Raw genomic sequence first — 56,359 nt, 5'->3', positions numbered from 1 at the left:
GGAGCGGGACCGGGCCTCGGCGCGGATCGTGAAGAAGGTCGACCGGATGAAGGCCAACCTGGAGGCCAGCCGCAGCCAGGAGGACCTCGCCGACGACGTCGCGCGGGCGCAGGACGGGGCCACCGCGTCCAGCTAGCGCGTGCCCGGGTCTGCGGGCCGTTCCCGGCCGACGCGTGCCCGGCCGGGTACGGCACCCGGCCGAACTAGTCTTGCCCCATGGGTGCCGTGAAGACCAAGCGGATGCCGCGGGCGGTGCGCGAGCGGCAGATGCTCGACGCCGCCGTGCGGATCTTCGGGCAGCGCGGGTACACGGCCGCGTCGATGGACGAGATCGCCGAACTCGCGGGCGTGTCCAAGCCGTTGGTCTATCTGTACCTGAACTCGAAGGAAGACCTCTTCACCGCCTGCATCCGCCGCGAGGCCGCCGCGCTCACGGCGGCCGTGCGCGCCGGGGTCCGCCAGGACCTGCCCGTCGAGCAGCAGTTGTGGGAGGGCCTGCGGGCGTTCTTCGCGCACACCGCCGAGCATCCGGACGGCTGGTCGGTGCTGTATCTCCAGGCCCGCAGGCACGGTGAGCCGTTCGTGTCCGAGGCGGCGGCGATGCGCGCGGAGATCGTCGCGTTCGTGACGCGGCTGGTGGCGGTGGCGGCGAGGGAGGCGCACCGGGATCCCGGCCTGCCGGAGCGCGAGGTGGCCGGGCTCGCCGAGGCGCTGGTCGGCGCGGCGGAGTCGCTCGCCGCGTGGGCCAACAGCACGCCCGGGGTGTCGGCCCACCAGGCCGCGTCCACCCTGATGAACTTCGCCTGGTCGGGCCTGGGCAGCCTGATGGGGGGCAAGGTCTGGAGCCCGCCGCCGGAGCGGGATCACGGCGACCGGCCGCCGGCGCCCCTCAGCTCCCCCTGACCGTCCCCTCCAGGCACAACCTCCCGCCCGCGCCCCGCAGTTCGAACCGCCCCGCGCCGTCCGCCCCGTACCCCACCGTCCCGGGCAGCGGCACGGGCGCGCGGAACCGGGCCCGTACGACGGTCGCGTCCGGGGTGCCGTGGGCGGCGAGGCAGCGGGCGAGGGTCCACATGCCGTGGGCGATGGGCCGGGGGAAGCCGAAGAGGCGGGCGGTGAGCGGGTGGAGATGGATGGGGTTGCGGTCCCCGGACACGGCCCCGTACCGCCGTCCCACGTCCGCGCCGAGCCGCCACTCGGCGAGGGCGGGCAGCCGCTCCGTGCCGGCCGCCGGGCCACGGCGTTCGGTCCCCCCGGCCCGGGCCAGGTATCCGCTGCGGGACGACCACACCAGCTCGCCCCGTGACCGTACGGCCGTCGCCACCACCGCTTCCGTCCCGCCCCTGCGCGCCGCCAGCTCCTCCACCCACACGGACAGCTCGTACTCCCCGTCGGCCGGCAGTGCGGCACTCCGCTCGATCTCGACGGACGTGTGGACCAGCCCCAGCAGCGGCAGCGGGAAGTCCCGGCCGCTCATCAGTCGCATGGCCAGCGGGAAACCGAGGATGTGTGGGTAGGTGAGGGGGAGGGCGGACTCGCCGGTGGGGAAGCCGCAGACCCGCTCGTAGGCGGCCAGGCGCGCGAGGTCGACGCGTACGCCGGGCAGTACCAGCCGGGTGCGGGGGACGGGTGCGCCGGGGGACGGGCGTCTGAAGGGGGAGCGCAGGGCGCCCCGGGCCAGCAGGGGGCCGAGCGCGGGCGGCGCGGCGAGGGTCACGGTGTGCATCGGGTCACGCCCCAGCGGTCTCTCCGGATTGCCTACTCTGAAGTAACGTTACCGGAGGTAAGCCGGGCGGGCGGACACCCCCCGAGGCTGCACATCCCCGGCCCCGTACCCTCCCGGAACCCGCACAACCCCCTCACAGAGGAGCCGTACGATCACCAGGCCTGACCAGCGGTAACCCCGCCCGCACCGGGGCCCGCCGCCGGTGCACGCACGCAGGAGGAGCCGCCCGTGTCCACGTCGTACCCGAACGCCCCCGCCTCCTCCGGAGCCCCCGTCTCCGCCGTCGACTACGACGGCCGGCCGGTCCTCGTCCAGCCCGACATCCGGCGGCTTGACGGCGCGGTACGGGAGGTGTCGGTGCCGCCGTTCGCGCCCCCGGTCACCCACGGCTCCCTCGCCGACCTGCCGTACGACAACGCGGAGGCGGCCCCCGACGCGGTCGTGATCGGCCGCAAGCTGCCCGGCGGCCGCTGGACGGACCTGACCGCCGCGCGGTTCGCCGCCGAGGTGCAGGCGGTGGCGAAGGGACTGATCGCCGAGGGCCTGATGCCCGGCGACCGGATCGCGATCATGGCCCGTACGACCTACGAGTGGACCCTGCTGGACTTCGCCGCGTGGGCGGCCGGGCTGGTCACCGTGCCGGTGTACCCGACCTCGTCCGCCTACCAGACCCGCTGGATCCTGCACGACTCCGGCGCGGTCGCCCTGATCACGGAGACCGCCGCCCAGGCCGCCGCGATCGGCCCCGAACTCCCGCACCTGCCCGACCTGCGCCATGTGTGGGTGATGGAGAAGGAGCACGTGGCCCGGCTCGCCGACGCGGGCGCGGCGGTGCCGGACGGGGAGGTGGGCGTACGCCGGGGCATGCTCGTCCCCGACACGCTCGCCACCCTGATCTACACCTCCGGGACCACCGGCCGCCCCAAGGGCTGCGCCCTGACGCACGGCAACTTCTTCGCCGAGGTCGACAACGCCGTCGAACTCCTCCACCCGGTGTTCAAGGCGCACGACCACGATCCGTCGGTGCTGCTCTTCCTGCCCATGTCCCATGTCTTCGGCCGGATGGTCGCCATCGCCTGCGTCCGCGCCCGGGTCCGCCTCGGCCACGCGCCCAGCCTGGCCCCGGACGACCTGCTCCCGGACCTCGCCGCCTTCCGGCCCACCGCGCTGCTGACGATCCCCTACATGCTGGAGAAGGTGTACAACTCCGCGCGGGCCGGCGCGGAGGCGGGCGGCCGCACGGCGGTGTTCGACCGGGCGGCGGCCGTGGCCCGGCGCTACGGCGAGGCGCTGGAGGCCCGCCAGACCGGCACCGGCACCGGCCCGAGCCGCGCCCTGAAGACCCAGCGCGCCTTCTACGACCCGCTGGTCTACCGCCGCATCCGCACCGCCCTGGGCGGCCGCGTCCGGTACGCGATCTGCGGCGGCTCCCCGCTCGGCCGGCGCCTCGCCGCGTTCTACGCGGGCGCGGGCATCGAGATCTTCGAGGGCTACGGCCTGACCGAGACCACCGGCGCGACCACGGTCACCCCGCCGCTCAAGCCCCGGCTGGGCACGGTGGGCTGGCCGTTGCCCGGGACCCGGGTGCGGATCGCGGCGGACGGCGAGATCCTCGTCGCCGGCGAGCACGTGCTGCGCGGCTACTGGGACGCCCAGGCGGGCGGGGTGGTCCCCGCGACCCGCGATGGCTGGCTGCCGACCGGGGACCTCGGCACGCTGGACGACGAGGGGTACCTGACCATCACCGGCCGCAAGAAGGAACTGCTGATCACGGCGGGCGGCAAGTCGGTGGCCCCGGCCCCGCTGGAGAACTGGCTGCGCCAGCACCCGCTGATCTCCCAGGTCATGCTGGTGGGCGACGGCCGCCCCTACGTCGGCGCGCTCATCACCCTCGACGCCGACGGCATCACCCACTGGCGCCAGATGCTCGGCAAGCACCCGGTTCCGGCGGAACTCCTGATCGGTGACGAGGAGTTGACGGCCGTTCTCCAGCGCGCGGTGGACGAGGCGAACAAGCTGGTCTCCCGCCCCGAGTCCATCCGCCGCTTCGTCGTCCTGCCGACCGACTTCACCGAGGCGGCCGGCCACCTGACCCCGTCCATGAAACTCCGCCGGGACCGCGTCCTGGAGGACTTCGCGGCGCAGGTGGAAAGCCTGTACGGGCGCGCGGAATAGCGCTGTACGAGCGCCTGGAACAGGTCGTACGCTGCCGGAACGCAGACACATCGGGGGAGTACATGAACGACACGAACGGCATCGGCGCGCCGCCGCCCGGACGCCCGCTCGGGCCGCCGCCCGCCCCGCCGTCCGCGCCACCGCCTCCGCCTGCCGAGCCGCCCTCCGGGCGGACGGAAGGCGCCCTAGTCCTCCGGGTCAGCCGCCGCATGCTGTGGGCCGGGTCGGCGGCCTTCCCTCTGCACAACATCACGATGGTCGACGCCTACCTCTACCGGCCCAGCCGGCTCGCCGCGCTCATCCGCTGCCTGAAGTGGCTGTTCGGCGCCCTCCTGGTCTACCTGGCGTACGTCGCGCTCAACGCCATGGACAACGGGGGCGGCGGGGGCGCCGACAACCCCGCGCTCTTGGTCGTCCTGTGCGTCGCGGCGCTGATCGTCCCCGTCAAGGACCTGTTCGCGCCGCCGAAGCCGGTGCTGTCCGTCCAGGTGGCCAGCGGCTCGGCGCTGGTGGTGACCCTGCCGAGCCTGGAGGAGCTGCGACAGATCGCGGACCGTATCGCGTACGCGATCGACCACCCGGAGGCCGAGTTCACCGCGGTCGTCCACCAGTACAACACCAACAACTACGGGCCGGTCGCCAACCTCAACGGCGGCCACGGGAACACGGGGTTCAAGCTGTGAGCGACACGACGAACTACTACGGGCAGGTCGCCAACATCAACGGCGGACAGGGCAACGTCGGCTTCAACTACGGCACGGTCGGCGCTCCGGCCGGAGATCCCGAACTCCGCGCCGCCGTCGCGGAACTGACCCGCGGCCTCGCGGAGCTGCGCCGCCACCTCACCCCGGAGCAGGACCGGACCGTGGCGGAGGCCCTGCCCGCGCTGACCCCCGACCGGGCCGCCCTGCGCGAGCGCGGCCTGGTCCTGGCGTCCATCGCCCAGATCGCCGCCACCGTCGGCGCGGTCGGCGAGCCCGTCGCGAACGCGGTGGGGCGCCTGCTCGCACTGCTGGGCCAGGGCTGACTGACCGCTCGGTCGGCACCCGCTCCCCGCGCATCCCGCGTCGTCCGGACTCGGCGGGGCGGGGAGCGGGTTGCCGCCTGGGTCGGTCGCGGCCCGCACACGATCCTCGTACGACGCCAACACCCAGTCAATCCTGGGGTTTTCTTCCGATCCCCAAGCGCTAACTTGGGTCTCATGACTCTGGACGACCTCCGTGTGTTCGTGGCCGTGTGCCGCGCGGGCAGCCTCAGTTCGGTCGCCCGGGACCTCGGCTGCACCCAGTCCGCCGTCAGCCAGCACGTGAAGCGGCTGGAGCGGGAGACCGGCGTCGCCCTGCTGGAGCGCCGCCCGCGCGGAGTCGTCCCGACGCAGGCCGGCCGGATACTGGAGACGGCGGCGGCCGAGGGCATCAACGGCCTCGACCTGGCCGTACGACAGCTCCGCGACCTCCTCGACGGCCACAGCGGGCACGTCCGGGTCGCCACGGGCGCCACGACCGTACGGCACTTCATGTCCGAGGCGGTCGTCACCTTCCGCCGCAGCCACCCCGAGGTCAACCTGGAGTTCCGCACGGTCAGTTCGGGCCGGGGCAGCTTCGACGCCCTGGCCGACGGCACCCTCGACCTGGCGTGGATCACCATCGGCCCCCCGGTCCGCGGGATCGAGCAGCGGACCGTCGTGGAGCTGCCCTGGCTCCTCGCTGTACCGGCCGACGACCCCTTGTCCGGCCGCCCCCGCCTCGACCCTGCCGAACTCACCGACACCCGCCTCATCCGCCTCCCGCCGAACTCCACGTCCGCCGCCCACCTCGAAGCGGCCTGCGCGGAAAGGGGAGTCCGGTTCGTCTACGAGCCGAGCGTGGCCGACTGGGACACCGCCCTGCTCCTCGCGGAACTCGGCGTGGGCAGGGCGGTCGTCCCCGCCGTCCCCGGCCTGCCCGTCCCCGGCGACGGCCCCCTCCGGCTGATCCCCCTGCCCGGCCTGCGCCCCCTCCCCGTCGGCTGGGCCGTACGCCGCTGGGACGCGCTCAGCCCGCCGGCCCGCGCCTTCGCGGACACGGTCGCCGCCGTGCGCTGAGCGACAGCCCGGCCTGGCCGGCCTTCCTCCTCGGCGCTACAACCTGACGTCGGTCTGAGTGGTCTCGTCTTTGCAGGTCAGTCACCCTGTTTAAGGCGAGGCGAATGATCGGGACGACGTTCCGCAGCGAGGACATGCCCGCGGAGGACAGATTCGACCACTGGCGCGCGCTGCTCGACCGCAGCCGTGCCAGCGAGGTCGACAGCGTGTATGCCCGGGACTACCGGGCCGAGTGCCGGCTGATGGAGTTGGGGCCGGTGACCGTACTGCCGTTGGCGTGCGCCCCGGCGCGCTACTGGCGCGGGACGCGGACGGTGCGTGGGGCGGACCCCGAGCGTTACCACCTGACGCTGCTGCTCGACGGGAACGCGACCCTGGACCACGCCGGGCGGAGCGGCGCGCTGCGCCCGGGGGACCTGCACGTGGTCGACAGCTCACGGCCGTACGACCTGCGGATGGCGGACGACGGGGGCCGCCTCGCCAGGGGGATCGGCGTGGACTTCCCGAAGGCGCTGCTGCCCCTGCCCCCGGACCGGGTAAGGGAGTTGCTGGGGCGGGGACTGCCGGTGCAGGACGGCATGGGGGCGCTGCTGACGCAGATGCTGGCCGGTCTGGAGCGCCAGGCGGACACGCTGCGGCCCGCCGACGCGCCGCGCCTGGGGGCGGTCGTCCTGGACCTGCTGTCGGCGTGGCTGGCCCAGCTGGCGGAGGCGGAGGCCGCGCTGGCGCCGGAGGCCCGGCACCGGGTCATGGCGGAACGCGTTCTGGCGTTCATCAAGCAGAACCTGCACGACCCGGAGCTGTCACCGCCGGTGATCGCCGCCGCCCACCACATCTCGCTCAGCTATCTGCACCGCGTCTTCCGGCAGTGGTCGCAGGGGGAATCGGTCGCGGCGTGGATCCGCCGGCGGCGGCTCGAAGGCGCGCGCCGGGACCTGGCCGATCCCCTGCTGCGGGGCACCCCGATCCACACCATCGCGGCACGCTGGGGGCTGCCCCGGGCCTCGGACTTCACCCGGGCCTTCCGCGCCGCCTACGGAGTCTGTCCGAAGGAGTTCCGCTGCCAGGCGCTGCCGGAGCCGGTCCGTGCACGCGTTGCCAACAAGGTGTGAACTTATTGCGAACGACGGCCGTCGCTCCCCCGGGCATAGTCGATCAAGCACCGGCCGGGCCACTTGATCGCTCACATCCATGCTTCGTGGGGTAACTCATGCGCACCTTCGACACCCGGGTCAGCCTGTCATGGCCCTGACCGTCTCGTCCCGCTCCGTCCGGCTCGCCGTCCTGGCCGGAGCGGGTGTCCTCGCCGCCACCGCCGTCTACGCGGTGACCGACCACGCCGACGCGTCCGAGGGCCAGGCGCCGCCGGTCGCGGCGGCCACCGCCGGCCACCACACGACCGCCCCGGCCACCACGCCGACCGGCCCGACCGCCCCGGCCGCCACGCCGTCCGCCACCCAGGCGCCGCCCGCGGTGGCCGGGAAGGCGGCGCCCGTCACGACACCGTCGACGCGCGCGCCCGGAACCGCCGGGGACAAGGCGCTCGCCGCCACCCGGGTCACCGCCCGCCAGCTTCCCGACCGCACGGCGCAGAAGTGGAAGGAGCTGGCCCCGCCCAGCACCCGGCGGCCGGGCCCGGAGTTCCAGCTCAACGAGTGCGTGACCGTGCGCGGAGCCACCGGCTGGCAGCAACAGGGGTTCATCAGCGCGCACAAGACGCCGGCGGTCCAGGACTCCCTCGGTTTCCCGGACACCGCCTCGGCCCAGGCCGCCTACCGCGAGGTCCTCGCCGGCATGAAGGGCTGCGAGGCCACCAGCCGGGCGCTCCAGAAGCGGTACGGGCTCGCCGCCGACGCCCGGGTCCGGCAGACCGCCACCGCCCCGGACGCCGCCGCCTGGTCCCGTACCTGGACGGCCGTACAGGGCCTGTCGGCCCCCGGCGCCCAGGCCAACCACATCTACGCCGTCCGGCGCGGCTCCGTGCTCGTCCTGCTCCACTTCGACGAGTGGGACTCCGCCGCGCCGCGCTCCTACGACCCGAAGGGCGACGCGGACGTCCTCGCCGGCCTCACCCGCTGAGCCCCCTTCCCCTCTTCCCCCGTTCCCCTTCTCAGGAGACACCTGTGCCTGCTCGTCGTACCGCCGTGCTGCGCTGCACCACCGCCCTGGTGGCCGCCGGCCTCACCGCCACCGTGCTGTCCGCCGTCACCGCGGCCCCCGCCCAGGCCGCCTCGTCCGTCGGCGGCAAGATCACCCGGAGCGAGATCCTCTCCCGGGCCCAGTACTGGGTGGACGAGGGCGTCCCCTACAACCAGGCCGGCTACTACCCCGACCCGCAGGGCACCAAGTACCGCGAGGACTGCTCCGGTTACGTGTCCATGGCCTGGCACGCCGACAGCTCGTACACCACCTGGACCCTGCCGGACATCTCCACCGACATCACCAACTCCCAGCTGCTGCCCGGCGACGCGCTGAACTACTCGGCCGAGCACGTCGTCCTTTTCGGCGGCTGGGAGGACAAGGCGGCGGGCACCTTCACGTACTTCGCCGAGAACAACCCCTCCGTGCTGACCAACAAGTACAGCGCCAACATCAACGGCAGCACCCTGGCCGGCTGGCCCACCAGCTACTACCAGGCCATCCGCTACGACAACGTGGTGGACGACCCGGCGCGGCCGGCCGCCAGCGGTTTCGCCGACGGGCAGGGCACCCTGTCCATCGCGCACACCCGCGACGGGCAGCTGGACACCTTCCTCACCCAGTCCAACGGCGCGGTCGCGCGCAACATGGAGACGACCCCGTCCGGCGGCTGGAGCGGCTGGGCCCCGGGCTTCGCGCCGGAGAACGCCGCCAAGAGCGTCGTCACCGGCGTCCACCCCGACGGCCGGGTGGAGGTGTTCGCGGTCCAGACCAACGGTGCCGTCGCCCGCAGGTACCAGACGAGCCCCTACGGCGCCTGGAGCGACTGGGAGAACTTCGCCCCGGCGAACTCGGCCGCGCAGCTGAAGGTGGCCCGGCACGCGGACGGCCGGCTCAGCGTGTTCATGCTCCAGTCCAACGGCGGCATCGCCCGCAAGTACGAGACGAGCGTGGGCGGTTCCTGGAGCGACTGGGGCTCCTTCGCGCCGGCCGGCGCGGCCTCCTCCTTCACGGTCGGCACGCACGCCGACGGCCGGATGGACGTCTTCGCCGTGCAGTCCAACGGCGGTGTCGCCCACATCGCCGAGACGGAGGCCTCGCGCGGCTGGGGCGACTGGACCGGCCTCGCGGACGCCGGCGCCGCCAACACCGCGCTGTCGGCGGGCGGCGGCAGCAACATCGCCGTGGCCAACCAGAAGGACGGCCGGCTGAACGTCTTCATCGTGCAGTCCAACGGCGCCGTCGCCCGCAACTACGAGACCAGCGTGAACGGCGCGTGGAGCGGCTGGAAGGGCTTCGCCTCCGCCGGGGCCGCCCTGACCGGCGGACCGCGTGCCGGGATCACCCCGGTCAGCGGCACCAACATCTCGGTGGGCACGCACGACGACGGACGCCTGGACGTCGTCATGCTCCAGTCCAACGGCGGGGTCGCCCGCAACTACGAGACCAGCCCCGGCGGCACCTGGAGCAACTGGGAGGTGCTGGCGGACGCCGGCAGCGCCGCCTCGGTGGAGGCCACGGCCCACTCCGACGGCCGGTTCGACGTCTTCGTCACCCAGACCAACGGCGCCCTCTCGCGCAACTACGAGACCAGCCCCGGCGGCGCGCTGTCCGGCTGGAAGGGCTTCGCCCCGGCGGGGGCGGTCAAGACCTACTGACCGCCCACCGGCCCACGGGGCCCGGAGCACCTTCCGTTCCGGGCCCCTGGCCTTCCCGCGCCCGCTCCGGGCTCCGGCCCTTCCCCGCCCCGACCCACCCCCGCCCCCGTACCGAAGGACGCCCACCATGCCCGCGCTGCCCCGTCGTGCCCGCGCCCTGCTGCTTCCCCTCGCCACCGCGCTCCCGCTGACCCTGGCCGGCGTCCACCCGGCGGCCGCCGCCTCCGTGACGACCTGGGACAAGGTGGCCGCGTGCGAAAGCGGCGGCGACTGGAGCATCAACACCGGCAACGGCTACTACGGCGGCCTCCAGATCAGCCTCGTCAACTGGCAGCACTACGGCGGCACCGGCTACGCATCGCGCCCCGACCTCGCCACGAAGAAGGAACAGATCCTGATCGCCGAGAGGATCCTCGGCGACCAGGGCGCCGGAGCCTGGGCCTGCGCCCCGGGCACCGGGCTCGGCACCGACACGGCCGACCCGTACCCCGAGTTCACCGGGCCCGTCGCCGGCGACTCGGGCAACCCGGCGGCCGCCGTCCACTGGGACGACCGGGCCGAGGCCTACCTGGTGCAGGGCAACGGCGGCATCATGACGGCCACCGAGTCCGGCGGCGGCTGGGGCGCCCTCTCCGGGTTCGCCGAGGCCGGCACCGCCAAGGCGGTGTCCACGGCACTGGACGCCAAGGGCCGCACGGTCGTGTTCGTCCTCCAGTCCAACGGCGGTGTGGCCACCCGGACCGAGACGAGCGCCGGCAGCCACGCCTTCGGCGGCTGGTCGTTCCTCGCCGAGGCGTCATCGGCGGTGGAGGCCAGGCCCGTACGGTTCGCCGACGGGCGGCTGGGCCTGGTCGTGGTGCAGTCCAGCGGCGGTGTCGCCGTCCGCGCGGAGACCGGACCGGGCAGCGGCGGCTGGGGCGGCTGGACCTTCCTGGCCGGCTCGGGCGTCAAGAGCGTCACCGCCGGTGTGGAGGCGGACGGCCGGATCCACCTCTTCGCCCTCCAGACCAACGGCGGCATCGCCGAGACCACCGAGACCGCCCCGGGCACGGCGGCCTGGCGCGGCTGGAGCGCCGGTTTCGCCCCGGCCGGGGCGCTCGCCACCGACCTGCCCGACGCGCAGGGCGCTTCCCTCGCGGTCGGCAACCTCGCGAACGGCGCCCTCACGGTCGCCGTCGTCCAGTCCAACGGCGGGGTCGGCACCCGCTACCAGACCTCCCCGAACGGCCCCTGGAACGAGAGCTGGGGCAGCCTCGCCCCGGCCGGTGCGGCCCGGAGCGTCGCGCTGGCCCGGCACCGCGGCGGGGTGCTCAGCGTGGTCGTCGTGCAGTCCAACGGCGGTGTCATGAGCCGCGTCGAGACCTCGGCGAACGGCCCGTGGAGCGACGGCTGGCGGTCCCTCGCCCCGGCCGGAGCCGCCGTCTCCGTCAACACCGTCCGGTTCGGGGACGGCCGCGTCGACGCCCTGGTGGTGCAGACCAACGGGGGCGTGGCGAGCGCGGCCGAGACCAGCGCGGGCAGCGGTGTCTACAGCACTGGCTGGGAGCAGCTCGCCCCGGCCGGCGCGGTCTCCACGAGCTGACCGCCTCAGCCGTCCTTCCGGGCGAGCAGGAACGCCTGCGGGGCCGACTCCCCGTGCTCGGCCACCCGCTCCCGCACCGTGCTGGAGTGCACGGCGAAACCGGCGCCCCTGAGCAGTCCGGCCATCTGCTCGGGGCGGCGACGGTGGAAGTCCAGGGAGACGGGGTGGCCCCAGGGCCGGTCCAGGTGCAGCGGCTCGTCGCCGGTCTGGAAGGCGAGGAGGAGCCGGCCGCCGGGGGACAGGACCCGGTGGAACTGGGCGAACAGGCCGGGCAGTTCGTCCACAGGGGTGTGGACGCTGGAGTACCAGGAGACGACCCCGGCCAGCGAACCGTCGGCCAGGGACAGCTCCCGCATCGAGCCCCGCTCGAACCGCAGCGTGGGGTACCTGCGGCGGGCGACCGTGATCATCGACTCGGACAGATCGAGGCCGAACACGGACAGACCGAGCCCGTCGAGGTGCGCGGTGATCTCACCGGGACCACAGCCGAGGTCGGCCACCAGACCGGAGGTCCCCACCTGTTCGGCGTACGCGGCGAGCAGGGCCCGCTCCAGCGGCCGTCGCGCGAGCTGGTCGCGGAAGTGGACGGCGTAGTCCTCGGCGATGGTGTCGTAGAAGGCGCGGGTGTCGGTCATGGGGAGGGACCCTAACGGGCCGCACCGACAACCCCCGGGGTCCTGACCGTCCGGCGGGACGCGGTCCGACCGGTCCTCCTGTGACGCGGCCTAACCGGTCCCCGCCAGCCGCAGCAGTGCCGTCGTCGCGGCGGCGGCCAGTACCACCGCGGCGAACGGGGCCCGGCGCCAGGCCAGTACGGCGCCGACCAGGACCCCGGCCGGGCGGGCCCAGCCGGCGAACCGCCCGGACTCGGTCAGCGTGCCCGTGGCCAGCAGGGCGACCAGTATGACCACCGCGCCCGCCGAGGCCAGCTCCTGCACCCGCGGCGGCACGGTGACCCGGCCGTGCAGGGCCGGGCCGACCATCCGGAAGGCGTACGTGCCGACGGCCAGGGCGACGATCACGGTGACGGTCGCGTTCATAAGGCGGCTCCGGAGACCACGCGGTGTCGGTGCGCGAACAGGCCGGCCAGCGCGAGCAGCACCGGCACCCCGGCCGGGACGGCGGGGGTGACCGCCAGGGCGAGCGCGGCGCCGAGCAGGGCACAGCGCCGTACCGTCGCGTCCGTGCGCAGGGCGGGCAGCACCAGGGCGGCCAGGACGGCGGGGAAGGCGGCGTCCAGGCCGTAGCGCCCCGTGTCGCCGAGGGCGCCGCCCGCGAGCGCGCCGGCCAGGACGCCCAGGTTCCACACCGCGTACAGGCCGAGCCCGACGATCCAGAAGGCCCGGCGCCGCCGGGCCGGGTCCGGCTCGGCGAGGGCGAAGGCGACCGTCTCGTCCGTGACCAGGTGGGCGCCGAGGAAGCGGCTCACGCGGCCGGTGCCGATGATCTCGGCCACGGCCAGGCTGAAGGCGGCCGTCCGGGTGTTGAGCAGCAGCCCGGCGGCCACGGCGGCGGCCGGGCCGCCCCCGGCGAACAGCACGCCGACCGCGCTGAACTGGGCCGCCCCCGCGTACACCACCACGGACATCAGGACCGGTACCCACAGCGGCAGTCCGCCCCCGACGGCCACGGCGCCGAAGGACAGGCCCACGATGCCGCCGGCCAGCCAGACGAGCGCGCTGTCCCGGACGAGGGCACGGTCGTCGGCGCTGTCAGTGGGCCCCGGGCCCGTTCGCTGTGCCGAACGCATGTTTTCTACGATGAACGCTGAGCACATTGTCCGTCAAGACACACGTTCGTGTGATGGAGTGAACGACATGTCCGAGGCCACCCCCGTCCGACTCCCCCTGGAATGGATCGCCGCCGCCCTGAAGCGGGAGCGCGGCCGTGCCGGGCTGTCCCTGTCCGAGCTGGCCAGGCGGGCCGGCGTCGCCAAGTCGACGCTGTCCCAACTGGAGGCGGCGAGCGGGAATCCGAGCCTGGAGACGGTCTGGGCGCTCGCGGTGGCGCTGGGCGTGCCCTTCAGCGCGCTGGTCGAGCCGCCCGCGTGGCAGGTGCGGGTGATCCGGGCCGGACAGGGGCCGGCGGTCCGCTCCGAGCAGTCCGGCTACGTGGCCTCCCTGCTCTCGGCCTGCCCGCCGGGCGCCCGCCGGGACCTGTATTCCGTGTGGCTGGAGCCGGGTGCCGTGCGGGAATCGGAGCCCCATATTCCGGGAAGCGTGGAACACCTGGTGGTCAGTGAGGGCGCGGTGAAAGCGGGGCCGCGCGGGGAGACCGCGGAACTGGGGCCGGGGGACTACATGTCATACCGGGCGGATGTGCCTCACTCGTATGAGGCGCTCGCGGCCGGGGCGAAGCTCGTGCTCGTCATGCAGCACATGTGAGACGCCGTGGGCCCATGGGGCCGATGTGGTTTGTGAACGGGAAATGAACGGGAAAAGGCAGGAGCCCCGTCGCCGGAAGGCGTGGGGCTCCTTGGGTACTGCTCTCAGGTTCTGCGATCAGGCAGGGAATCAGGCGGGGGTGACGTTCTCCGCCTGCGGGCCCTTCGGGCCCTGCGTGACGTCGAAGGTCACCGCCTGGTTCTCCTCAAGGGAGCGGAAGCCGGTGGCGTTGATCGCGGAGTAGTGAACGAAGACGTCGGGGCCGCCGCCCTCCTGGGCGATGAAGCCAAAGCCCTTTTCGGCGTTGAACCACTTAACGGTTCCGGTAGCCATAAGCCCTCCTTGGGCTCAAAAGGGTTGCCCTGCTCCAGAACCTGCAAGTGTGAAACGGTGCCGCATCACTGCATACTTCTGAAAACGACGAGAGCCTGCGGTTACATGCTCCGCAGGCTCTGTACTGCAAGGGAAACCAAACTGCAACTTGCGGCGAGCCTAGCACGGGGGCGCCGGAAAGCAATAGAGGTCAAGATCACTTCACCCGGATGTTTGAACGCTCGTTAGGCCGTTCGGGGGCGGGTTGGTCCAAGAGCCGTACCGCACGGGGCTAGTCTCGCGATGTGGACAATTCTCGCACCCGGCCGCGTGTCGGCCACATCCAGTTCCTGAACTGCCTGCCCCTGTACTGGGGGCTCGCGAGAACCGGCACGCTTCTCGACTTCGACCTGACCAAGGACACCCCGGAGAAGCTCAGCGAGCGGCTGGTGCGCGGCGAGCTGGACATCGGCCCCGTCACCCTCGTCGAATTCCTCCGCAACGCCGACGACCTCGTCGCCTTCCCGGACATCGCCGTCGGCTGCGACGGGCCGGTGATGTCCTGCGTGATCGTCTCCCAGGTGCCGCTCGACCGGCTGGACGGCGCCCGGGTCGCCCTCGGCTCGACCTCCCGCACCTCGGTCCGGCTCGCCCAGCTCCTGCTCGCCGAGCGGTACGGCGTGCGGCCCGACTACTACACCTGCCCGCCCGACCTCAGCCTGATGATGCAGGAGGCCGAGGCCGCCGTCCTCATCGGCGACGCGGCCCTGCGCGCCAACCTCGTGGACGGGCCCCGCTACGGCCTCCAGGTGCACGACCTCGGCGCGCTCTGGAAGGAGTGGACCGGGCTGCCGTTCGTCTTCGCGGTCTGGGCGGCCCGCCGGGAGTACGCCGAGCGCGAGCCGGACATCACCCTCCGGGTCCACGAGGCCTTCCTCGCCTCCCGCAACCTCTCCCTGGAGGAGGTCGCCAAGGTCGCCGAACAGGCATCCCGCTGGGAGGCGTTCGACGAGGCCACCCTGGAGCGGTACTTCACCACCCTCGACTTCAGCTTCGGCGCCCCCCAACTCGAGGCGGTCGCCGAGTTCGCCCGCCGGGTGGGACCGACGACCGGCTTCCCGGCCGACGTACGGGTGGAACTGCTCCAGCGGTAGGAGGGGGAGGGCGTGTGGCTGAGGTGACCACGGGGTTGCTGGCGCTCGCGGCCGCGGTGTGGGGCGCGCTGACCGGGCTGCTGCTGCCCCGGGCCGCGTACCGCTTCTCCGTCCCGCCCGGCGAGCCCTGGCGCGACCGCTGCCCGGCCGGCGCCCACCCGGTCCGCGGCTGGCTGGGCGGAACCCGGTGCGGGGCGTGCGGGAGCGACCGGGGGAGCGCGGAGCCCGAGGGGGGCGCGGAGGAGGTCGAGACGCGCTCCGGAGCCGGCGGGCACGGGGTGCGTTCCGCGCTGCTCCTCGCCGGTGTCACCGCGCTCGTCTGCGCCGCCCTCGCCGCCGCCACCGGGACCCGGCCCGAGCTGGGGGTCTGGCTGCTGCTCGCGCCCGTCGGGGTGCTGCTGGCCACCGTGGACCTGCGGGTGCGCCGGCTGCCCGACCCGCTGACCCTGCCGCTCGCCGCCGCCGCCCTCGTCCTGCTCGGCGTCACCGCCCTGCTCCCCGAGCACACCGGCCACTGGCCCACCGCCCTCTGCGCCGCCCTCGCCCTCGCCGCCGGCCACTTCGCGCTGCACCTCGTCAACCCGGACGGCATGGGCTTCGGCGACGTCAAACTGGCCGCCGGGACGGGCGCCGTGCTCGGCTGGTACGGCTGGCCCACCGTGCTGCTCGGCACCTTCGCCGCGTTCCTGCTCGGCGCCCTCTACGGCGGCGCCCTCGTCCTCGCCCGGCGCGCCGGGCGCAAGACCGGCGTGCCGTTCGGCCCGTTCCTGCTCGCCGGCACCCTCGCCGGGCTGCTGACCGGGGCGTTCGCGGCCTGACGTCGGAGGCCGCAGCGGCCTGGCGTAGGCTGACGTGGTCCGTTCACGAACCTTGCGAAAGGGACGCCGGTGACCGAGAAGGCCGACCTCCAGTCCGTCCTCGACCGCGCCGCGGCGGGCGGACGCATCACCCCCGAGGAAGCGCTCGCCCTCTACCGTGACGCCCCGCTGCACGCCCTCGGCTCCGCCGCCGACGCCGTGCGCCGCCGCAAGTACGCGGGCACCGAGCACATCGCCACGTACATCATCGAGCGGAACATCAACTACACGAACGTGTGTGTCACGGCGTGCAAGTTCTGCGCCTTCTACGCGGCCCCCAAGGACACCGAGAAGGGCTGGACCCGCGACCTCGACGACATCCTGCGCCGCTGCGCGGAGACCGTCGAACTCGGCGGCACCCAGATCATGTTCCAGGGCGGCCACCACCCGGACTACGGCGTCGAGTACTACGAGAAGCACTTCAAGGCCATCAAGGACGCCTTCCCGCAGCTGGTGATCCACTCCCTCGGCGCGTCCGAGGTCGAGCACATGGCCCGGATCAGCGGCGTCTCGGTCGAGGAGGCCATCACCCGGATCCACGAGGCGGGCCTGGACTCCTTCGCCGGCGCCGGTGCCGAGCTGCTGCCGGAGCGGCCGCGCAAGGCCATCGCCCCGCTGAAGGAGAGCGGCGAGCGCTGGCTGGAGATCATGGAGACCGCGCACCGGCTGGGCGTGGAGTCCACCTCGACCATGCTCATGGGCACCGGCGAGACCAACGCCGAGCGCATCGAGCACCTGCGGATGATCCGGGACGTACAGGACCGCACGGGCGGCTTCCGCGCCTTCATCCCGTACACCTACCAGCCCGAGAACAACCACCTGAAGGGCCGCACCCAGGCGACCCTGTTCGAGTACCTGCGGATGATCGCGATCGCCCGCCTCTTCCTGGACAACGTCCGGCACATCCAGGGCTCCTGGCTCACCACGGGCAAGGAGGTCGGCCAGCTGTCCCTGCACTACGGCGCGGACGACCTCGGCTCGATCATGCTGGAGGAGAACGTCGTCTCCTCGGCCGGCGCCAGGCACCGCTCCAACCGCCTGGAGATCATCGACCTGATCCGCAAGGCGGGCCGCGTCCCGGCGCAGCGCTCGACCACGTACGAGCACCTCGTCGTGCACGACGACCCGGCGAACGACCCCGTGGACGACCGGGTGGTCTCCCACATCTCCTCCACGGCCATCGAGGGCGGCACCGCCCACCCCGAGCTGAAGCTGCTCGCGTCGAACTAGCCGAGCCGGGAGAACCAGGACCGCCGTGCTGACGCTGCACACGGACTCCAGGGGCCACGCCCACCTCGTCCGGGGCGAACGGATCGAGGCCGTGGGGCCCCTGGAGGAACTGGCCGCCGCGCACCCGCACGCGCGCGTGCGCCGCTGGCCGGGCATCCTCACACCCGGGTACGTCAACCCCCACGGCAACGAACTGCTGGAGCGCATGTACCACCCGGACCCGCGGGAGGCCGACGCCCTCGGCACCGAGCCGCTGACCGGCGCCGCGCTCGCCGCGCTGCCCATGGACGACGCCCGCTGGGGCGCGAGCGCCCGGCGCGGGGTCCAGCGCATGCTGGCGTACGGCACGGTCGCCGTGGCCTGCGAGCCGCTGCGCCTGCGCGCGGTCCAGGACGCCGTACGCCGCACCGGCATCGCCGTCGTGCCCCGCCCGGCCCCCGCCGCCGGCGCCCCGTCCCTGGACCCCTTCGCCCACCGTCCCGAGGCGGCCCCGCCCCGCCGGCCGGGCTCCGCCGCCCACTTCGCCGTCTTCGACGTCGAGGACGAGACGGAACTGGCGGCACGGGGAGCCGTGACGTGCGTGGCGACGGTCCTCTCGGGCCGTCTGGTCTTCCGCCGCCGCTAGCCACACCCACGCGGCAAGCCGCCGCCTCGGCCGTGTGGCCCGGCTGCAACAATGGGCGGGTGACCCGCGCTTCCCTGAACAAGCAGCCGCACGAAGTCGCCTCGATGTTCGACGACGTGGCGGAACGGTACGACCTGACGAACGACGTGCTGTCACTCGGCCAGGACCGCCGCTGGCGCAGGGAGGTGGCGAGGGCCGTCGACGCCCGCCCCGCGCAGAAGGTCCTGGACCTCGCCGCCGGCACGGCCACCTCCTCCCTCCCCTTCACCCGGACGGGCGCGTACGTCGTCCCCTGCGACTTCTCCCTGGGCATGCTCCAGGTCGGCAAGAAGAAGCACACCTGGCTGCCGTTCACCGCGGGCGACGCGACGCGGCTGCCGTTCAAGGACGACACCTTCGACGCGGTGACGATCTCCTTCGGGCTGCGCAACGTCCAGGACACGGACGCGGCCCTGCGCGAGATGTACCGCGTCACCCGCCCCGGCGGACGCGTGGTGATCTGCGAGTTCTCCCACCCGACCTGGGCGCCGTTCCGCACCGTCTACACCGAGTACCTGATGCGCGCGCTGCCGCCGGTCGCCCGCGCGGTCTCCTCGAACCCGGACGCGTACGTCTACCTCGCCGAGTCCATCCGGGCCTGGCCCGACCAGCCGGGCCTCGCCGAGCGCCTGCGCAAGGCGGGCTGGTCGAAGGTCGCCTGGCGCAACCTCACCGGCGGCGTGGTGGCACTGCACCGCGGCTTCAAGGAGGACCCGGGCCTCAGGGAGAGCTGATCCCGGCCACCTCGTACGGGTCGTGCGGCGGGTCCAGTTCCCGCCGCAGCCCCCCGCGCGGCGGTCCCGGCACGCGCGGCTCGCGCACGCCCCCGCCGCCCTCGCCCTCCGCGAAGTCGAACCACACGTACACCATCGAGTCCTGCGGCACCTCGGTGCCGGGCTGCGGATGCTGGCGTACGACGTAGTCCACGACGGCGAGGTGGAAGTCCGGGCGGTCCGGCGCGGTCAGCGACAGGCCCCGCGCCCGGGCGGTCTCGCGCGCGTCCACGGCCATCAGACCGACCAGACGCGGGACGCGCACTTCGGGTGTCTTGGGTGGTATGTGCACAGATGTCACCCCCAGTGGTACTGGCAGGGTAACTCCGGGCCGTGCCACCCGGAAGGCGCCGATGTCTTTCCGTGACAGACGGATACGGAGAGTCACGGCCGTTGGGGGGTGGCCCTTCGGCCGGGCGGCCAACTGCGCTGAATAGACTGCCTATGTCCCGTGCCGGCCGGCACACACCATTCGACCTTGGGGAGATCCCGCCGTGACCGTCGTGACCGAGCCGCTCTCCGAGAACACCGCCGACGTGATCGTCGTGGGCGCGGGGCCGGCCGGCTCCACGACCGCGTACCACCTCGCCAAGGCCGGACTCGACGTGCTGCTCCTGGAGAAGACCGAGTTCCCGCGCGAGAAGGTGTGCGGCGACGGCCTCACCCCGCGCGCGGTCAAGCAGCTCGTCGCCATGGGGATCGACATCTCCGAGGAGGCCGGCTGGCTGCGCAACAAGGGGCTGCGCATCATCGGCGGCGGCGTCCGCCTCCAGCTCGACTGGCCGGACCTCGCCTCCTTCCCGGACTACGGCCTGGTCCGCAAGCGCGACGACTTCGACGAGCAGCTCGCCCAGAACGCCCAGAAGGCCGGTGCCCGCCTCTTCCAGCGGTGCAACGTCAGCGGCCCGATCGTCGACGACCGCACCGGCCGCATCACCGGCGTCACCGCCAAGCTCGGCGAGGACAAGCGCGAGGTCTCCTTCCACGCGCCGCTGGTCGTCGCCGCCGACGGCAACTCCACCCGGCTGTCCCTCGCCATGGGCCTGCACCGCCGCGAGGACCGCCCGATGGGCATCGCGGTCCGGACGTACTTCGAGAGCCCCCGCCACGACGACGACTACCTGGAGTCCTGGCTGGAGCTGTGGGACCGGCGCGGCCCCCAGGACCGGCTGCTGCCCGGCTACGGCTGGATCTTCGGCATGGGCGACGGCACCTCGAACGTGGGCCTCGGCGTGCTGAACACCTCCGCCTCCTTCAAGGAGCTGGACTGGCGGGAGGTGCTCAAGGCGTGGTGCGCCTCCATGCCGGAGGACTGGGGCTACACGCCCGAGAACATGACCGGGCCCATCCGCGGCGCCGCCCTCCCCATGGCCTTCAACCGCCAGCCGCACTACACGCGCGGCCTGCTGCTCGTCGGCGACGCCGGCGGCCTGGTGAACCCCTTCAACGGCGAGGGCATCGCCTACGCCATGGAATCCGGTCAGATCGCCGCCGACGTCATCGTGCAGGCCCACGCGCGCGCCACGCCCGCCCAGTGCGAGACCGCCCTCCAGCGCTACCCGCGCGTCCTCAAGGACACCTACGGCGGCTACTACACCCTCGGCCGCGCCTTCGTGAAGCTCATCGGCAACCCGAAGGTCATGCAGATCGCCGCCCAGCGCGGTCTGACCCACCCGATGCTGATGAAGTTCACCCTCAAGCTCCTCGCCAACCTCACCGACCCCACGGGCGGCGACGCGATGGACCGCATCATCAACGGCCTGACCAGGGTGACCCCGAAGGCCTGACGACTCGCCGGGGGCCCGGGCCCGTACCGGGGGCCCGGCACCGGCCCGCCGAGGGCCCCCGGCCTTGTACCGAGGGCCCCGGCCCGCACCGAACGCCGGTCAGGCGTTGAAGGCGGTCTCCTTGGCGGCGCGGCGGGCGTACACCTCGTCCCGGCGGTCCGCCATCTGCCGCAGCGCGTCCTTCCGTTCCCGCTTGGACAGCCGGTCCAGGTAGAGGTGGCCGTCGGTGTGGTCGGTCTCGTGGGCGAGGCAGCGGGCGAAGTACCCGGTGCCCTCGATGACGACCGGCCGGCCGTCCCGGTCCTGCCCGCGCACGACGGCCCGGTCCGGCCGCGGTACGGCCATCACGGCGCCGGGCACCGACAGGCAGCCCTCGCCCTCGTCCAGCAGCCGTCGCTCGCCGGTGGGCGTTTCGAGTACCGGGTTGACGATGTGTCCGACATGCCGGACACCGTCGTCGTCCGGGCAGTCGTACACGAACAGCCTCAAGTCCACGCCGACCTGATTCGCCGCCAGCCCCGCGCCCTCGGCGACGTACATCGTGCGGAACATGTCGTCGATGAGCGCGGCGAGGTCGGGACCGAACTCCGTGACGTCCCGGCACGGCTTGTGCAGCACCTCCTCGCCGACCTCGGTGATGCGCCGCACCGCGCCACGCCCGGCCTCGGGGGCGTAGCGCGGGTAGTAGTCGGCGGGATTTCCCTGTACGAACACGCGTGGCATCGCGTGGACTCCTTCGCTCGGACGCGGGCCACCGGACGGCGGCCCGAGCAGAGCATGTCAGGGAACGCGTGAGGGCCGCTGCCCGGGGGGACAGCGGCCCTGTGCGCGCAAGAAGGCGCGGAGTGTGCTCAGAGCACCCGTACGGCGCCGGTGGGCGGGTCGTAGGACAGCGGGCGCTCCACGACACCGGTGGAGGAGTTCTGCGCGCCGACGAACATGCCGCCGCCGACGTACACCGCCACGTGGTACGCGCTGCCCGCGCTGCCCCAGTACAGGATGTCGCCCGGCTGGAGGTTGCTCAGCGAGACCTGGGTGCCGGCGGTCGACTGGTCCTGCGACACGCGCGGCAGGCTGACGTTGATCTGCCGGAAGGCCGTCTGCACCAGGCCGGAGCAGTCGTAGGCGGACGGGCCGGTGGCGCCGGGGACGTACGCCTTGCCGACCTGGGACTTGACGAAGTTGACGATCGTCGCGGCCGAACCGGTGGCCGTGGACGTGCCGGTGTCGGTGCTGGTGCCGGCGCCGCCACCCGTGCCGCCGCCGTTGCCGCCGAGGACGGTGCCGGTGCCGGTGTCCGCCGAGGTGGAGAGCGTGGTCCGCTCCGCGGTGCGCGACGCGCGGGCGGCGGCCTCCTTGCGGGCTTCCTCCTCGGCCTTCTTCTTGGCCTCGGCCGCCTTCTTCTTGGCCTCGGCGAGGTCCGCCTCGGCCTTCTTGGCGGCCTTGGCGGCGGCCGCGTCACGCTCCGCCTGCAGCTGGTAGTTCGCGGCGGCCTGCTCGGTCGCGTCCGCGGACTGGGCCGCCTGCGCGGCCAGGTCGGCCGTCAGGGTGGGCAGTTCGAGGGTCTGCGTCACCGGCTCGGCCGCGTTCGCCGACCCGGACGCCCCGGCGACTGCCAGGGTGCTGAGGACGCCACCGGCAACTCCGGCCCGCACGGCGAGGGTCGACGCGCTGCGGCGGGGCTTCCGGTGGCTGCGTATGTGAGCGGTGTGGGACATGGGAACAACCGGTACCAGGGGCTCCTTCATATCTTCAAGAAACGTGTCGTGCGCCACAGTTGCTCAATCGAGACCTGGAAACCCGGGCGTGTCGCCCTTTATTGACGCCGTAACGGACATTGCGGACCGTCGTGATCAAGCCCTTGATCACGGTCTTTGATCATTACGTCCGAATTGCCCCATGCCTACCACTGGTTGGGGTCGTTGGCCAAGCCCGGTTCTCATCGCCCTCTCATGGACGTGACGGAGGTCACGGAACGGCCGGTGGAAGTCCGGCGTCCGGCGCGTGCGGACTTCGTGAACGCGTGCACGCGCCGGGATCCGCGTTCACACCCGCTCCGGAGGCTCCTTCGAGGTGTGAACGGGCTCCACTATCAGATGACTGTGCCCAGCACCAATTTGCATGCAGGCGAACTCTCTTGATATGGAGACGACCCCTCTCGCCTGCGCTGATAAGTAGGAATGTCACTTCTGGTGATCAACTGAACGCTTCCGGTGTGTAGATCACCCATCATCCGACTTCATGATCCTTCGTCAGGTGGTGGAGATCACAAAGCTTGTGCAATACCCCGTGTCGCAGATCACAGAGCGACAGGCATAAGATGCGAGGCAATCGGGCTTGTGACCTGCTTCACATGTTCTCGATCTTCGCCCGGGACGAGCGGGGTTCGTGGGACCGGTGAGGCACGTGAGCCCAGTGATCCGCCAGCAGTCAGTGCCGACTGAGAGGAGCGAGGAGCGGTGAACGCGTATGCGCCCATCCTCGTACTGGGAGCCCTCGGGGCAGGCTTTGCGATCTTCTCCGTGGTCATGGCCACGCTGATCGGTCCGAAGCGGTACAACCGCGCCAAACTCGAAGCCTACGAGTGCGGCATCGAGCCGACCCCCACGCCGGCCGGCGGCGGGCGCTTCCCCATCAAGTACTACCTGACGGCGATGCTCTTCATCGTCTTCGACATCGAGATCGTCTTCCTCTACCCCTGGGCCGTCACCTTCGACGCCCTGGGGATTTTCGGGCTCGTGGAGATGCTGCTCTTCGTGCTCACCGTCTTCGTCGCGTACGCGTACGTATGGCGGCGCGGCGGCCTGGAATGGGACTGAGGGGCCTTTAGACATGGGACTCGAAGAAAAGCTGCCGAGCGGTTTCCTGCTCACCACCGTCGAGCAGGCCGCGGGCTGGGTGCGCAAGGCGTCCGTCTTCCCGGCCACCTTCGGCCTGGCCTGCTGCGCCATCGAGATGATGACCACCGGCGCCGGCCGCTACGACCTCGCCCGCTTCGGCATGGAGGTCTTCCGCGGCTCGCCGCGCCAGGCCGACCTGATGATCGTCGCCGGCCGGGTCAGCCAGAAGATGGCGCCCGTCCTGCGGCAGGTCTACGACCAGATGCCCAACCCCAAGTGGGTGATCTCCATGGGCGTCTGCGCCTCCTCGGGCGGCATGTTCAACAACTACGCGATCGTCCAGGGCGTCGACCACATCGTCCCGGTCGACATCTACCTCCCCGGCTGTCCGCCCCGGCCCGAGATGCTCATGGACGCGATCCTCAAGCTCCACCAGAAGATCCAGTCCTCCAAGCTCGGCGTGAACGCCGAGGAAGCGGCCCGGGAGGCGGAGGAAGCGGCGCTGAAGGCCCTGCCCACGATCGAGATGAAGGGGCTGCTGCGGTGAGCGACGCGAAGAACGGCACCCAGGGCGCGAACGGGTCCGCGCACGCCAACGGGTCCGCGAACGGCTCCGCGAACGGTTCCGGGAACGGGGTGAACCCCGAGAAGGACCTCGCCGCGGCCAACCTCCCCGGGATGCGCGGCCAGGGCGGCGAGGAGATCCGCGTCCAGCGCGGCATGTTCGGCGCCAACAACGGCGGCGACACCTCCGGCTACGGCGGCCTCGTGCGCTCGGTCCGGCTCCCGGGACCGGCGACCCGGCCCTACGGCGGCTGGTTCGACGAGGTCGCCGACGAACTCGAGGGCGCCCTGGAGGAACAGGGACTCCTGCCCGGGAACGCCATCGAGAAGACGGTCGTCGACCGCGACGAACTGACCTTCCACATCGAACGCGAGCACCTGGTCCGCGTCGCCCGCGTCCTGCGCGACGACCCGGCGCTGCGCTTCGAGCTGTGCACCGGCGTCAGCGGCGTCCACTACCCGAACGACAAGGGCCGCGAGCTGCACGCCGTCTACCACCTGCGCTCGATCACCCACAACCGGCTGATCCGCCTGGAAGTCAGCGCCCCCGACAGCGACCCGCGCATCCCGTCCCTGGTCTCCGTCTACCCGACCAACGACTGGCACGAGCGCGAGACCTACGACTTCTTCGGGATCGTCTTCGACGGCCACCCGGCCCTGACGCGGATCATGATGCCGGACGACTGGCAGGGCCACCCGCAGCGCAAGGACTACCCCCTCGGCGGCATCCCCGTCGAGTACAAGGGCGCCCAGATCCCGGCTCCGGACCAGCGGAGGTCGTACTCGTGAGCAGCACCCAGTCAGCAGCCGCCCGGGAAACCACCGAGGGCACCGTCTACACGGTCACCGGTGGCGACTGGGACGAGGTCGTCCGGTCCGCGGCCCGCGCCGACGACGAACGCATCGTCGTCAACATGGGCCCCCAGCACCCGTCCACCCACGGAGTGCTCCGCCTCATCCTGGAGATCGAGGGCGAGACGGTCACCGAGGCCCGCTGCGGCATCGGCTACCTCCACACCGGCATCGAGAAGAACCTCGAATACCGCACGTGGACGCAGGGCACCACGTTCGTGACGCGCATGGACTACCTGACGTCCTTCTTCAACGAGACCGCCTACTGTCTCGCCGTCGAGAAACTCCTCGGCATCGAGGACCAGATCACCGAGCGCGCCGAGATCATCCGGGTGCTCCTGATGGAGCTCAACCGGATGTCCTCCCACCTGGTGTGCATCGCCACCGGAGGCATGGAGCTGGGCGCCACCACGATCATGATCTACGGATTCCGCGATCGTGAAATGATTCTCGACCTCTACGAGCTCATCACGGGCCTGCGCATGAACCACGCGTACATCCGGCCCGGCGGACTCGCCCAGGACCTGCCGCCCGGCGCGGTGGACCAGATCCGCGAGTTCGTGAAGAAGATGAAGCGGAACCTCCCGGAGTACGACAAGCTCGCCACCGGGAACCCCATCTTCAAGGCCCGCATGCAGGACATCGGCTACCTCGACCTGGCCGGCTGCATGGCCCTCGGCGCCACCGGCCCGATCCTGCGCTCCACCGGCCTCCCGCACGACCTGCGCAAGACCCAGCCGTACTGCGGCTACGAGAACTACGAGTTCGACGTCCCGACCGCCGACTCCTGCGACGCCTACGGCCGCTTCCTCGTCCGCCTGGAGGAGATGCGCCAGTCGCTCCGGATCATCGAGCAGTGCCTGGACCGGCTCCAGCCCGGCCCGGTCATGGTCGCGGACAAGAAGATCGCCTGGCCCGCCCAGCTCGCCCTCGGACCGGACGGGCTCGGCAACTCCCTCGACCACATCAAGAAGATCATGGGCACCTCCATGGAGGCCCTGATCCACCACTTCAAGCTGGTCACCGAGGGCTTCCGGGTCCCGCCGGGGCAGGCGTACGCGGCCGTCGAGTCGCCCAAGGGCGAACTCGGGGTGCACGCCGTCTCCGACGGCGGCACCCGCCCCTACCGGGTCCACTTCCGCGACCCGTCCTTCACCAACCTTCAGGCCATGGCGGCGATGTGCGAGGGCGGCCAGGTCGCCGACGTCATCGTCGCCGTCGCGTCCATCGACCCCGTGATGGGAGGCGTCGACCGGTGACCACCTCTTCTTCGGAGCGGGGCATCAGCCTGGGCATGCCCGAACTGCCCGCACCGGCCTACCCGGACGACGTCCGGGCCCGGCTGGAGGCGGACGCCCGCGAAGTGATCGCGCGCTACCCCGACTCCCGGTCCGCCCTGCTGCCGCTGCTCCACCTCGTGCAGTCCGAGGAGGGCCACGTCACCCGCACCGGGATGCGGTTCTGCGCGGAGATGCTCGGCCTGACCACAGCCGAGGTCACCGCGGTCGCCACCTTCTACACCATGTACCGGCGCCGGCCCTCCGGTGACTACCAGGTCGGCGTGTGCACCAACACGCTGTGCGCGGTCATGGGCGGCGACGCCATCTTCGAGACCCTCCAGGAACACCTGGGCGTCGGCAACGGCGAGACCACCGGTGACGGCAAGGTCACCCTGGAGCACATCGAGTGCAACGCGGCCTGCGACTACGCGCCGGTCGTGATGGTCAACTGGGAGTTCTTCGACAACCAGACCCCCGCGAGCGCCAAGCGCCTGGTCGACGACCTGCGTGCCGGGCGCCCCGTACAGCCCACGCGCGGGGCGCGCCTGTGCACCTTCAAGGAGACCGCGCGGATCCTGGCCGGCTTCCCCGACGAGCGGCCCGGGGCCGTCGAGGAGGGCGGCAGCGCCGGACCCGCCTCGCTGGTGGGCCTCCGCCTGGCCAAGGGGGAGGACGCGCCCGCGCGCGTGGTCCATCCGCGGGTCCAGGAATCCCCGGACGCCCCGTCGGCGGGCCAGGCCGAAGAGGAGGGGGAGTGATGACCGTGGTATCCGAGGTCAAGGACCCGAGCCCCGAGAAGCTGCTCGCACCCGTGCTGTCGGCCTTCTGGGACGAGGAACGGTCCTGGACTCTGGACGTCTACCGGAGGCACGAAGGGTACGAGGGGCTCCGCAAGGCCCTCGCCATGTCGCCGGACGACCTGATCGCGTACGTCAAGGAATCCGGGCTGCGAGGCCGCGGCGGCGCGGGGTTCCCGACCGGGATGAAGTGGCAGTTCATCCCCCAGGGCGATGGAAAGCCGCACTATCTCGTTGTCAACGCCGACGAGTCGGAGCCCGGGACGTGCAAGGACATCCCGCTCCTCTTCGCCAACCCGCACAGCCTCATCGAGGGCATCGTCATCGCGTGCTACGCCATCAGGTCGTCGCACGCCTTCATCTATCTGCGCGGTGAAGTCGTCCCCGTACTGCGGCGGCTGCACGAGGCCGTGCGCGAGGCCTACGCGGCGGGCTACCTCGGCGAGAACATCCTGGGCAGCGGGCTCGACGTGAAGCTCACCGTGCACGCCGGCGCCGGCGCGTACATCTGCGGTGAGGAGACCGCGCTGCTCGACTCGCTCGAAGGCCGCCGTGGTCAACCGCGACTGCGTCCCCCCTTCCCCGCCGTGGAAGGCCTCTACGCCTGTCCCACTGTGGTGAACAACGTCGAGTCGATCGCGTCGGTTCCCGCCATCCTGAAAAACGGCAAGGAATGGTTCAGGTCGATGGGCAGCGAGAAGTCCCCGGGCTTCACGCTCTACTCGCTCAGCGGCCACGTCGCCGGCCCCGGACAGTACGAGGCCCCGCTCGGCATCACCCTGCGCCAGCTCCTCGACATGAGCGGCGGCATGCGCCCGGGCCACCGGCTGAAGTTCTGGACCCCGGGCGGCTCCTCCACGCCGATGTTCACCGACGAACACCTCGACGTCCCCCTCGACTACGAGGGCGTCGGCGCCGCCGGCTCGATGCTCGGCACCAAGGCCCTGCAGTGCTTCGACGAGACGACCTGCGTGGTGCGGGCCGTCACCCGCTGGACCGAGTTCTACGCCCATGAATCCTGCGGCAAGTGCACCCCCTGCCGGGAAGGGACGTACTGGCTGGTGCAGCTGCTGCGGGACATCGAGGCGGGCAAGGGCGCCATGTCCGACCTCGACAAGCTCGCCGACATCGCCGACAACATCAACGGCAAGTCCTTCTGCGCCCTCGGTGACGGCGCCGCGTCCCCGATCTTCTCCTCGCTGAAGTACTTCCGCGAGGAGTACGAACAGCACATCACGGGCCGGGGCTGCCCCTTCGACCCGGCCAAGTCCACGGCCTGGGCGGACCGCCCGGAGGTGAACGCATGACCGTGACCACGAGCGCCCCCGCCGGCGGGGGCGAGGCGGCGGTCCCGCCGGAAGACCTCGTCACGCTGACGATCGACGGCATCGAGATCAGCGTGCCCAAGGGCACCCTGGTGATCCGCGCCGCCGAACAGCTCGGCATCGAGATCCCCCGGTTCTGCGACCATCCCCTCCTGGACCCGGCCGGCGCCTGCCGCCAGTGCATCGTCGAGGTCGAGGGCCAGCGCAAGCCGATGGCGTCCTGCACGATCACCTGCACCGACGGCATGGTCGTCAAGACCCACCTCACCTCCCCGGTCGCCGAGAAGGCCCAGCACGGTGTGATGGAGCTGCTGCTCATCAACCATCCGCTGGACTGCCCGGTCTGCGACAAGGGCGGCGAGTGCCCGCTGCAGAACCAGGCGGTCTCGCACGGCAACGCCGAGTCCCGCTTCGAGGGCCGCAAGCGGACCTACGAGAAGCCCGTCGCGATCTCCACCCAGGTGCTGCTCGACCGCGAGCGGTGCGTGCTGTGCGCCCGCTGCACCCGCTTCTCCAACCAGATCGCGGGCGACCCCATGATCGAGCTGATCGAGCGGGGCGCGCTCCAGCAGGTCGGCACCGGCGAGGGCGACCCCTTCGAGTCGTACTTCTCCGGCAACACCATCCAGATCTGCCCGGTCGGCGCGCTCACCTCGGCCGCGTACCGCTTCCGCTCCCGCCCCTTCGACCTCGTCTCCTCGCCGTCCGTGTGCGAGCACTGCGCCGGCGGTTGCGCCACCCGCACCGACCACCGGCGCGGCAAGGTCATGCGGCGGCTCGCCGCCAACGACCCCGAGGTCAACGAGGAGTGGCTCTGCGACAAGGGACGCTTCGCGTTCCGCTATGCCCAGCAGCGCGACCGCCTCGAGACCCCGCTGGTCCGGAACGCCGACGGCGTGCTGGAGCCCGCCTCCTGGCCCGAGGCGCTCCAGGCGGCGGCCGAGGGCCTGTCCGCCGCGCGTTCCCGGGCCGGCGTCCTCATCGGCGGCCGGCTGACCGTCGAGGACGCCTACGCGTACAGCAAGTTCGCCCGCGTGGCGCTCGACACGAACGACATCGACTTCCGCGCGCGCGTGCACAGCGGCGAGGAGGCCGACTTCCTCGCCGCCCGGGTCGCCGGCCGCGGCCGTGACCTGGACGGTACGGGCGTCACGTACACCTTGCTGGAGAAGGCGCCCGCCGTGCTGCTGGCCGGCTTCGAGTCGGAGGAGGAGGCCCCCGGCGTCTTCCTGCGGCTGCGCAAGGCCTGGCGCAAGCACAAGCAGCAGGTGTTCGCGCTGGCCACGCACGCCACCCGGGGCCTGGAGAAGACCGGCGGCACGCTGCTGCCGGCCGCCCCCGGCACCGAGACCGAGTGGCTGGACGCCCTCGCGAGCGGCGTCGGCCTCGAGGAGCCCGGCACGCGCGCCGCCGAGGCGCTGCGCGCCGACGGCGCCGTCATCGTGGTGGGGGAGCGGCTGGCCGCGGTCCCGGGCGGCCTCACCGCCGCCGTGCGCACCGCCGCCGCGACCGGCGCCGAGCTGGTGTGGATCCCCCGCCGGGCCGGTGAGCGCGGCGCCGTGGAGGCGGGCGCGCTGCCCTCCCTGCTGCCGGGCGGCCGCCCCGCGACCGACCCGCGCGCGCGGGAGGAGGTCGCCGCCGTCTGGGGACTCGCCGAGCTCCCCGCGGGCTACGGCCGCGACACCCACCAGATCCTGACGGCCGCCGCGGCCGGGGAACTGTCCGCGCTGCTGGTCGCCGGGGTGGAGGTCGCCGACCTGCCCGACCCGGCACGCGCGCGCGAGGCACTGGAGAACGTCGGCTTCCTGGTGTCGCTGGAGCTGCGGCCCAGCGAGGTCACCGCGCACGCCGACGTCGTCCTGCCGGTCGCCGCGGTCGCCGAGAAGGCCGGCTCCTTCCTCAACTGGGAAGGCCGCGTGCGCTCCTTCGAGGCCGCGCTCAAGCCCGACCAGATGACCCGCCGGCTCGCCCCGGCCGACAGCCGCGTGCTGCACATGCTCGCCGACGCCATGGACGCCCACCTGGGCCTGCCGGACCTGCGCACCACCCGCGCGGAGATCGACCGGCTCGGCCTCTGGGACGGCCCCCGCGCCCTGCCGCCGATGGAGTCCGCGGGCGCCCTGCCCCGCCCGGCGGCCGGCGAGGCCGTACTGGCCGGGCACCGGCTCCTGCTCGACCAGGGCGTCCTGCAGGAGGGCGACGAGGCGCTGGCCGGAACCCGGCACGCCGCGCTCGCCCGCCTGTCCGCGGCCACGGCCGCCGAGGCGGGCGTCGCGGACGGCGACACGCTGGCCGTCACCGGCCCCGCCGGCACGGCCGAACTGCCCCTGCGGATCACCGAGATGCCCGACCGGGTGGTCTGGCTCCCGCTGAACTCCGCCGGTGGCGGCGTCGCCTCCGACACCGGGGCGCGGCCCGGCTCCCTCGTCCGCATCGGCCCGGCGGCCGCCGCCGAGACGGCCCCCAAGGAGGTGGAGGCATGACCGCGTACCTCGCCGTCGAAGACCTCTCGATGTTCGGCCGCGACCCCTGGTGGCTGGTCGTCGTCAAGGCCGTCTTCTGCTTCGCCTTCCTGATGGTGACCGTGCTGTTCTCCATCGTCTGGGAGCGCAAGGTCGTCGCCTGGATGCAGCTGCGCATCGGCCCCAACCGGCACGGCCCCTGGGGCATGCTCCAGTCGCTCGCCGACGGCATCAAGCTGATGCTGAAGGAGGACCTCGTCGTCAAACGCGCGGACAAGGTGGTCTACGTCCTCGCGCCGATCGTCGCGGCCATCCCCGCCTTCATGGCGATCGCGGTGATCCCCTTCGGCCCGGCCGGCAACGAGATCTCGATCTTCGGCCACCGCACCACGATGCAGCTGACCGACCTGCCGATCGCGATGCTCTACATCCTCGCGGTCGCCTCCGTCGGCATCTACGGCATCGTGCTGGCGGGCTGGAGCTCCGGATCCACCTATCCGCTGCTGGGCGGCCTGCGCTCCTGCGCGCAGATGATCTCCTACGAGATCGCCATGGGCGCCGCGTTCGCCTCCGTGTTCCTCTACTCGGGGTCGATGTCGACGTCCAGGATCGTGGAGGCCCAGGCCGACCGCTGGTACATCCTGCTGCTGCCGGTCTCCTTCATCCTGTACATCGTCACGATGGTCGGCGAGACCAACCGCGCCCCCTTCGACATGCCGGAGTCCGAGGGCGACCTGGTCGGCGGCTTCAACACCGAGTACTCGTCGATCAAGTTCGCGATGTTCATGCTCGCCGAGTACGTCAACATGGTGACGGTCTCGGCCGTCTCCGCCACCCTCTTCCTCGGCGGCTGGCGCGCGCCCTGGCCGATCAGCACCTTCTGGGAGGGCGCCAACCACGGCTGGTGGCCGCTGCTCTGGTTCGTCGTCAAGGTCCAGCTGCTGCTGTTCTTCTTCATCTGGCTGCGCGGCACCCTCCCGCGCGTGCGCTACGACCAGCTGATGAAGCTCGGCTGGAAGGTCCTCATCCCGGTCTCGGTGACCTGGCTGATGCTCGTCGCGACTGTCCGCGCGCTGCGCAACGAGAACTACGACTTCGCCGACATCGCCCTCTACGTCGGCGGTGGCGTCCTCGCCCTGCTGCTCGTCTCCTTCGTCGCCGACATGTTCCGCGAGAAGGGAAGGACCGCCGGGGCGCCCGCCGCCCGGGAGCCGGTCTTCGATCCCATGGCGGGCGGATTCCCCGTACCGCCGCTGCCCGGACAGCAGTTGCCGCCGGTGCCCAGGCGCCGCCCGCGCCGGGAGCGCGAGCTGATTGTCAGTGGCGGGCCGGACACTGTCAGTGACGGAACTTCGGATGGAAAGGAGGCGTCCGATGGCTGAGGAGCCTCAGGAGTCCGGGCAGATCAAGCCCGGCTTCCAGAACCCCGTGGCCGGCTTCGGCGTGACCTTCAAGGCCATGTTCAAGAAGCGGCTGACCGAGCAGTACCCGGAGCAGAAGAAGACCACGGCTCCGCGGTTCCACGGACGGCACCAGCTCAACCGCCATCCGGACGGCCTGGAGAAGTGCGTCGGCTGCGAGCTGTGCGCCTGGGCCTGCCCCGCCGACGCCATCTATGTGGAGGGCGCCGACAACACCGACGAGGAGCGCTACTCGCCGGGCGAGCGCTACGGCCGCGTCTACCAGATCAACTACGCCCGCTGCATCCTGTGCGGCCTGTGCATCGAGGCGTGCCCCACGCGCGCGCTGACGATGACCAACGAGTTCGAACTGGCCGACTCCAGCCGCGCCAACCTCATCTACACCAAGGAGCAGCTGCTCGCCGGTCTCGAGGAGGGCATGGTCGACACCCCGCACGCCATCTTCCCGGGGACGGACGAACAGGACTACTACCGCGGCCTGGTCACCCACGCCGCGCCCGGCACCGTCCGGCAGACCGCCGTCTCCAAGGGCGAGAGTCCGCAGGAGGCCGCCGAAACCTTCGGCGAGGACGAGCCGGCCTCGCAGGAGGTGATCGGCCGATGAGCGCGCACACCCTGGCCGCCTACACCACCTCCACCGGTGAGGCCTTCCAGTTCTGGGTCCTCGGCACCGTCGCGGTGATCGGCGCCCTGTGCACCGTCTTCATGAAGAAGGCCGTGCACAGCGCGCTCTGCCTCGCCGGCACGATGATCGTCCTGGCGGTGTTCTACCTCGCCAACGGCGCCTACTTCCTCGGCATCGTGCAGATCGTCGTCTACACCGGCGCGATCATGATGCTGTTCCTGTTCGTGGTGATGCTCGTCGGCGTCACGGCCGCGGACTCCCTGAAGGAGACCATCAAGGGCCAGCGCTGGCTGGCCCTGCTGTGCGGGATCGGTTTCGGCGTCCTGCTGCTCGCCGGCATCGGCAACGCCTCCCTGAAGGAGTTCAACGGCACCGGCCGGGCCAACGCCAACGGCAATGTCGAGGGCCTGGCGTCGCTGATCTTCACCAAGTACGTCTTCGCCTTCGAGATCACCGGCGCGCTGCTCATCACGGCCGCCGTCGGCGCCATGGTGCTCACCCACCGGGAGCGCACGGAGCGCGCCAAGACCCAGCGCGAGCTGTCCGAACAGCGCGTCCGCGAGGGCACGTACATCCCGCCGCTGCCCGCCCCCGGCGTCTACGCCCGGCACAACGCGGTCGACATCGCGGGCCTGCTGCCCGACGGCACCCCCTCCGAGCTGACCGTCAACAAGACGCTGCGCGCCCGCGGCCAGATCCGGGACGTGTCCACCGAGGCGCTGGGCGAACTGCGGGCGCTGGAGCAGCGCGCGGAGGAGCGCCTGGAGCGCCGGGCGATCGAACCGGAGACGTTCAAGCGGCCCGAGGAGGCGTCGAAGTGAACCCGGTCAACTACCTCTACCTCGCCGCCCTGCTGTTCACGATCGGCGCGACCGGCGTCCTCATCCGGCGCAACGCCATCGTGGTCTTCATGTGCGTCGAGCTGATGCTGAACGCCTGCAACCTCGCGTTCGTCGCCTTCTCCCGGATGCACGGCAACCTCGACGGCCAGATCATCGCCTTCTTCACGATGGTCGTCGCCGCCGCGGAGGTCGTGGTGGGCCTCGCGATCATCGTGTCGCTGTTCCGTACCCGCCACTCGGCCTCGGTCGACGACGCCAGCCTGATGAAGCTGTAAGGGGTCGGAAGAATCGTGGAGAACCTGATCGCGCCGCTCATCGCGGCGCCCCTGCTCGGAGCGGCCGTCCTCCTGGTCGGCGGCCGGCGCCTGGACCGCGCCGGCCACTGGATCGGCGTTGTGCTGTCGTTCGTGTCCTTCGCCCTCGGGCTCGTCCTCTTCGCCGATCTGCTCGGCAAGGGCGCCGGACACCGCACCCTGACGCAGCACCTGTTCAGCTGGATCCCGGTGGCCGGCTTCCAGGCGGACGTCACCTTCCGCCTGGACCAGCTGTCGATGACGTTCGTCCTGCTCATCACGGGCGTCGGCTCGCTGATCCACCTGTACTCGGTCGGGTACATGGCGCACGACGAGCGCCGCCGCCGCTTCTTCGGCTACCTGAACCTGTTCCTCGCGGCGATGCTGCTGCTCGTCCTCGCCGACAACTACCTGCTGCTGTACGTCGGCTGGGAGGGCGTCGGCCTCGCCTCGTACCTGCTGATCGGCTTCTGGCAGCACAAGCCCAGCGCCGCCACGGCCGCGAAGAAGGCCTTCCTGGTCAACCGCGTCGGCGACATGGGCCTGTCGATCGCGATCATGCTGATGTTCACCACCTTCGGCAGCTTCGCCTTCGGCCCGGTCCTCGGCACGCACGAGGAGCCGGGTCTCGTCGGCGACGCCTCCGAGGGCAGGCTCACCGCGATCGCCCTGATGCTGCTGCTCGCCGCCTGCGGCAAGTCCGCCCAGGTGCCGCTGCAGTCCTGGCTCGGGGACGCCATGGAGGGTCCGACCCCGGTCTCCGCCCTCATCCACGCGGCGACCATGGTGACCGCGGGCGTCTATCTGATCGTCCGCTCCGGCGCGATCTTCAACGCGGCACCCGACGCCCAGCTGGCCGTCACCGTCGTCGGCGCGGTCACGCTCCTGTTCGGTGCGATCGTCGGTTGCGCCAAGGACGACATCAAGAAGGCGCTGGCCGGCTCGACCATGTCGCAGATCGGCTACATGGTCCTCGCCGCCGGTCTCGGCCCCATCGGCTACGTCTTCGCGATCATGCACCTGGTCACGCACGGCTTCTTCAAGGCCGGGCTGTTCCTCGGCGCCGGTTCGGTGATGCACGGCATGAACGACGAGGTCGACATGCGCCGCTACGGCGGCCTGCGCAAGTACATGCCGGTCACCTTCATCACCTTCGGCCTCGGCTACCTGGCCATCATCGGTTTCCCGGGCCTGTCCGGCTTCTTCTCCAAGGACAAGATCATCGAGGCGGCGTTCGCCAAGGGCGGCACCGAGGGCTGGATCCTCGGCGGCGCGGCCCTGCTGGGCGCGGCCATCACCGCCTTCTACATGACGCGCGTGATGCTGATGACGTTCTTCGGAGAGGAACGGTGGCGCGACGCCCCGACCCCGTCCCCGGCCGAGCCCAGCGTGGAGCCCGCCGCCGAGACCGGGGGCGAGCACACCGAACCGCACCCGCACGAGTCCCCGAAGGTCATGACGATCCCGATGATCGTCCTCGCCGTCGGCTCGGTCTTCGGCGGTGCCTTCTTCAGCATCGGCGACCGCTTCCTGAACTGGCTGGAGCCGGTCACCGGGCACGACCACGGCGACGCGCCGCTCAGCGCTGGAGTGATCACCGGGGCCACCATGGTGTGCCTGGTCGTCGGGGTCGCCATCGCCTGGGCCCAGTACGGCCGTAAGCCCGTCCCCGCGGTCGCCCCGCGCGGCTCGCTGCTCACCCGCGCGGCCCGCCGCGACCTGCTCCAGGACGACTTCAACCACGTGGTCCTGGTGCGGGGCGGCGAGCACCTGACGCGCTCCCTGGTCTACCTCGACCACTCCCTGGTGGACGGCGTCGTCAACGGCACGGCGGCCGGCTTCGGCGGCCTGTCCGGACGGCTGCGCCGGCTCCAGAACGGCTTCGCCCGCTCCTACGCGGTCTCGATGTTCGGCGGCGCGGCACTCCTGGTCGCCGCGACCCTGCTGATGAGGGCGGTCTGATACCGATGTCCTTTCCCCTGCTGACAGCGACGGCGGCGCTCCCGGCCCTCGGGGCCGTCGCCACGGCCGCCGTACCGGCCGCCCAGCGCACCGCCGCCAAGTGGCTGGCGCTGCTCGTCTCGCTCGCCACGCTCGCCCTGGCCGTCACCGTCCTGGTCCGCTTCGACCCGGACGGCGAGCGCTACCAGCTCACCGAGAACCACGCCTGGATCAGGGACTTCGGGGTCAGGTACGAACTGGGCGTCGACGGCATCGCGGTGGCGCTGGTCGCGCTGACCGCCCTGCTGATCCCGTTCATCATCCTCGCCGGCTGGCACGACGCCGACCCGCTGGAGACCGGCAGCCGGCGCTGGCGGCCCACCCAGGGCTTCTTCGCGCTGATCCTGGCGGTGGAGGCGATGGTGGTCATCTCGTTCGAGGCCACGGACGTCTTCGTCTTCTACATCTTCTTCGAAGCCATGCTGATTCCGATGTACTTCCTCATCGGCGGCTTCGGGGACCGCGCCCACGCGCACGGCGAGGAGACGGCCGCCACCCAGCGCTCGTACGCGGCGGTGAAGTTCCTCCTCTACAACCTGGCCGGCGGTCTGATCATGCTGGCCGCGGTGATCGGGCTCTACGTGGTCGCCGGGTCCTTCTCGCTCAGCGAGATCGCCGACGCCCGCGCGAACGGCACGCTGCACATGGCGACGAGCACCGAACGCTGGCTGTTCCTCGGCTTCTTCTTCGCCTTCGCGGTGAAGGCGCCGCTGTGGCCGCTGCACACCTGGCTGCCCAACGCCATGCAGGAGGCCACCGCGCCCGTCGCCGTCCTCATCACCGCGGTCGTCGACAAGGTGGGCACGTTCGCGATGCTCCGCTTCTGCCTCCAGCTGTTCCCGGAGGCCAGCAAGTGGGCGACGCCGGTCGTCCTCGTCCTGGCCGTGATCAGCATCATCTACGGCGCGCTGCTCGCCGTGGGCCAGCGGGACATCAAACGGCTGGTGGCCTACGCGTCGATCTCGCACTTCGGCTTCATCATCATGGGCGTCTTCGCGATGACCAGCCAGGGCCAGTCCGGGGCCACGCTGTACATGGTCAACCACGGCATCTCCACCGCCGCGCTGATGCTCGTCGCCGGTTTCCTCATCTCCCGGCGCGGCTCGCGGCTCATCGCCGACTACGGAGGCGTGCAGAAGGTCGCCCCGGTGCTCGCCGGCACCTTCCTGATCGGCGGCCTGGCCACGCTGTCGCTGCCCGGCCTCGCCCCGTTCGTGAGCGAATTCCTGGTGCTGGTCGGCACGTTCACGCGCTACCCGGTGATCGGGATCATCGCCACCTTCGGCATCGTCCTCGCCGCCCTGTACACCCTGGTGCTCTACCAGCGGACGATGACGGGCCCGGTGAAGCCGGAGGTCTCGGCGATGCCCGACCTGCGCGCGCGTGAGGTGCTGGTCGTGGCCCCGCTGATCGTGCTGCTGATCTTCCTGGGCGTCTACCCGAAGCCGGTCACGAACATCGTCGACCCCGCGGTCAAACAGACCCTGTCCGACGTACACAAGAAGGACCCCCGGCCCGAGGTGGAGGCGGCCAAGTGAGTACAACAGCCGTCCACAGCCTGTGGACAACCGCGGCCGAACCGATCACGAAGATCGACGCGCCGAAGATCGAGTACGGACAATTGTCGCCGACGCTGATCGTCATCGGCGCGGCGCTGGTGGGGGTGCTGATCGAGGCGTTCGTGCCGCGCCGGTCCCGCTACTACGCGCAGGTGTTCGTGTCCGTCGTCGCCCTGTGCGCCGCGTTCGCGGCGGTCGTCGCGCTCGCGGCCGACGGGTACGGCACCACGAAGGCGCACATCGCGGCCATGGGCGCGATCGCGGTCGACGGTCCGGCCCTCTTCCTCCAGGGCACCATCCTGCTGGCCGGCCTGGTCGGCCTGTTCACCTTCGCGGAACGGCGCCTGGACCCCGTGGCGCACGGCAACCGGGTCGACTCCTTCGCCGCGCAGGCCGCGTCCGTGCCCGGCAGCGACAGCGAGAAGGCCGCGGTGCGGGCGGGCTTCACCACCACGGAGGTCTTCCCGCTGCTCCTGTTCGCGATCGGCGGCATGCTGATCTTCCCGGCGGCCAACGACCTGCTGACCCTGTTCGTGGCCCTGGAGGTCCTCTCCCTGCCGCTGTACCTGCTGTGCGCGCTGGCCCGGCGCAAGCGGCTGATGTCGCAGGAGGCCGCGGTCAAGTACTTCCTGCTGGGCGCGTTCGCCTCGGCGTTCACCCTGTTCGGCATCGCGCTGCTGTACGGCTACGCGGGCTCGGTGTCGTACGCCCGCATCGCCCAGGTGGTCGACGGCACCGTCACCGACGTCGACCCCGCGCTCGCCGACACGATGGGCAACGACGCGCTGCTGCTGATCGGCGGCGCCCTGCTCGTCATGGGCCTGCTGTTCAAGGTGGGCGCCGTGCCGTTCCACATGTGGACGCCCGACGTCTACCAGGGCGCGCCCACCCCCGTGACCGGGTTCATGGCGGCGGCGACGAAGGTGGCCGCGTTCGGCGCGCTGCTGCGCCTGCTCTACGTCGTCCTGCCCGGCCTGCGCTGGGACTGGCGGCCGGTGATGTGGGCGGTGGCGATCATCACCATGCTGGGCGGTGCGGTCGTCGCCATCACCCAGACCGACATCAAGCGCCTGCTGGCGTACTCGTCCATCGCGCACGCCGGGTTCATCCTCGCGGGTGTCATCGCCACGTCCAAGGACGGCGTGTCCTCGGTCCTCTTCTACCTGGCGGGCTACTCCTTCGTGACGATCGGCGCGTTCGCCGTGGTCACGCTGGTGCGGGACGCGGGCGGCGAGGCGACCCACCTGTCCAAGTGGGCCGGGCTCGGCCGTCGCTCGCCGCTGGTGGCGGCGGTCTTCGCGGTCTTCCTGCTGGCCTTCGCCGGCATCCCGCTGACCTCCGGGTTCGCGGGGAAGTTCGCCGTGTTCAAGGCGGCGGCGGACGGCGGAGCGGTCCCGCTGGTCATCGTGGGTGTGATCTCCTCGGCGATCGCCGCGTTCTTCTACATCCGGGTGATCGTGCTGATGTTCTTCAGCGAGCCGAAGCCGGAGGGCCCGACCGTGGCCGTCCCGTCCCCGCTGACCATGCTGGCCATCGGCATGGGCGTGGCCACCACCCTGGTCCTCGGCATCGCCCCCCAGTACTTCCTGGACCTGGCGGGCCAGGCGGGGGTCTTCGTCCGCTGACACCCACCTCTTGCATGCCGCTGCCCGGCACCCATCTTCAGTGGGGTGCCGGGCAGCGTGTTGTTGTTTGCCCCCTGTTACCGGTCTTTTGCGGGCCGCGCCTTGATCATGGTGAGGTCCAGGGCGATCGGGAACGGGGCGTCCACCTTCATCTCCTCGCGGAAGATCCCCACGCTGGTGTAAGCGCCGATGGTGGGCTCCAGCTCGAAGGCGTGCACGGCGGCGCGACCCTTTTCGTCCTCGACCCTCCAGTAGTGGGGAATCCTTGCCCGGGCGTACTTCAAGGGCTTGGTCTCACGGTCGCGGGAAACGGAATCCTCGGAGACGACCTCGATAGCCAGCACGATGGCGTCTGCGGGGAAACGGGTCTGATCAGACGTCGTCCACGCGTCCGCACGCAGCACGATGACATCCGGCTCAGGCCGGTTCTGCCGATCGATGTCGATGGTGAACTCGCGGAACACCTCCAGATCGGAGGGTGCCAGAGACTGCAGCTGCCACTTGAAGAAGTCGACAACTCGCTCGTGAAAGGCGGTCTGCGGACTCACGAAGACCAGGCTCCCGTCGATCAATTCCGTATGCGGAGGAAGATTCGGGAGGCGGTCCAGGTCGTCGGCGGTCCAGCCGCCCTTCGGCGGGATCGGCCAGCTGGACGCGGACGCCTTCGGTGCGACGCTCATCAGTGCTCCCATGGGACGGAGTCTCGCCGGTGCATTCAGACTATCGGCGGAAAACGGGCAGGTCTCCCGCGAACGTGTGAACGACACTCGCGTGCTTGACGTGCGATTCCTCGGCCGGCCTGTGGATAACTCCGAGGCTGTCGGTGCGGGCCCCTATCGTTGAGGGAGCGGTCGACAGACGACACACGGGGGACCGGCGGGGGACAGGACGATGGGCGTGATGGGCGGAATCAGCGAGATGCCACAGGTGACCGAGGGGCCGGGCGCGGCCGGCAGCGAGGCGTTGGCCACGCTGCACCGGGTCTTCGGATTCGATGCCTTCCGGGGCGAGCAGCAGGCGATCATCGAGCATGTGGTGGCGGGCGGCGACGCCGTCGTGCTCATGCCGACCGGCGGCGGAAAGTCGCTGTGCTACCAGATCCCGGCCCTGGTCAGACCGGGTACGGGCGTGGTGGTCTCCCCGCTGATCGCGCTGATGCAGGACCAGGTGGACGCCTTGCGCGCCCTCGGTGTCCGGGCCGGCTTCATGAACTCCACGCAGGACTTCGACGAGCGGCGGGTGGTCGAGGCCGAGTTCCTGGCGGGCGAACTGGACCTGCTCTATCTGGCACCGGAGCGGCTGCGCCTGGACGCCACGCTGGACCTGCTCTCCCGGGGCAAGATCTCCGTCTTCGCGATCGACGAGGCGCACTGCGTGTCCCAGTGGGGCCACGACTTCCGCCCCGACTATCTCGCCCTGTCCCTGCTCGGCGAGCGCTGGCCGGACGTCCCGCGGATCGCCCTCACCGCCACGGCGACCCGCGCCACGCACGAGGAGATCACCCAGCGGCTGAACCTGCCGACGGCCCGGCACTTCGTCGCCAGCTTCGACCGGCCCAACATCCAGTACCGGATCGTGCCCAAGGCCGACCCCAAGAAGCAGCTCCTCGCCTTCCTGCGGGAGGAGCACCCGGGTGACGCCGGCATCGTCTACTGCCTGTCGCGGAACTCGGTGGAGCGCACGGCGGAGTTCCTGACCGCGAACGGCATCCAGGCGGTGCCGTACCACGCGGGCCTGGACGCCTCCGTGCGCGCGGCGCACCAGTCCCGGTTCCTGCGCGAGGACGGCTTGGTCGTGGTCGCGACCATCGCCTTCGGCATGGGTATCGACAAGCCGGACGTGCGCTTCGTCGCCCACCTGGACCTGCCCAAGTCGATCGAGGGCTACTACCAGGAGACCGGCCGCGCGGGCCGCGACGGCCTGCCGTCCACGGCGTGGATGGCGTACGGCCTGAACGACGTCATACAGCAGCGCAAGCTGATCCAGTCCGGCGAGGGCGACGAGGCGTTCCGCCGCCGGGCCGCCTCCCACCTCGACGCCATGCTCGCGCTGTGCGAGACCGCCCGGTGCCGCCGCGGCCAGCTGCTCGCCTACTTCGGCCAGGACGCCGACGCGGAGGCCTGCGGCAACTGTGACACCTGCCTCACCCCGCCGGAGACCTGGGACGGCACGGTCGCCGCGCAGAAGGTGCTGTCCACGGTGGTGCGGTTGCAGCGGGAGCGCGGGCAGAAGTTCGGCGCGGTGCAGATCGTGGACATCCTGCTCGGCAAGCGCACCGCCAAGGTGATCCAGTTCGACCACGACCAGCTGTCCGTGTTCGGCATCGGCCAGGACCTCACCGAGGGCGAGTGGCGGGGCGTCATCCGGCAGCTGCTGGCGCAGGGGCTCCTCGCGGTCGAGGGGGAGTACGGCACGCTGGTGCTCACCGAGGCGAGCGGCGCGGTACTGCGGCGCGAGCGGGAGGTACCGCTGCGCAAGGAGCCGAAGAAGCCGGCCGCCTCCCGGTCCCGGTCCGCCGGCGGCTCCGGTGCCTCCGGCGGCGGCAAGGCCAAGGCCGCCGCGGCCGAGCTGCCCGAGGCACTGCTCCCCGCCTTCGAGGCCCTGCGGGCCTGGCGCGCCGAGCAGGCCAGGGAACAGGGCGTCCCGGCGTACGTCATCTTCCACGACGCCACCCTCCGGGAGATCGTGACCCGGTGGCCCGGCTCGGTGCGGGAGCTGGGCACGGTGAACGGCGTCGGTGAGAAGAAGCTGGTGACGTACGGCGAAGGCGTGCTCAAGGTGCTGGCCTCCCTGGACGGCGCCGCAGTGCCCGCGCCCGCCGGCGCACCGGACGACGCGGACTGGCCCGAGCCGGCCGACGAGCCCGAGCCGGAGCCCGACTGGGTCTAGCCCGCCCCGGCCCGCCAGGGCTCCCGGTGCACCTCCCGGGACGGCACCTGTCAGGACGGCGTCGTCAGGACAGATGCCGTCAGGACAGCGCCGTCAGCCCGGGGGCGAAGGTGATCAGCAGCGGCACCAGCGGCACCAGCGCGGCCACCGTCGTGGTCAGCGCCCGGTGCCGGCGCAGCAGCCGTGGCGGCGGCTCCAGCAGCCGGTCCACGCGCTCGCCCAGCAGCCGGCGGCTGGAGGCGCAGGAGAGCACGCCCCGGTGCTGGTTCAGCTCGATCAGGGCGAGCGCCGTGGTGAGGTGCCCGCAGCGCCGGGAGGCGGCGTCGTCGGCGGCCAGTTCGACCAGGCGGTGCGTCTGGTCGCAGAAGTGGGCGAAGAGCGGCACGCGCGGGAAGCCCGTGGCGAGCGCGGCGGACAGGTGCAGCAGCCAGTCGTGGTGGGCGCGGGCGTGTCCGCGCTCGTGGGTGAGGACGGCGTCGAGCTGGAGGTCGGTGAGGCGGTGCAGCGCTCCTGTGGTGACGACCAGCTGAGGCGGGTGCCCCGGCATCCACCAGGCGTCGGGGTACTCGTCCTCCAGCACCAGCATCGGCCCGCGCGGCGCCCGCAGTCCCGGCGGCAGTTCGGGGGCGCGTTCGCGCAGCTGCGCCCGGGCCTGGCCCCGGCTGCGGCGGGCCTCGAACAGTTCCCGGGCCAGCATGGCCGTCGTCCAGGCGGCCCCGCAGGCCAGCAGCAGGGTGAGGGCGGTGGTCCACACCGGGGTGGCGGACAGGTCGTAGGCGGCGGTGACGGCGGGCGGCGCGGGGGCGAACACATGGTCGCGGACGGTGTGGAAGACGGCCGCCGCGCCCAGGACCAGTGCGGTCAGGCAGCACAGCAGGACGGTGGCGACCAGACACTGCCACACCCACAGCGCGACCACGGGTTCCCGTTCGGGCCAGGCCGCCCGGGTCAGCGCGCGCGGCGCCGGTACGGCGGCCGCCAGGGCGACGGCGCTCAGCAGGAGCAGGCAGACGGTCATGCCGGGGCTCCGGTTCCTGGTCGGAAAGGTGTGCGGGTGCTGGGTGGTGCGGGGCACGCAGCGCACGGCCGCGCGGGGTGCGGATGCGTGTCCCCGTCAGTATGGCGAAGAAGGGCGGTGTGAGTCAGGTGCCGGCGGCGATCCGACCGGGAAAGGCGGCGAAGTCCCAGGTGGGGGAGGTGAGTTCGACGGGACCGGAACAGGGTCCCGGCCCCGTCGGCGCGCCGGCCGCCGTGCCGCGGCTCAGTCCGCCACGACGCGGCCCGTGACCTCGCCCAGCCCCACCCGGTGGCCGTCCGGGCCGGGAGCCCAGGCGGACAGGGTCACCACGTCCCCGTCCATCAGGAACGCCCGCTTGCCGTAGGGGAGTTCGAGGGGGTCGCGGCCGTTCCAGGTCAGCTCCAGCAGCGAACCGCGCTGGTCTTCGGCCGGGCCGCTCACCGTGCCCGAGCCGTACAGGTCGCCGGTGCGCAGCGAGGCGCCGTTCACCGTCATGTGGGCGAGCTGCTGGGCGGCGGTCCAGTACATGGTGGAGAACGGCGGTTCGGAGACCACGTGGCCGTTGATCGCGACGGAGATGCGGAGGTCGTAGCCGCCGGGTTCCCCGCCCGGGGCCGTGTCGTCCAGGTAGGGCAGCAGCGGGTGGGTGCGCTCGGGGGGTGCCACGCGCGCGTGCTCCAGCGCCTCCAGCGGGGTGATCCACGCCGAGACCGAGGTCGCGAAGGACTTGCCGAGGAACGGGCCGAGCGGGACGTACTCCCATGCCTGGATGTCCCGCGCGGACCAGTCGTTGAGCAGGCACAGCCCGAAGACGTGCTCGCGGAAGTCGCCGAGCGCCACGGGGCGGCCCTGCCGCGACGGCACGCCCACCACGAAGCCGACCTCGGCCTCGATGTCCAGCCGGATCGACGGGCCGAAGACGGGGGCGGGGTCGGCGGGGCCCTTGCGCTGCCCGGCGGGCCGTACGACGTCCGTGCCGGAGACGACGACCGTGCCGGCGCGGCCGTGGTAACCGATCGGCAGGTGCTTCCAGTTGGGGGTGAGGCTGTCCTCGGCGTCCGGGCGGAAGATCCGGCCGACGTTGCGGGCGTGGTGTTCCGAGGCGTAGAAGTCGACGTAGTCCGCCACCTCGAAGGGCAGGTGCAGGGTCACCTCGGACAGGGGGTGGAACAGCGGCTCGACGGTCGGGCGGTGCGCCGGGTCGGTGACCCAGGAGGTGACGGCGCGCCGTATCTCCGACCAGGTGGCGCGGCCGGCGGCCAGCAGCGGGTTGAGGGTGGGGGCGGCGAGCAGCGCCTGGTGGGGCGAGCCGACCGCCGCCGCCGTGGCGCCCGCGTCGAGGACGTGGTTCCCGAGCCGGACGCCGATCCTCCGCTCCGTGCTGCCGTTGGGCGAGAACACGCCGTAGGGGAGGTTGTGCGGGCCGAAGGGGTCGCCCTCGGGGACGTCGAAGGGGGGCATGGGTGCTGCCTCACTCTCATCCGTGCCATGCATGGCGAAGCGTTCCATGTGGTCGGGCCACACGTTACGGCCGACACGCGTGTCATGGGCAGTGGTCCTTGTGGCTCGGGGATTGCTCGAAAGAGTGCTCGCACGGGCCCACGACAGTTCGGCGGGCTTTCGTCACCGAGCAGGAACCGTAGGGCAGTTGGGGCCGGGCGGTACGGCGGGAACGGGGAACGGGGGATGAGTCGGCGGGGCCCGGGGTCCGTATTCTCTGGGCATGGCATCCACCCCGGCATATGCCCTCATCGCCACTGACCTGGACGGAACGCTGCTGCGCGGCGACGACACCGTCTCCGACCGGTCGCTCGCCGCGCTCGCGCGGGTGGCGCGGGCCGGGGCCCGGCACCTGGTGGTCACCGGCCGCCCGGCGCCGCGGGTACGGCCCCTGCTCGCGCGCCTCGGCGGCACCGGGCTGGCGGTGTGCGGGCAGGGAGCGCAGGTCTACGACGCCCGGGCCGGCCGGCTGCTGTGGTCGGTGCGGCTGGACCGGGAGCTGGCGGAGACCGCGCTCGGCAAGGTCGAGGCGGAGGTCGGGCAGGTGTTCGCGGCGGTCGACCAGGACGGCGAGGACGGGCTCACGCTCATCGAGCCCGGCTACCGGATGCCGCACCCGACGCTGCCCGCGGTGCGGGTCGGCCGGCGCGCCGATCTGTGGGCCGAGCCCATCAGCAAGGTGCTGCTGCGGCACGCCGAGCTGTCCGACGACGAGTTGGCGGCCGTGGCGCGTTCGGTGGTGGGCTCGCTGGCGACCGTCACCATGTCGGGGCCGGGCACCGTGGAGCTCCAGCCGAGCGGGGTGACGAAGGCGACCGGTCTGGCGCTGGCCGCCGAGCGGCTGGGTATCGGACCCGAACGGGCCCTCGCCTTCGGTGACATGCCCAACGACATCCCGATGTTCCGCTGGGCGGCGCGCGGTGTCGCCATGGCCGGCGCGCACCCCGAGCTGAAGGCGGTGGCCGACGAGGTGACGGTGTCGAACGAGGACGACGGTGTCGCCGTCGTCCTCGAAAGACTGTTCCCGGCCGCCTGACCGGGGGAAGGGCCGGGCGGCCGGGCCGGTCAGTAGGCGCCGAAGACGTTGTCGATCGACCCGTACCGGTCCGCCGCGTAGTTGCAGGCGGCGGTGATGTTCGCGACCGGGTCGTAGATGTCGAAGGACGTCCCGGCGACGTGGTACGCGTTGAAGGTGGGGTCGATGACCTGGAGCAGGCCCTTGGACGGGATGCCCTTGGCCGCGTTGGAGTCCCAGAGGTTGATGGCCGCCGGGTTGCCGGAGGACTCGCGGATGATGTTGCGGTGGATGCCGTTGTAGGTGCCCGGGATGTTCTTCTCGGCCATGATCGCGAGCGATTCGCGGATCCAGCCGTCCAGGTTGTCCGGGTATCCGGCGGGGGTGGTGCCCACCGTCGGGGCCGCGGTGGTGGCGGCGGACGCGGCGGTCGCGCCGATGAGCGGCAGGGCGAGGACGGCGGCGCCGGTGCAGGCGGCGGCGAGGGTGCGGACGAGGCGGGCGTTCCGGGTACGGCGGTGCTGAGCGGCAGCAGGCATCGAAAGGTCCTCTCCGGCGCCTGCGAGGTGAGCTGTCGGGTTCGGGCGGGGAGGCGCCCGGCCGTGCCCGGGAGGAGGCACGGCTTCACCCCAAGCCGTTCCGGCGCGGCGGATGCCGTCCGGCGCGGCGACTTACCTGGGTCCCCCGCTCCTGCCGTACGAAAGAGTTCGTGAATGGGTGACGCGGGCGGCGGCAGGATTCGGCGTCCGCCCGACGGCCGGAACGTATGCGAGAGCACATGTCGGGAACAAGTACCGGATTCATACAACGTGCCATTTGACCTTGATCGATGCCGTATGGGGTGCTTGATCCTTTGCGATCGCCAATCCTCAACTCGCCGACGGGGCAAGGGGGGCGGGCGCGGCGGTGGGCGGCGTGGATGGGCCGGACGAGTGACCCAATTCACGAAATAGCAAAAGACTTCAAATCAGACATGGGGGATTAGGGGGATTCAGGTCTGAAGTCCGGGTCGTGGTGGAACCCGGGATGTGGCGCGCGTCGTTGTCGTAGGGGCCGGCCGGGGAAGGCGAGGGAGAGGAAGGTGTGGAGAGGTCGCGACACGGCATCCGGATTACCGTTAAGTCGATATATGTCCCCTTATTACCGTGTGATCAAAACCATGCCGGTCATGATCCGATACCACCCGGGCTGGACCGGTGGGCGCTATCGGTGATCGAAACAGGACCGGATACGCTGACTTGAGTGATGGCAGCGACCTATCGACAAACCGTGTAATCGCCAGCAGACACCAGCAGACAGGAGACCCCTCGTGACCGTCGTCGGGCCGTTCGGGCTGAGCGTGCGGGACCAGGCTCTGGAAGCCGATGTCCAGGCCGGATTGGCGGCTGTCGAGGAAGGCTTGCTCGAAGCCACCAAGAGCGAGGTCCCGTTCATCACCGAGGCCGCGCAGCACCTCGTGCGGGCCGGCGGGAAACGATTCCGGCCACTGCTCGTGATGCTCGCCGCCCAGTTCGGCGACCCGTACGCGCCGGGCGTCGTGCCGTCGGCCGTGGTCGTGGAGCTCACCCACCTGGCCACGCTGTACCACGACGACGTCATGGACGAGGCGGCCGTACGGCGCGGGGTGGACAGCGCCAACACCCGCTGGGGCAACTCCGTCGCGGTCCTCACCGGCGACTTCCTCTTCGCCCGCGCCTCCCAGATCCTCGCCGACCTCGGTCCGGAGGCGGTCCGGGTGCAGGCCCTGGCGTTCGAACGGCTGGTCACCGGGCAGATCCTGGAGACCGCGGGCCCCTCGGACGGCCGCGACCCGGTCGAGCACTACCTGGACGTGCTGGCCGGCAAGACCGGCTCCCTGGTGGCGGTGTCCTGCCGGTTCGGCGCGATGATGTCCGGCGCCGGCGAGCGGGTCGTGGACGTGCTCACCCAGTACGGCGAACGGCTCGGCGTCGCCTTCCAGCTGGCGGACGACGTCCTGGACATCGCCTCCGACTCCCACGAGTCCGGCAAGACCCCCGGCACCGACCTGCGCGAGGGCATCCCGACGCTGCCGGTGCTCCGGCTGCGCGAGCGGGCCGCCCGGCTCGGGCTGGCCGAGGACATCGCGCTGTGCGAACTGCTGGACTCCGACCTCAGCGACGACACCCGGCACGCCCGGGCGCTGGCCGCGCTGCGCGCCCACCCCGCGCTGGAGCAGGCCCGCCGGGACACGGTCCGGTACGCGGAGGAGGCGCGGGCCGCGCTGGCCCCGCTGCCGGAGTGCGACGCCAAGGCCGCGCTGACGGAACTGTGCGACGCGGTGGTCCACCGCGCCGGCTGACCCGGTCCGGCCCGCTCGGGCCGACGCCGACGCCGTACCGTCCCGGCTTGACCGGCGTACGACCGTACGACTGTACGACCGCGCACCGACCCGCTGGCGGACCCCCGCACGGCCCCCGCCGGCCCCTGGTGTCCTTTCCGTGGCCGGCCCCCGATGTCCCCTCCGTGGCCGGATCCCGGCGTCCCTCATATGGGCGCTGCCTCCCTGACGACCCCTACGGGTCGCGGGGTGACACGGTCGCTGGGTGTCATACCGCAGGCGTAGGCGCAGTTGCCTCCGAGGGCTGACGCTTCCTGACGGCGGATTTGGTCATATGGAAACCGCACGCATCACCACTCCTCATCGATTCGGGTGAGAATGGCGGCTCAGGGTTGACCAGCGTGAGAACAGCCGCCGCCGACGACGGAGGTAAGGCACACATGGCACCGTACGAATCCGACGACGCAGTGGGCGCCGCGCGCGAGGGGGCCGCGCGGGACGGGGCCCCGCGCTCCGGCCGGCGCAAGGCCGCCCGGTATGCCGTTCCGGTCGCGGTGGTGGGGGTGGCGGCGGCCACGATCGGGCTCGTCCCGGCGCTCGCCGACTCCGGCGACCCCGATTTGCCGAAGATCACCGCGCAGCAGCTCATCGACAAGATGGCCAAGTCGGACGTGCAGCAGCTGTCCGGCACCGTGAAGATCACCACCGACCTCGGCCTGCCCGACCTCGGCGGCCTCGAGGACGGCCTGCTCTCCGGCTCCGGCCACGGCGGCTCCGGCGACGGCTCCTCCGCCGACCCGCGGTCCAGGCTCACCGAGCTGGCGACCGGCATGCACACCCTGCGGGTCGCCGCCGACGGCCCGGACCGGCAGAAGGTGTCGCTGCTGGAGCGCGGCGCCGAGTACAGCCTCATCCACGACGGCAAGGACGTCTGGGGCTACGACAGCAAGAGCAACGAGGTCTACCACTCCACCGCGGCCGGGTCCGGCAAGGAGCGCCGGGCCGAGCCGCCGGCCACGCCCGGGGACTTCGCCGAGAAGGCGCTGAAGGCGGTGGACGACACCACGTCCGTCACCGTCGACGGCACCGCGCAGGTGGCCGGCCGTGACGCCTACAAGCTGCTGATCCGGCCCCGGCAGTCCGGCACCACGGTCGGCGCGATCAGCATCGCCGTGGACGCGAAGACCTGGACGCCGCTGAAGTTCACGCTCACCCCGAGGAGCGGCGGCGCCGCCGTGGTCGACGCCGGCTTCACCCAGGTCTCGTTCGCCCGGCCGGCCGCCTCCACCTTCGACTTCACCCCGCCGAAGGGCGCGAAGGTCACCGAGGAGAAGGACGCGGCGGCCAGGACCCCGGCGCCGAAGCACGACGAGGACCTCGCCGGGGGCCTCGGCGGGCTGGACGTCCTCGGCAAGGGCTGGACGTCCGTCGCCACCGTCGACACCGGCGCCAAGGGCGGCCTTCCCACCGGTTCCCAGGGCGGTGACCTCGGCGGCTTCCTCGGCTCGCTCGGCGACCCGGTCTCCGGGAAGTTCGGCAAGGGCACGGTCTTCTCCACCCGCCTGGTCAACGCCCTGATCACCGACGACGGCAAGGTGTACGCCGGCCTGGTGACGAAGGAGACCCTGGTGAAGGCGGCCGACGCGGGGAAGTGACCCCAGGGGACCGACGAAACGAGGGGAAGCCGATGGACGAACGCGAGCGTGGCGGCCCGCCGGACGGTGATCCGGCGGGCGTGATCGACACGCGCGGGCTCACCAAGCGCTACCGCGGCGGACAGCTCGCCGTGGACGGTCTCGACCTGACCGTCCCCAAGGGCAGCGTCTTCGGCTTCCTCGGCCCGAACGGCTCCGGCAAGACCACCACCATCCGGATGCTGATGGGCCTGATCGAACCGACCGCGGGCACGGTCCGGCTGCTCGGCCGCCCCATGCCGCGGGCGGCCCGTACGGTCCTTCCGCAGGTCGGGGCCCTCATCGAGGGCCCCGCGCTGTACGGCTTCCTCTCCGGCCGGGACAACCTGGTGCGCTACGACTCCGCCGACCCCACCGCCGACCCGCGCACCCGGCACGCGCGCGTGGCCGCCGCGCTGGACCGGGTCGGCCTGACGGCGGCCGCCGGCAAGAAGGCGAAGGCGTACTCGCTCGGCATGAAACAACGCCTGGGCCTGGCCGCCGCGCTGCTCCAGCCGCGCCGGCTGCTCGTGCTGGACGAGCCCACCAACGGCCTCGACCCGCAGGGCATGCGCGAGATCCGTACCCTGATCAGGGAGCTGGCCGCCGACGGTACGACCGTGTTCCTCTCCTCGCACCTGCTGGACGAGATCGAGCAGGTGTGCACCCACGCGGCGGTCATGGCGCAGGGCCGGCTCGTCACCCAGGGCGAGGTGGCCGACCTGGCGGCCGGGGCGCGCGGCCGGCTGGTCGTGACCACTCCGGACCCGGCCGAGGCGGCCCGGGTGCTGAAGGAACTGGGCGTCGGGGACGTGACCGCCGACGGCGACCGGGTCACCGGTGAACCGCCCGGGCGGGATCTCGCCGAGGTGACCGCGGCCCTGGTCACCGCCGGGGTCCGGGTCCGGGGCCTGACCGTCGAACGCGCCTCGCTGGAGGACGCGTTCGTGGCGCTGACCGGGGAGGGCTTCGATGTCGCGGGCTGAGTACCCGACCGGGGCCGCCGCCGTGCGCCGGCCGAACCCGCTGTGGGCCCTCGGGCTGCTGCGCAGCGAGCTGGTCACCACCGTCCGGCGGTGGCGCACGCTCGCCCTGCTCGGGGTGCTGGCCGCGGTGCCGGTGCTGATCGGGGTCGCGGTGCGGATCGAGACCCGGGGCGGCGGGCAGGTGGGCGGCGGGGGCGGCGAGGGCCCGGCCTTCATCGCGCAGATCACCAACAACGGGCTGTTCCTGGTGTTCACCGCGCTGGCCGCGACCCTGCCGTTCTTCCTGCCGATGGCGGTCGGCGTCGTGGCCGGCGACGCGATCGCCGGGGAGGCGGGCGCGGGCACCCTGCGCTATCTGCTGGTGGCCCCGGCCGGCCGCACCCGGCTGCTGTTCACCAAGTACGCGACCGTGCTGGCCTTCTGCCTGCTGGCCACGCTGGTGGTCGCGGTCTCGGCGCTGGCCGTGGGGGCGCTGCTGTTCCCGTTCGGTGAGCTGACGACGATCTCCGGCACCCGGATCGGCCTCGGCGAGGGGCTGGCCCGCGCGCTGCTGATCGCCCTGGTCGTCGCGGCGTCCCTGGTGGGGGTGGCGGCCCTCGGCCTGTTCGTGTCGACCCTCACCAACAGCGGCATCGCGGCCATGGCGACCACGGTCGGCCTGCTCATCACCGTGCAGATCGTGGACCAGATACCCCAGCTGCACGCGGTGCAGCCGTACCTCTTCTCGCACTACTGGCTGTCGTTCGCCGACCTGATGCGCGACCCCGTCTACTGGGACGACCTGATGCGCGACCTCGGCCTCCAGGCGCTGTACGCGGTCGTGTTCGGCTCGGCGGCCTGGGCGCGGTTCACGGCGAAGGACATCAGCGCCTAGGCGCCGGGCGGCCGGTGCCGTGGGTTCAGGCGGCGTCGGCCGTCTCGTACGGGAAGCGCGCGAGGGGCGCGTCCTGCGCGAAGAAGGTCTTGGCGCGGGTCAGCGCCTCGGTGTCGTTCAGGACGTCGCCCGGCTTGCTGCCGTTGCCCAGCAGTACGCCGCCGAACCGCATCCCCATGTACGCGGCCGAGTAGCGCAGGGTGCCGGCGTACGGGCCGGCCACGGACAGCTCCTCGTGGGCGAGCGCGGCGACGCCCCAGAGGGTGCGGCCGGCCATCCTCGCCTTGAAGTCGAGGCCCGGGATGCGCAGCCAGCCGGACCAGTGGTCCAGGTAGCGCTTGGTCTGGGCGGAGACCGAGTACCAGTACACCGGCGAGGCGATCACGATGTCCGTGGCCTCGAGCGTGGCGTCCAGCAGCAGCCCGAGCGGGGTGTCGGACGGCGGTCGTACGTGGTCGCTGTCGTGCCGCAGGTCCTCGAAGTCGGGCAGCGGCTGCCCGGAGAGGTCGATCCAGCGCTGTCCGACGTCGTCGGGGAGCTGTTCGGCGGCCCGGCGGGCCAGCAGCTCGGTGTTGCCTTCGGCGCGGGCACTGCCCAGGACGAAGAGAAAGCGGCGGCTCATGAGGTCTCCCGGGTGCGTCAGGTCGTACCAACGAACAAGGTGCACACGCATCTTATGCACACGCATTCAACTGGCGCCAGGGGGTTCTCGACGTCAGGTTCACGGCGCCAGGGGGCGCGCTGGTGCGAGGCTGTGACGTCGCGGTGACCCGGCAGCCGTGGGCAGCCGACACACTGGTGGTCAGGATGCGTAGGACCGGATCGCGACGCCGGGGGAGTGGAGGGACACCGATGGCTGGACTCAGCTTCGAGAAGAAGCGGGCGCCGCGGACCGTGGGGTACCCGGCGGCGGTGCCCGTCCGGGTGTACGGCCCGGAGAGCGCCTCGGTGGACGGGGTGCCGGTGGCCGCGGCGCCCGGCGAGGAGATCCAGCAGGCCGTCCTGAACCGCCTCCAGAGCCTGGCCATCAGCGTCGGGGCGCCCATACACGCCACGGTCCACGACGACCTCGCGGGCTGTGTGGTGCCCCTGGAGGTCTCGGCCGACGGCTCCAGCCGGGTGACCGGCGAACCGGTCCGGCTGACCACCCCTCGGACACCGGACACGGCCCCTGCGGCGCACACCGCGCCGGGCGGCACACCGGGCACCCCGCAGGCACCGGCCGGCCCGTTCGGCCCCGTGCCGGCGACCGACGCGCGGCCCGTGACCGACACGCGGGGCGCGGGCACGGGTACGGCCTCGGGTGCGGGTGCGGGTGCGGGTGCGGGTGCGGGTGCGGGTGCGGGCGCGGGTACGGCCTCGGGTGCGGGCACGGGTACGGGAGCGGGTACGGCCCTGGGTCTGGGGCTGCCTCATGACGAGCCCGCGCCCGCGCAGACCCCGGCCCGCGGCTTCGACGCGGTCGCCGAGGAGGTGCTCGGGGACGGGCCGCTGACCGAGACCGCCGAGGGCGCGGAGCTGCTCGCCGAGCCGATGGGCCGGATCAACGAGGCCGTGCGCGCGGGCCGTATCGACGCGGCGGCGGAACTGGCCGAACGCACGCTCGCCGAGGCCTCCGCCGTGTTCGGCCCGCACCACGCCGAGGTGCTGCACGTGCGCGAGCTGTCCGCCTACATCGCCTACCTGGGGGACGATCCCGTGCGCGCCTGCCGGCTGTCGCTGGAGCTGGCCCGGCTGCGCCACCAGGCCCGGGACGGGGAGGCGGCCTACGGCAACCTGCAGAGCGCGGCGACCGCGTGGCGTGCGGTGCGCGACCCCGAGGAGGGCCTGCGGCTGGGCCATGAGCTGATCGGCCTGTGGGCGGACCTCTCCGCCGAGCCGGGTCCCGCCGCCGACGACCTTCGCCCGCTGGAGGCCGCCCGCGCCCGCATGGTCCGTCTGACCGACCGCGCGGCGAAGGCGGCACGGGCCTGACCGGCCCGGCGGCCTGCCCGTAGGACCCGTAGTACCCGTAGTACCCGTCCTGCCCGTAGTACCCGTGGTACGGCCCTGCCCGTAGTACCGGCAGCACCCGTAGTACCCGTAAGACCCGTAGTACCCGTAAGACCCGTAGCACTCGCGCCCCGGTCAGACGTCCGCGGGTGCCGACGAGGGTGTCTCGGTGGTGCGGGGCGCCGGTTCGGGGAGTCGGCGCGGGCGCCGGGAGAAGCGCAGCGCGTCGACCGTGAGCAGCACCAGCGCCAGCCAGACCAGCGCGAACCCGGCCCACCGCTCGGCCGGCATGGCCTCGTGGAAGTAGAGGATGCCGAGCAGGAACTGGAAGACCGGGGCCAGGTACTGCAACAGGCCCAGCGTGGACAGGGGCACGCGGATCGCCGCCGCGCCGAAGCAGACCAGCGGCACGGCGGTGACCAGGCCGGTGGAGGCGAGCAGGGCGGCGTGTCCGGCGCCCTCGGCCGCGAACGTGGCGTCCCCCTGCGCGGCCAGCCAGATCAGATAGCCCAGCGCCGGCAGGAACTGGATCGCGGTCTCGGCGGCCAGTGACTCCACCCCGCCGAGGTCGACCTTCTTCTTGACCAGCCCGTAGGTGGCGAAGGAGAAGGCGAGGCAGAGCGAGATCCACGGCGGACGGCCGTAGCCGACGGTGAGGACGACGACGGCGGCGAGGCCGACCGCGACCGCCGCCCACTGCGCGGGCCGCAGCCGCTCCTTGAGGAGCAGCACGCCCATCGCGATGGTGACCAGCGGGTTGATGAAGTAGCCCAGCGAGGCCTCCACGACGTGGCCCGCGTTGACCGCCCAGATGTACACGCCCCAGTTGACGGTGATCACGGCGGCTGCCACGGCGACCAGACCGAGCCGCCGGGGCTGGCGCAGCAGCTGTCCGGCCCACGCCCAGCGGCGCACGAAGAGCAGCGCGACGGCGACCACCACCAGGGACCACACCATGCGGTGGGCGAGGATCTCCGCGGCCCCGGCCGGTTTCAGCAGGGGCCAGAACAGGGGCACCAGGCCCCACATCCCGTAGGCGGCGAAGCCGTTCAGCAGGCCTATGCGGTGCTCACCCTCGGATTTCCCGGCCACCGGCCCCTCCCTCTCGCTCGCGCGCCCGGTGCGGACGCGCGAGCACGAAGGTAGCGCCGGACGCCCTCCGGTGTCATGTTCGTTTCGTCATACGGTCATGACAGGGGAGGGAGGGGCGGATGAGCAGGCCCTTCGGCCAAGCCGGCGCTCCGGCCAAGCCGGCCCTGTTCTCGGTTCAGTTCTTCAGCGCGGCCGTGACGGCCTCGGCCAGCGGAGTGGTGGGGCGGCCGATCAGCCGGGACAGGTCGCCGGAGGAGACGACCAGCTCGCCCTCGGCGATCGAGGCGTCCACGCCGGCGAGGATCCCGGCCAGCGGCTCGGGCAGCCCGGCGCCGGTCAGGATGCCGGTGAGGTCCGCCACCGAGACCTGCCGGTAGACGATTTCCCGGCCGGTCTGCCGGCTCAGCTCGGCCGCGTACTCGGCGAAGCTCCACGCCTCGTCGCCGCCCAGCTCGTACGTGGCGTTCTCGTGGCCCTCGCCGGTCAGCACCGCGACCGCGGCGGCGGCGTAGTCGGCGCGGGCGGCCGAGGAGACCCGGCCGTCGCCGGCGGCCTGCACGACCGCGCCGTGCTCCAGCACCGGCGCCAGGTGCTCGGTGTAGTTCTCGTGGTACCAGCCGTTGCGCAGCAGGGTGTAGGGCAGGCCGGAGGCGAGCAGCACCTTCTCGGTCGCCCGGTGGGCGTCCGCCAGCGCGGCCGTCAGGGTGCCCGGGGCGCTGGTGTAGGCGAGCAGCGCCACGCCGGCCGCCTTGGCCGCGTCGATGACGGCCGTGTGCTGCGCCACCCGGTCCTTGTCGACCTCGCTGCCGGAGATCAGCAGGACCTTGTCGCCGGCCGTGAACAGGCCGTCCAGGGTCTCGGGCGCGTTGTAGTCGGCGACGGCCAGCCGTACGCCCCGCGCGGCGAGGTCGGCGCCCTTCGCCGCGTCCCGGACGACGGCGGTGATCCGCTCCGCCGGGACCTTCTCCAGCAACTGCGTCACGACATGACGGCCGAGCTGTCCGGTGGCTCCGGTGACGACGATGCTCATGTTGTCCGACTCCTTGGGATCGATGTCCTGATGACACCGACCGTACGGGAAGCGCTGTGGATGAGAAAGTACCCACTTTGAAGTAAGGTACTGGCATGCCGGTAAGTAAGAGTGGGGCGGACGCGGAGGCGCTGTGCCCCCACCGCCTGGTCCTGGAGCACGTCACGAGCCGCTGGGGCGTCCTCGTCCTGATCGAGCTGCTGGAGCGGTCGTACCGGTTCAGCGAGCTGCGCCGGGCGGTCGGCGGCTCCAGCGGGCGGACCGTCAGCGAGAAGATGCTCACCCAGACCCTGCAGACCCTGGAGCGCGACGGACTGGTGCACCGGGACGCCAAGCCGGTCATCCCGCCCCGCGTCGACTATTCGCTCACCGACCTCGGCCGCGAGGCGGCGGAGCAGGTACGGGCCCTCGCCCGATGGACCCACGACCGCATGGACCGGGTCGAGGCGGCCCGCCGGGCGTACGACGACGCGCGGGACACCGGCCGGACACATGACGAGGCCCGGGACGTCCGGTCCCGGGCCTCGTGAGTCGGCGGGAAGGTCAGCCCACGACCGTCCAGGTGTCGCCGCCCGCGAGCAGTGCGGCGAGGTCGCCCTTGCCGCGTTGTTCGACGGCGGTGTCGAGTTGGTCGGCCATGAGGGTGTCGTAGACGGGCCGGTCGACGGAGCGGAAGACGCCGATGGGGGTGTGGTGGAGGGTGTCGGGGTCGGCGAGGCGGGAGAGGGCGAAGGCGGTGGTCGGGGACGCGGCGTGCGCGTCGTGGACCAGGATGTCCGCCTCGTTCTCCGTGGTCACGGTGACGACCTTCAGGTCACCGGTGGCCCGGTCGCGTACGACCCCTCGTGTGCCGTCGGCGCCGAACCGGATGGGCTGTCCGTGCTCCAGACGGATCAGCGCCTCCTGGGCCTGTTGTTTGTCTTTGAGGGCGTCGAAGGCGCCGTCGTTGAAGATGTTGCAGTTCTGGTAGATCTCGATGAG

The 56,359-nt window shown here is 71.9% G+C and carries 54 protein-coding genes, 1 pseudogene and 1 riboswitch (1 of these 56 cut by a window edge); of the genes and pseudogenes, 39 read left to right on the top strand and 16 right to left on the bottom strand.

The window, feature by feature from the left end:
* On the top strand, window positions 1-136 hold the 3' end of the coding sequence (locus IE251_RS33920; RefSeq protein WP_189756776.1) for a DUF4229 domain-containing protein. It extends 173 nt beyond the left edge of the window; the window shows 136 of its 309 coding nt (coding positions 174-309); its start codon lies off the left edge, out of view; it ends in the stop codon at window positions 134-136.
* 80 nt (window positions 137-216) lie between these two features.
* Window positions 217-903, top strand: a complete 687-nt coding sequence (locus IE251_RS33915; protein ID WP_189756775.1) for a TetR/AcrR family transcriptional regulator — start codon at window positions 217-219, stop codon at window positions 901-903.
* Here IE251_RS33915 and IE251_RS33910 read toward each other — a convergent pair.
* Window positions 890-1,726, bottom strand: a complete 837-nt coding sequence (locus tag IE251_RS33910; protein WP_189756774.1) for a MaoC family dehydratase — start codon at window positions 1,724-1,726, stop codon at window positions 890-892. The genes IE251_RS33915 and IE251_RS33910 overlap by 14 nt on opposite strands.
* Before the next feature lie 228 nt (window positions 1,727-1,954).
* Here IE251_RS33910 and IE251_RS33905 point away from each other — a divergent pair, with 228 nt between their 5' ends.
* From IE251_RS33905 to IE251_RS41940, 8 genes are all read left to right on the top strand, one after another.
* A complete protein-coding gene (locus IE251_RS33905; RefSeq protein WP_189756773.1) occupies window positions 1,955-3,901 on the top strand; it encodes an AMP-dependent synthetase/ligase in 1,947 nt (648 codons plus the stop codon).
* 62 nt (window positions 3,902-3,963) lie between these two features.
* A complete protein-coding gene (locus tag IE251_RS33900) occupies window positions 3,964-4,584 on the top strand; it encodes a DUF6232 family protein (protein ID WP_229897046.1) in 621 nt (206 codons plus the stop codon).
* Window positions 4,581-4,928 carry a hypothetical protein gene (locus IE251_RS33895; RefSeq protein WP_189756772.1) on the top strand — a complete coding sequence of 116 codons (348 nt, stop codon included), beginning with the start codon at window positions 4,581-4,583 and terminating at the stop codon, window positions 4,926-4,928. Before IE251_RS33900 ends, IE251_RS33895 begins: the two co-directional genes overlap by 4 nt.
* Before the next feature lie 174 nt (window positions 4,929-5,102).
* The gene (locus IE251_RS33890) at window positions 5,103-5,984 is read left to right on the top strand and encodes a LysR family transcriptional regulator (protein ID WP_189756771.1); all 882 of its coding nucleotides are present in this window, start codon (window positions 5,103-5,105) and stop codon (window positions 5,982-5,984) included.
* A gap of 104 nt (window positions 5,985-6,088) precedes the next feature.
* Window positions 6,089-7,096, top strand: a complete 1,008-nt coding sequence (locus IE251_RS33885; protein ID WP_189756770.1) for an AraC-like ligand-binding domain-containing protein — start codon at window positions 6,089-6,091, stop codon at window positions 7,094-7,096.
* 130 nt (window positions 7,097-7,226) lie between these two features.
* Window positions 7,227-8,063 carry a hypothetical protein gene (locus tag IE251_RS33880; RefSeq protein WP_189756769.1) on the top strand — a complete coding sequence of 279 codons (837 nt, stop codon included), beginning with the start codon at window positions 7,227-7,229 and terminating at the stop codon, window positions 8,061-8,063.
* 44 nt (window positions 8,064-8,107) lie between these two features.
* Entirely contained in the window at window positions 8,108-9,781 is a 1,674-nt protein-coding gene (locus IE251_RS33875; protein ID WP_189756768.1) for a PLL family lectin, read from the top strand.
* 127 nt (window positions 9,782-9,908) lie between these two features.
* Window positions 9,909-11,363: a transglycosylase family protein gene (locus tag IE251_RS41940; protein WP_307784880.1), complete on the top strand. Its 1,455-nt coding sequence runs from the start codon at window positions 9,909-9,911 to the stop codon at window positions 11,361-11,363.
* 5 nt (window positions 11,364-11,368) lie between these two features.
* On the opposite strand, the gene IE251_RS33865 is transcribed toward IE251_RS41940, so the two are convergent.
* The 3 genes from IE251_RS33865 to IE251_RS33855 form a co-directional block, all read right to left on the bottom strand.
* Window positions 11,369-11,998 carry a class I SAM-dependent methyltransferase gene (locus IE251_RS33865; protein WP_189756767.1) on the bottom strand — a complete coding sequence of 210 codons (630 nt, stop codon included), beginning with the start codon at window positions 11,996-11,998 and terminating at the stop codon, window positions 11,369-11,371.
* Window positions 11,999-12,088: 90 nt separating this feature from the next.
* Window positions 12,089-12,403, bottom strand: a complete 315-nt coding sequence (locus tag IE251_RS33860; RefSeq protein WP_189756766.1) for an AzlD domain-containing protein — start codon at window positions 12,401-12,403, stop codon at window positions 12,089-12,091.
* The gene (locus IE251_RS33855) at window positions 12,400-13,113 is read right to left on the bottom strand and encodes an AzlC family ABC transporter permease (RefSeq protein ID WP_030778289.1); all 714 of its coding nucleotides are present in this window, start codon (window positions 13,111-13,113) and stop codon (window positions 12,400-12,402) included. The genes IE251_RS33860 and IE251_RS33855 overlap by 4 nt, the downstream gene beginning before the upstream one ends.
* Before the next feature lie 67 nt (window positions 13,114-13,180).
* Between IE251_RS33855 and IE251_RS33850 the strand changes: the two genes are divergently transcribed.
* Window positions 13,181-13,747, top strand: a complete 567-nt coding sequence (locus IE251_RS33850) for a helix-turn-helix domain-containing protein (RefSeq protein WP_189756765.1) — start codon at window positions 13,181-13,183, stop codon at window positions 13,745-13,747.
* A gap of 129 nt (window positions 13,748-13,876) precedes the next feature.
* Here the strand turns inward: IE251_RS33850 and IE251_RS33845 are convergent, their stop codons facing one another.
* Window positions 13,877-14,080, bottom strand: coding sequence for a cold-shock protein (locus tag IE251_RS33845; RefSeq protein WP_030778293.1), 204 nt, complete (start codon window positions 14,078-14,080; stop codon window positions 13,877-13,879).
* Between the two features lie 284 nt (window positions 14,081-14,364).
* Here IE251_RS33845 and IE251_RS33840 point away from each other — a divergent pair, with 284 nt between their 5' ends.
* The 5 genes from IE251_RS33840 (at window position 14,365) to IE251_RS33820 (ending at window position 18,698) form a co-directional block, all read left to right on the top strand.
* Window positions 14,365-15,213: a menaquinone biosynthetic enzyme MqnA/MqnD family protein gene (locus IE251_RS33840; protein WP_189756764.1), complete on the top strand. Its 849-nt coding sequence runs from the start codon at window positions 14,365-14,367 to the stop codon at window positions 15,211-15,213.
* A 23-nt stretch (window positions 15,214-15,236) separates the two neighbouring features.
* The gene (locus IE251_RS33835; RefSeq protein ID WP_189756846.1) at window positions 15,237-16,031 is read left to right on the top strand and encodes a prepilin peptidase; all 795 of its coding nucleotides are present in this window, start codon (window positions 15,237-15,239) and stop codon (window positions 16,029-16,031) included.
* Window positions 16,032-16,100: 69 nt separating this feature from the next.
* A complete protein-coding gene (gene mqnC, locus IE251_RS33830; protein WP_189756763.1) occupies window positions 16,101-17,300 on the top strand; it encodes a cyclic dehypoxanthinyl futalosine synthase in 1,200 nt (399 codons plus the stop codon).
* 25 nt (window positions 17,301-17,325) lie between these two features.
* Window positions 17,326-17,925: an imidazolonepropionase-like domain-containing protein gene (locus tag IE251_RS33825; RefSeq protein WP_189756762.1), complete on the top strand. Its 600-nt coding sequence runs from the start codon at window positions 17,326-17,328 to the stop codon at window positions 17,923-17,925.
* Window positions 17,926-17,984: 59 nt separating this feature from the next.
* Complete coding sequence (locus IE251_RS33820; RefSeq protein ID WP_030778305.1) at window positions 17,985-18,698, top strand: demethylmenaquinone methyltransferase; 714 nt, start codon at window positions 17,985-17,987, stop codon at window positions 18,696-18,698.
* On the opposite strand, the gene IE251_RS33815 is transcribed toward IE251_RS33820, so the two are convergent.
* Entirely contained in the window at window positions 18,685-19,002 is a 318-nt protein-coding gene (locus IE251_RS33815; RefSeq protein ID WP_189756761.1) for a PASTA domain-containing protein, read from the bottom strand. The two genes, IE251_RS33820 and IE251_RS33815, sit on opposite strands and share 14 nt — an antisense overlap.
* Before the next feature lie 229 nt (window positions 19,003-19,231).
* Here IE251_RS33815 and IE251_RS33810 point away from each other — a divergent pair, with 229 nt between their 5' ends.
* Window positions 19,232-20,524, top strand: a complete 1,293-nt coding sequence (locus tag IE251_RS33810; protein WP_189756760.1) for a geranylgeranyl reductase family protein — start codon at window positions 19,232-19,234, stop codon at window positions 20,522-20,524.
* 99 nt (window positions 20,525-20,623) lie between these two features.
* On the opposite strand, the gene def is transcribed toward IE251_RS33810, so the two are convergent.
* Together def and IE251_RS33800 are read right to left on the bottom strand one after the other, a co-directional pair.
* Window positions 20,624-21,247 carry a peptide deformylase gene (def, locus tag IE251_RS33805; protein ID WP_189756759.1) on the bottom strand — a complete coding sequence of 208 codons (624 nt, stop codon included), beginning with the start codon at window positions 21,245-21,247 and terminating at the stop codon, window positions 20,624-20,626.
* A gap of 128 nt (window positions 21,248-21,375) precedes the next feature.
* Complete coding sequence (locus tag IE251_RS33800) at window positions 21,376-22,242, bottom strand: C40 family peptidase (protein WP_189756758.1); 867 nt, start codon at window positions 22,240-22,242, stop codon at window positions 21,376-21,378.
* Between the two features lie 741 nt (window positions 22,243-22,983).
* Between IE251_RS33800 and IE251_RS33795 the strand changes: the two genes are divergently transcribed.
* Genes IE251_RS33795 through nuoN form a run of 14 tightly spaced genes read left to right on the top strand, consistent with a single transcriptional unit; the run spans window position 22,984 to window position 39,010 of the window.
* Window positions 22,984-23,343 carry an NADH-quinone oxidoreductase subunit A gene (locus IE251_RS33795; protein WP_003992243.1) on the top strand — a complete coding sequence of 120 codons (360 nt, stop codon included), beginning with the start codon at window positions 22,984-22,986 and terminating at the stop codon, window positions 23,341-23,343.
* A gap of 13 nt (window positions 23,344-23,356) precedes the next feature.
* Window positions 23,357-23,911: a NuoB/complex I 20 kDa subunit family protein gene (locus IE251_RS33790; protein WP_007383964.1), complete on the top strand. Its 555-nt coding sequence runs from the start codon at window positions 23,357-23,359 to the stop codon at window positions 23,909-23,911.
* A complete protein-coding gene (locus IE251_RS33785; RefSeq protein WP_229897045.1) occupies window positions 23,908-24,717 on the top strand; it encodes an NADH-quinone oxidoreductase subunit C in 810 nt (269 codons plus the stop codon). Before IE251_RS33790 ends, IE251_RS33785 begins: the two co-directional genes overlap by 4 nt.
* Complete coding sequence (locus tag IE251_RS33780) at window positions 24,714-26,039, top strand: NADH-quinone oxidoreductase subunit D (RefSeq protein WP_189756757.1); 1,326 nt, start codon at window positions 24,714-24,716, stop codon at window positions 26,037-26,039. The genes IE251_RS33785 and IE251_RS33780 overlap by 4 nt, the downstream gene beginning before the upstream one ends.
* On the top strand, window positions 26,036-26,818 hold the full coding sequence (nuoE, locus tag IE251_RS33775; RefSeq protein WP_189756756.1) for an NADH-quinone oxidoreductase subunit NuoE: 783 nt from the start codon (window positions 26,036-26,038) through the stop codon (window positions 26,816-26,818). Before IE251_RS33780 ends, nuoE begins: the two co-directional genes overlap by 4 nt.
* Entirely contained in the window at window positions 26,818-28,164 is a 1,347-nt protein-coding gene (nuoF, locus tag IE251_RS33770) for an NADH-quinone oxidoreductase subunit NuoF (RefSeq protein ID WP_234471292.1), read from the top strand. The genes nuoE and nuoF overlap by 1 nt, the downstream gene beginning before the upstream one ends.
* Window positions 28,161-30,665 carry an NADH-quinone oxidoreductase subunit G gene (locus IE251_RS33765; protein ID WP_189756754.1) on the top strand — a complete coding sequence of 835 codons (2,505 nt, stop codon included), beginning with the start codon at window positions 28,161-28,163 and terminating at the stop codon, window positions 30,663-30,665. Before nuoF ends, IE251_RS33765 begins: the two co-directional genes overlap by 4 nt.
* Window positions 30,662-32,026 (top strand): NADH-quinone oxidoreductase subunit NuoH, encoded by a 1,365-nt coding sequence (gene nuoH / locus IE251_RS33760; RefSeq protein ID WP_189756753.1) that lies wholly within the window; start codon window positions 30,662-30,664, stop codon window positions 32,024-32,026. Before IE251_RS33765 ends, nuoH begins: the two co-directional genes overlap by 4 nt.
* The gene (gene nuoI / locus IE251_RS33755) at window positions 32,019-32,669 is read left to right on the top strand and encodes an NADH-quinone oxidoreductase subunit NuoI (RefSeq protein WP_189756752.1); all 651 of its coding nucleotides are present in this window, start codon (window positions 32,019-32,021) and stop codon (window positions 32,667-32,669) included. The genes nuoH and nuoI overlap by 8 nt, the downstream gene beginning before the upstream one ends.
* On the top strand, window positions 32,666-33,511 hold the full coding sequence (locus tag IE251_RS33750) for an NADH-quinone oxidoreductase subunit J (protein WP_189756751.1): 846 nt from the start codon (window positions 32,666-32,668) through the stop codon (window positions 33,509-33,511). The genes nuoI and IE251_RS33750 overlap by 4 nt, the downstream gene beginning before the upstream one ends.
* Window positions 33,508-33,807, top strand: a complete 300-nt coding sequence (gene nuoK / locus IE251_RS33745; protein WP_030778338.1) for an NADH-quinone oxidoreductase subunit NuoK — start codon at window positions 33,508-33,510, stop codon at window positions 33,805-33,807. The genes IE251_RS33750 and nuoK overlap by 4 nt, the downstream gene beginning before the upstream one ends.
* 15 nt (window positions 33,808-33,822) lie before the next feature.
* Window positions 33,823-35,787 carry an NADH-quinone oxidoreductase subunit L gene (gene nuoL / locus IE251_RS33740; RefSeq protein ID WP_189756750.1) on the top strand — a complete coding sequence of 655 codons (1,965 nt, stop codon included), beginning with the start codon at window positions 33,823-33,825 and terminating at the stop codon, window positions 35,785-35,787.
* A gap of 5 nt (window positions 35,788-35,792) precedes the next feature.
* Window positions 35,793-37,364, top strand: a complete 1,572-nt coding sequence (locus IE251_RS33735) for an NADH-quinone oxidoreductase subunit M (protein WP_189756749.1) — start codon at window positions 35,793-35,795, stop codon at window positions 37,362-37,364.
* Window positions 37,361-39,010 carry an NADH-quinone oxidoreductase subunit NuoN gene (gene nuoN / locus IE251_RS33730; protein ID WP_189756748.1) on the top strand — a complete coding sequence of 550 codons (1,650 nt, stop codon included), beginning with the start codon at window positions 37,361-37,363 and terminating at the stop codon, window positions 39,008-39,010. Before IE251_RS33735 ends, nuoN begins: the two co-directional genes overlap by 4 nt.
* Window positions 39,011-39,087: 77 nt before the next feature.
* On the opposite strand, the gene IE251_RS33725 is transcribed toward nuoN, so the two are convergent.
* Complete coding sequence (locus IE251_RS33725; RefSeq protein WP_189756844.1) at window positions 39,088-39,690, bottom strand: Uma2 family endonuclease; 603 nt, start codon at window positions 39,688-39,690, stop codon at window positions 39,088-39,090.
* A 211-nt stretch (window positions 39,691-39,901) separates the two neighbouring features.
* Between IE251_RS33725 and recQ the strand changes: the two genes are divergently transcribed.
* The gene (recQ, locus tag IE251_RS33720) at window positions 39,902-41,899 is read left to right on the top strand and encodes a DNA helicase RecQ (RefSeq protein WP_189756747.1); all 1,998 of its coding nucleotides are present in this window, start codon (window positions 39,902-39,904) and stop codon (window positions 41,897-41,899) included.
* Between the two features lie 79 nt (window positions 41,900-41,978).
* Here the strand turns inward: recQ and IE251_RS33715 are convergent, their stop codons facing one another.
* Together IE251_RS33715 and fahA are read right to left on the bottom strand one after the other, a co-directional pair.
* Window positions 41,979-42,917, bottom strand: coding sequence for a M56 family metallopeptidase (locus IE251_RS33715; protein WP_189756746.1), 939 nt, complete (start codon window positions 42,915-42,917; stop codon window positions 41,979-41,981).
* 243 nt (window positions 42,918-43,160) lie between these two features.
* Window positions 43,161-44,378 carry a fumarylacetoacetase gene (gene fahA / locus IE251_RS33710; protein ID WP_189756745.1) on the bottom strand — a complete coding sequence of 406 codons (1,218 nt, stop codon included), beginning with the start codon at window positions 44,376-44,378 and terminating at the stop codon, window positions 43,161-43,163.
* A 262-nt stretch (window positions 44,379-44,640) separates the two neighbouring features.
* Between fahA and IE251_RS33705 the strand changes: the two genes are divergently transcribed.
* Window positions 44,641-45,453: an HAD family hydrolase gene (locus IE251_RS33705; RefSeq protein ID WP_189756744.1), complete on the top strand. Its 813-nt coding sequence runs from the start codon at window positions 44,641-44,643 to the stop codon at window positions 45,451-45,453.
* Window positions 45,454-45,482: 29 nt separating this feature from the next.
* Here the strand turns inward: IE251_RS33705 and IE251_RS33700 are convergent, their stop codons facing one another.
* Window positions 45,483-45,971, bottom strand: a complete 489-nt coding sequence (locus IE251_RS33700; RefSeq protein ID WP_189756743.1) for a transglycosylase SLT domain-containing protein — start codon at window positions 45,969-45,971, stop codon at window positions 45,483-45,485.
* A gap of 2 nt (window positions 45,972-45,973) precedes the next feature.
* Window positions 45,974-46,154, bottom strand: a riboswitch (cyclic di-AMP (ydaO/yuaA leader).
* A 587-nt stretch (window positions 46,155-46,741) separates the two neighbouring features.
* Between IE251_RS33700 and IE251_RS33695 the strand changes: the two genes are divergently transcribed.
* The 4 genes from IE251_RS33695 (at window position 46,742) to IE251_RS33680 (ending at window position 51,264) form a co-directional block, all read left to right on the top strand.
* Window positions 46,742-47,752 carry a polyprenyl synthetase family protein gene (locus IE251_RS33695; RefSeq protein WP_030778358.1) on the top strand — a complete coding sequence of 337 codons (1,011 nt, stop codon included), beginning with the start codon at window positions 46,742-46,744 and terminating at the stop codon, window positions 47,750-47,752.
* 419 nt (window positions 47,753-48,171) lie between these two features.
* A complete protein-coding gene (locus tag IE251_RS33690) occupies window positions 48,172-49,386 on the top strand; it encodes a LolA family protein (RefSeq protein WP_189756742.1) in 1,215 nt (404 codons plus the stop codon).
* 32 nt (window positions 49,387-49,418) lie between these two features.
* Window positions 49,419-50,390, top strand: a complete 972-nt coding sequence (locus IE251_RS33685) for an ABC transporter ATP-binding protein (RefSeq protein ID WP_189756741.1) — start codon at window positions 49,419-49,421, stop codon at window positions 50,388-50,390.
* Entirely contained in the window at window positions 50,377-51,264 is an 888-nt protein-coding gene (locus IE251_RS33680) for an ABC transporter permease (protein ID WP_189756740.1), read from the top strand. The genes IE251_RS33685 and IE251_RS33680 overlap by 14 nt, the downstream gene beginning before the upstream one ends.
* Window positions 51,265-51,289: 25 nt before the next feature.
* On the opposite strand, the gene IE251_RS33675 is transcribed toward IE251_RS33680, so the two are convergent.
* Entirely contained in the window at window positions 51,290-51,886 is a 597-nt protein-coding gene (locus IE251_RS33675) for a flavodoxin family protein (protein WP_189756739.1), read from the bottom strand.
* 230 nt (window positions 51,887-52,116) lie between these two features.
* On the opposite strand from IE251_RS33675, the gene IE251_RS33670 reads away from it, so the two are divergent.
* Complete coding sequence (locus IE251_RS33670) at window positions 52,117-53,238, top strand: hypothetical protein (RefSeq protein WP_229897044.1); 1,122 nt, start codon at window positions 52,117-52,119, stop codon at window positions 53,236-53,238.
* Between the two features lie 153 nt (window positions 53,239-53,391).
* Here the strand turns inward: IE251_RS33670 and rarD are convergent, their stop codons facing one another.
* Both rarD and IE251_RS33660 read right to left on the bottom strand, forming a co-directional pair.
* Window positions 53,392-54,348: an EamA family transporter RarD gene (gene rarD / locus IE251_RS33665; protein ID WP_189756738.1), complete on the bottom strand. Its 957-nt coding sequence runs from the start codon at window positions 54,346-54,348 to the stop codon at window positions 53,392-53,394.
* Window positions 54,349-54,523: 175 nt separating this feature from the next.
* A complete protein-coding gene (locus tag IE251_RS33660; RefSeq protein ID WP_189756737.1) occupies window positions 54,524-55,378 on the bottom strand; it encodes an SDR family oxidoreductase in 855 nt (284 codons plus the stop codon).
* 95 nt (window positions 55,379-55,473) lie between these two features.
* Between IE251_RS33660 and IE251_RS33655 the strand changes: the two genes are divergently transcribed.
* Window positions 55,474-55,908, top strand: a complete 435-nt coding sequence (locus tag IE251_RS33655; RefSeq protein ID WP_189756736.1) for a winged helix-turn-helix transcriptional regulator — start codon at window positions 55,474-55,476, stop codon at window positions 55,906-55,908.
* A gap of 13 nt (window positions 55,909-55,921) precedes the next feature.
* Here IE251_RS33655 and IE251_RS33650 read toward each other — a convergent pair.
* A pseudogene (locus tag IE251_RS33650) lies at window positions 55,922-56,359 on the bottom strand (2-oxoacid:ferredoxin oxidoreductase subunit beta); the annotation flags it as partial.

This window comes from Streptomyces eurythermus, from assembly GCF_014649115.1.
Classification (GTDB): domain Bacteria; phylum Actinomycetota; class Actinomycetes; order Streptomycetales; family Streptomycetaceae; genus Streptomyces; species Streptomyces eurythermus.
This window is presented reverse-complemented; position numbering and strand designations above follow the sequence as displayed.

Excerpts from the sequence above, each read along its gene's own strand:
- IE251_RS41940 (WP_307784880.1), top strand. The coding sequence starts at position 9,909 with ATGCCCGCGCTGCCCCGTCGTGCCCGCGCCCTGCTGCTTCCCCTCGCC.
- IE251_RS33725 (WP_189756844.1), bottom strand. The coding sequence starts at position 39,690 with ATGAGCGTCGCACCGAAGGCGTCCGCGTCCAGCTGGCCGATCCCGCCG.
- IE251_RS33680 (WP_189756740.1), top strand. The coding sequence starts at position 50,377 with ATGTCGCGGGCTGAGTACCCGACCGGGGCCGCCGCCGTGCGCCGGCCG.
- IE251_RS33850 (WP_189756765.1), top strand. The coding sequence starts at position 13,181 with ATGTCCGAGGCCACCCCCGTCCGACTCCCCCTGGAATGGATCGCCGCC.
- nuoI (WP_189756752.1), top strand. The coding sequence starts at position 32,019 with ATGGCTGAGGAGCCTCAGGAGTCCGGGCAGATCAAGCCCGGCTTCCAG.
- IE251_RS33900 (WP_229897046.1), top strand. The coding sequence starts at position 3,964 with ATGAACGACACGAACGGCATCGGCGCGCCGCCGCCCGGACGCCCGCTC.
- IE251_RS33865 (WP_189756767.1), bottom strand. The coding sequence starts at position 11,998 with ATGACCGACACCCGCGCCTTCTACGACACCATCGCCGAGGACTACGCC.
- IE251_RS33845 (WP_030778293.1), bottom strand. The coding sequence starts at position 14,080 with ATGGCTACCGGAACCGTTAAGTGGTTCAACGCCGAAAAGGGCTTTGGC.
- def (WP_189756759.1), bottom strand. The coding sequence starts at position 21,247 with ATGCCACGCGTGTTCGTACAGGGAAATCCCGCCGACTACTACCCGCGC.
- IE251_RS33660 (WP_189756737.1), bottom strand. The coding sequence starts at position 55,378 with ATGAGCATCGTCGTCACCGGAGCCACCGGACAGCTCGGCCGTCATGTC.
- IE251_RS33860 (WP_189756766.1), bottom strand. The coding sequence starts at position 12,403 with ATGAACGCGACCGTCACCGTGATCGTCGCCCTGGCCGTCGGCACGTAC.
- IE251_RS33800 (WP_189756758.1), bottom strand. The coding sequence starts at position 22,242 with ATGTCCCACACCGCTCACATACGCAGCCACCGGAAGCCCCGCCGCAGC.
- IE251_RS33700 (WP_189756743.1), bottom strand. The coding sequence starts at position 45,971 with ATGCCTGCTGCCGCTCAGCACCGCCGTACCCGGAACGCCCGCCTCGTC.
- IE251_RS33735 (WP_189756749.1), top strand. The coding sequence starts at position 35,793 with ATGTCCTTTCCCCTGCTGACAGCGACGGCGGCGCTCCCGGCCCTCGGG.
- IE251_RS33790 (WP_007383964.1), top strand. The coding sequence starts at position 23,357 with ATGGGACTCGAAGAAAAGCTGCCGAGCGGTTTCCTGCTCACCACCGTC.
- IE251_RS33705 (WP_189756744.1), top strand. The coding sequence starts at position 44,641 with ATGGCATCCACCCCGGCATATGCCCTCATCGCCACTGACCTGGACGGA.
- IE251_RS33685 (WP_189756741.1), top strand. The coding sequence starts at position 49,419 with ATGGACGAACGCGAGCGTGGCGGCCCGCCGGACGGTGATCCGGCGGGC.
- IE251_RS33885 (WP_189756770.1), top strand. The coding sequence starts at position 6,089 with ATGATCGGGACGACGTTCCGCAGCGAGGACATGCCCGCGGAGGACAGA.
- IE251_RS33915 (WP_189756775.1), top strand. The coding sequence starts at position 217 with ATGGGTGCCGTGAAGACCAAGCGGATGCCGCGGGCGGTGCGCGAGCGG.
- IE251_RS33880 (WP_189756769.1), top strand. The coding sequence starts at position 7,227 with ATGGCCCTGACCGTCTCGTCCCGCTCCGTCCGGCTCGCCGTCCTGGCC.
- IE251_RS33750 (WP_189756751.1), top strand. The coding sequence starts at position 32,666 with ATGAGCGCGCACACCCTGGCCGCCTACACCACCTCCACCGGTGAGGCC.
- nuoF (WP_234471292.1), top strand. The coding sequence starts at position 26,818 with ATGACCGTGGTATCCGAGGTCAAGGACCCGAGCCCCGAGAAGCTGCTC.
- fahA (WP_189756745.1), bottom strand. The coding sequence starts at position 44,378 with ATGCCCCCCTTCGACGTCCCCGAGGGCGACCCCTTCGGCCCGCACAAC.
- IE251_RS33890 (WP_189756771.1), top strand. The coding sequence starts at position 5,103 with ATGACTCTGGACGACCTCCGTGTGTTCGTGGCCGTGTGCCGCGCGGGC.
- IE251_RS33690 (WP_189756742.1), top strand. The coding sequence starts at position 48,172 with ATGGCACCGTACGAATCCGACGACGCAGTGGGCGCCGCGCGCGAGGGG.
- IE251_RS33715 (WP_189756746.1), bottom strand. The coding sequence starts at position 42,917 with ATGACCGTCTGCCTGCTCCTGCTGAGCGCCGTCGCCCTGGCGGCCGCC.
- IE251_RS33675 (WP_189756739.1), bottom strand. The coding sequence starts at position 51,886 with ATGAGCCGCCGCTTTCTCTTCGTCCTGGGCAGTGCCCGCGCCGAAGGC.
- IE251_RS33670 (WP_229897044.1), top strand. The coding sequence starts at position 52,117 with ATGGCTGGACTCAGCTTCGAGAAGAAGCGGGCGCCGCGGACCGTGGGG.
- nuoH (WP_189756753.1), top strand. The coding sequence starts at position 30,662 with ATGACCGCGTACCTCGCCGTCGAAGACCTCTCGATGTTCGGCCGCGAC.
- recQ (WP_189756747.1), top strand. The coding sequence starts at position 39,902 with ATGGGCGTGATGGGCGGAATCAGCGAGATGCCACAGGTGACCGAGGGG.
- IE251_RS33910 (WP_189756774.1), bottom strand. The coding sequence starts at position 1,726 with ATGCACACCGTGACCCTCGCCGCGCCGCCCGCGCTCGGCCCCCTGCTG.
- IE251_RS33655 (WP_189756736.1), top strand. The coding sequence starts at position 55,474 with ATGCCGGTAAGTAAGAGTGGGGCGGACGCGGAGGCGCTGTGCCCCCAC.
- IE251_RS33855 (WP_030778289.1), bottom strand. The coding sequence starts at position 13,113 with ATGCGTTCGGCACAGCGAACGGGCCCGGGGCCCACTGACAGCGCCGAC.
- IE251_RS33765 (WP_189756754.1), top strand. The coding sequence starts at position 28,161 with ATGACCGTGACCACGAGCGCCCCCGCCGGCGGGGGCGAGGCGGCGGTC.